General features: G+C 47.7%; 43 protein-coding genes. 34 read left to right on the forward strand and 9 right to left on the reverse strand.

What is annotated here, in order from left to right; genetic code table 11:
- Positions 1–523 (reverse strand): transposase (locus RW114_RS11835; protein WP_340122962.1); only part of this gene is annotated, 523 nt, incomplete at its 3' end.
- Positions 511–1,110 carry a DUF938 domain-containing protein gene (locus tag RW114_RS11840; protein ID WP_340122963.1) on the reverse strand — a complete coding sequence of 200 codons (600 nt, stop codon included), beginning with the start codon at positions 1,108–1,110 and terminating at the stop codon, positions 511–513. The genes RW114_RS11835 and RW114_RS11840, both read right to left, overlap by 13 nt.
- Before the next feature lie 51 nt (positions 1,111–1,161).
- Here RW114_RS11840 and RW114_RS11845 point away from each other — a divergent pair, with 51 nt between their 5' ends.
- The 13 genes from RW114_RS11845 to tpx all read left to right on the forward strand — a co-directional run bounded on the left by RW114_RS11845 (position 1,162) and on the right by tpx (position 14,961).
- Positions 1,162–2,295: a GNAT family N-acetyltransferase gene (locus tag RW114_RS11845; RefSeq protein WP_340122964.1), complete on the forward strand. Its 1,134-nt coding sequence runs from the start codon at positions 1,162–1,164 to the stop codon at positions 2,293–2,295.
- A 440-nt stretch (positions 2,296–2,735) separates the two neighbouring features.
- Positions 2,736–3,851 (forward strand): tRNA guanosine(34) transglycosylase Tgt, encoded by a 1,116-nt coding sequence (gene tgt / locus RW114_RS11850; RefSeq protein ID WP_340122965.1) that lies wholly within the window; start codon positions 2,736–2,738, stop codon positions 3,849–3,851.
- A 52-nt stretch (positions 3,852–3,903) separates the two neighbouring features.
- Positions 3,904–4,254: a preprotein translocase subunit YajC gene (yajC, locus tag RW114_RS11855; protein ID WP_340122966.1), complete on the forward strand. Its 351-nt coding sequence runs from the start codon at positions 3,904–3,906 to the stop codon at positions 4,252–4,254.
- A 99-nt stretch (positions 4,255–4,353) separates the two neighbouring features.
- A complete protein-coding gene (gene secD, locus RW114_RS11860; RefSeq protein WP_340122967.1) occupies positions 4,354–6,201 on the forward strand; it encodes a protein translocase subunit SecD in 1,848 nt (615 codons plus the stop codon).
- A 34-nt stretch (positions 6,202–6,235) separates the two neighbouring features.
- On the forward strand, positions 6,236–7,165 hold the full coding sequence (gene secF / locus RW114_RS11865) for a protein translocase subunit SecF (RefSeq protein ID WP_340122968.1): 930 nt from the start codon (positions 6,236–6,238) through the stop codon (positions 7,163–7,165).
- A gap of 88 nt (positions 7,166–7,253) precedes the next feature.
- Positions 7,254–7,685, forward strand: a complete 432-nt coding sequence (gene ndk / locus RW114_RS11870) for a nucleoside-diphosphate kinase (RefSeq protein ID WP_340122969.1) — start codon at positions 7,254–7,256, stop codon at positions 7,683–7,685.
- Positions 7,660–8,772 (forward strand): dual-specificity RNA methyltransferase RlmN, encoded by a 1,113-nt coding sequence (gene rlmN, locus RW114_RS11875; RefSeq protein WP_340122970.1) that lies wholly within the window; start codon positions 7,660–7,662, stop codon positions 8,770–8,772. Before ndk ends, rlmN begins: the two co-directional genes overlap by 26 nt.
- Positions 8,762–9,523: a type IV pilus biogenesis/stability protein PilW gene (pilW, locus tag RW114_RS11880; RefSeq protein WP_340122971.1), complete on the forward strand. Its 762-nt coding sequence runs from the start codon at positions 8,762–8,764 to the stop codon at positions 9,521–9,523. The genes rlmN and pilW overlap by 11 nt, the downstream gene beginning before the upstream one ends.
- A 153-nt stretch (positions 9,524–9,676) precedes the next feature.
- On the forward strand, positions 9,677–10,951 hold the full coding sequence (hisS, locus tag RW114_RS11885) for a histidine--tRNA ligase (RefSeq protein WP_340122972.1): 1,275 nt from the start codon (positions 9,677–9,679) through the stop codon (positions 10,949–10,951).
- A 107-nt stretch (positions 10,952–11,058) separates the two neighbouring features.
- A complete protein-coding gene (locus RW114_RS11890) occupies positions 11,059–11,688 on the forward strand; it encodes a YfgM family protein (RefSeq protein ID WP_340123003.1) in 630 nt (209 codons plus the stop codon).
- Positions 11,689–11,699: 11 nt separating this feature from the next.
- The gene (gene bamB / locus RW114_RS11895) at positions 11,700–12,959 is read left to right on the forward strand and encodes an outer membrane protein assembly factor BamB (protein ID WP_340122973.1); all 1,260 of its coding nucleotides are present in this window, start codon (positions 11,700–11,702) and stop codon (positions 12,957–12,959) included.
- A 5-nt stretch (positions 12,960–12,964) separates the two neighbouring features.
- The gene (gene der / locus RW114_RS11900; RefSeq protein ID WP_340122974.1) at positions 12,965–14,362 is read left to right on the forward strand and encodes a ribosome biogenesis GTPase Der; all 1,398 of its coding nucleotides are present in this window, start codon (positions 12,965–12,967) and stop codon (positions 14,360–14,362) included.
- A gap of 104 nt (positions 14,363–14,466) precedes the next feature.
- The gene (gene tpx, locus RW114_RS11905) at positions 14,467–14,961 is read left to right on the forward strand and encodes a thiol peroxidase (RefSeq protein WP_340122975.1); all 495 of its coding nucleotides are present in this window, start codon (positions 14,467–14,469) and stop codon (positions 14,959–14,961) included.
- Positions 14,962–15,176: 215 nt separating this feature from the next.
- Here the strand turns inward: tpx and RW114_RS11910 are convergent, their stop codons facing one another.
- Positions 15,177–16,004, reverse strand: a complete 828-nt coding sequence (locus tag RW114_RS11910; protein WP_340122976.1) for an undecaprenyl-diphosphate phosphatase — start codon at positions 16,002–16,004, stop codon at positions 15,177–15,179.
- 329 nt (positions 16,005–16,333) lie between these two features.
- Here RW114_RS11910 and aceE point away from each other — a divergent pair, with 329 nt between their 5' ends.
- The 4 genes from aceE to RW114_RS11930 all read left to right on the forward strand — a co-directional run bounded on the left by aceE (position 16,334) and on the right by RW114_RS11930 (position 24,848).
- Positions 16,334–19,012 (forward strand): pyruvate dehydrogenase (acetyl-transferring), homodimeric type, encoded by a 2,679-nt coding sequence (gene aceE / locus RW114_RS11915; protein ID WP_340122977.1) that lies wholly within the window; start codon positions 16,334–16,336, stop codon positions 19,010–19,012.
- 17 nt (positions 19,013–19,029) lie between these two features.
- Positions 19,030–20,301 carry a 2-oxo acid dehydrogenase subunit E2 gene (locus tag RW114_RS11920; RefSeq protein ID WP_340122978.1) on the forward strand — a complete coding sequence of 424 codons (1,272 nt, stop codon included), beginning with the start codon at positions 19,030–19,032 and terminating at the stop codon, positions 20,299–20,301.
- A 235-nt stretch (positions 20,302–20,536) separates the two neighbouring features.
- Positions 20,537–22,021, forward strand: a complete 1,485-nt coding sequence (gene lpdA, locus RW114_RS11925) for a dihydrolipoyl dehydrogenase (protein ID WP_340122979.1) — start codon at positions 20,537–20,539, stop codon at positions 22,019–22,021.
- Between the two features lie 196 nt (positions 22,022–22,217).
- Complete coding sequence (locus RW114_RS11930; RefSeq protein WP_340122980.1) at positions 22,218–24,848, forward strand: glycosyltransferase family 2 protein; 2,631 nt, start codon at positions 22,218–22,220, stop codon at positions 24,846–24,848.
- 138 nt (positions 24,849–24,986) lie between these two features.
- Here RW114_RS11930 and RW114_RS11935 read toward each other — a convergent pair whose 3' ends face one another.
- Complete coding sequence (locus RW114_RS11935) at positions 24,987–25,640, reverse strand: SOS response-associated peptidase (RefSeq protein WP_340122981.1); 654 nt, start codon at positions 25,638–25,640, stop codon at positions 24,987–24,989.
- A gap of 2 nt (positions 25,641–25,642) precedes the next feature.
- Here RW114_RS11935 and RW114_RS11940 point away from each other — a divergent pair, with 2 nt between their 5' ends.
- The 4 genes from RW114_RS11940 to infA all read left to right on the forward strand — a co-directional run bounded on the left by RW114_RS11940 (position 25,643) and on the right by infA (position 29,514).
- Positions 25,643–26,545, forward strand: a complete 903-nt coding sequence (locus RW114_RS11940; RefSeq protein ID WP_340122982.1) for a 1-aminocyclopropane-1-carboxylate deaminase/D-cysteine desulfhydrase — start codon at positions 25,643–25,645, stop codon at positions 26,543–26,545.
- Positions 26,546–26,592: 47 nt separating this feature from the next.
- Entirely contained in the window at positions 26,593–28,680 is a 2,088-nt protein-coding gene (gene ppk1, locus RW114_RS11945; protein WP_340123004.1) for a polyphosphate kinase 1, read from the forward strand.
- Positions 28,677–29,210, forward strand: a complete 534-nt coding sequence (def, locus tag RW114_RS11950; protein ID WP_340122983.1) for a peptide deformylase — start codon at positions 28,677–28,679, stop codon at positions 29,208–29,210. The genes ppk1 and def overlap by 4 nt, the downstream gene beginning before the upstream one ends.
- A gap of 85 nt (positions 29,211–29,295) precedes the next feature.
- Positions 29,296–29,514 (forward strand): translation initiation factor IF-1, encoded by a 219-nt coding sequence (infA, locus tag RW114_RS11955; protein ID WP_340122984.1) that lies wholly within the window; start codon positions 29,296–29,298, stop codon positions 29,512–29,514.
- 91 nt (positions 29,515–29,605) lie between these two features.
- Here the strand turns inward: infA and clpA are convergent, their stop codons facing one another.
- Positions 29,606–31,879: an ATP-dependent Clp protease ATP-binding subunit ClpA gene (gene clpA, locus RW114_RS11960; RefSeq protein ID WP_340122985.1), complete on the reverse strand. Its 2,274-nt coding sequence runs from the start codon at positions 31,877–31,879 to the stop codon at positions 29,606–29,608.
- 12 nt (positions 31,880–31,891) lie between these two features.
- Complete coding sequence (gene clpS / locus RW114_RS11965) at positions 31,892–32,215, reverse strand: ATP-dependent Clp protease adapter ClpS (RefSeq protein ID WP_340122986.1); 324 nt, start codon at positions 32,213–32,215, stop codon at positions 31,892–31,894.
- Between the two features lie 189 nt (positions 32,216–32,404).
- On the opposite strand from clpS, the gene RW114_RS11970 reads away from it, so the two are divergent.
- The 7 genes from RW114_RS11970 to RW114_RS12000 all read left to right on the forward strand — a co-directional run bounded on the left by RW114_RS11970 (position 32,405) and on the right by RW114_RS12000 (position 38,751).
- Positions 32,405–32,866 carry an NUDIX hydrolase gene (locus RW114_RS11970; protein WP_340122987.1) on the forward strand — a complete coding sequence of 154 codons (462 nt, stop codon included), beginning with the start codon at positions 32,405–32,407 and terminating at the stop codon, positions 32,864–32,866.
- A complete protein-coding gene (mnmA, locus tag RW114_RS11975; protein WP_340122988.1) occupies positions 32,859–33,950 on the forward strand; it encodes a tRNA 2-thiouridine(34) synthase MnmA in 1,092 nt (363 codons plus the stop codon). The genes RW114_RS11970 and mnmA overlap by 8 nt, the downstream gene beginning before the upstream one ends.
- Positions 33,951–33,980: 30 nt before the next feature.
- Entirely contained in the window at positions 33,981–35,345 is a 1,365-nt protein-coding gene (gene purB / locus RW114_RS11980; protein WP_340122989.1) for an adenylosuccinate lyase, read from the forward strand.
- Positions 35,346–35,595: 250 nt separating this feature from the next.
- Positions 35,596–36,441 carry a RibD family protein gene (locus RW114_RS11985; protein ID WP_340122990.1) on the forward strand — a complete coding sequence of 282 codons (846 nt, stop codon included), beginning with the start codon at positions 35,596–35,598 and terminating at the stop codon, positions 36,439–36,441.
- A 24-nt stretch (positions 36,442–36,465) separates the two neighbouring features.
- Entirely contained in the window at positions 36,466–37,167 is a 702-nt protein-coding gene (locus RW114_RS11990) for a rubredoxin-like domain-containing protein (protein ID WP_340122991.1), read from the forward strand.
- A gap of 30 nt (positions 37,168–37,197) precedes the next feature.
- A complete protein-coding gene (locus tag RW114_RS11995) occupies positions 37,198–38,208 on the forward strand; it encodes an ornithine cyclodeaminase (RefSeq protein ID WP_340122992.1) in 1,011 nt (336 codons plus the stop codon).
- A gap of 207 nt (positions 38,209–38,415) precedes the next feature.
- The gene (locus RW114_RS12000) at positions 38,416–38,751 is read left to right on the forward strand and encodes a 4a-hydroxytetrahydrobiopterin dehydratase (protein ID WP_340122993.1); all 336 of its coding nucleotides are present in this window, start codon (positions 38,416–38,418) and stop codon (positions 38,749–38,751) included.
- Here the strand turns inward: RW114_RS12000 and RW114_RS12005 are convergent.
- Positions 38,743–39,612: an arginase gene (locus RW114_RS12005; protein ID WP_340122994.1), complete on the reverse strand. Its 870-nt coding sequence runs from the start codon at positions 39,610–39,612 to the stop codon at positions 38,743–38,745. The two genes, RW114_RS12000 and RW114_RS12005, sit on opposite strands and share 9 nt — an antisense overlap.
- Positions 39,613–39,912: 300 nt before the next feature.
- Here RW114_RS12005 and RW114_RS12010 point away from each other — a divergent pair, with 300 nt between their 5' ends.
- The 6 genes from RW114_RS12010 to RW114_RS12035 all read left to right on the forward strand — a co-directional run bounded on the left by RW114_RS12010 (position 39,913) and on the right by RW114_RS12035 (position 47,081).
- A complete protein-coding gene (locus RW114_RS12010; protein WP_340122995.1) occupies positions 39,913–40,623 on the forward strand; it encodes an ABC transporter ATP-binding protein in 711 nt (236 codons plus the stop codon).
- 132 nt (positions 40,624–40,755) lie between these two features.
- On the forward strand, positions 40,756–43,443 hold the full coding sequence (locus RW114_RS12015) for an ABC transporter permease (RefSeq protein ID WP_340122996.1): 2,688 nt from the start codon (positions 40,756–40,758) through the stop codon (positions 43,441–43,443).
- A 29-nt stretch (positions 43,444–43,472) separates the two neighbouring features.
- Entirely contained in the window at positions 43,473–44,621 is a 1,149-nt protein-coding gene (locus RW114_RS12020; RefSeq protein ID WP_340122997.1) for a lipocalin-like domain-containing protein, read from the forward strand.
- An 81-nt stretch (positions 44,622–44,702) separates the two neighbouring features.
- The gene (locus RW114_RS12025) at positions 44,703–44,930 is read left to right on the forward strand and encodes a hypothetical protein (protein WP_340122998.1); all 228 of its coding nucleotides are present in this window, start codon (positions 44,703–44,705) and stop codon (positions 44,928–44,930) included.
- A gap of 618 nt (positions 44,931–45,548) precedes the next feature.
- Positions 45,549–46,244: a type 1 glutamine amidotransferase domain-containing protein gene (locus RW114_RS12030; RefSeq protein ID WP_340122999.1), complete on the forward strand. Its 696-nt coding sequence runs from the start codon at positions 45,549–45,551 to the stop codon at positions 46,242–46,244.
- 177 nt (positions 46,245–46,421) lie between these two features.
- Positions 46,422–47,081, forward strand: coding sequence for a peroxiredoxin (locus RW114_RS12035; RefSeq protein WP_340123000.1), 660 nt, complete (start codon positions 46,422–46,424; stop codon positions 47,079–47,081).
- Positions 47,082–47,330: 249 nt separating this feature from the next.
- Here RW114_RS12035 and RW114_RS12040 read toward each other — a convergent pair whose 3' ends face one another.
- Together RW114_RS12040 and RW114_RS12045 are read right to left on the reverse strand one after the other, a co-directional pair.
- Complete coding sequence (locus RW114_RS12040) at positions 47,331–47,573, reverse strand: helix-turn-helix domain-containing protein (protein ID WP_340123001.1); 243 nt, start codon at positions 47,571–47,573, stop codon at positions 47,331–47,333.
- Between the two features lie 399 nt (positions 47,574–47,972).
- On the reverse strand, positions 47,973–48,158 hold the full coding sequence (locus tag RW114_RS12045; RefSeq protein WP_340123002.1) for a hypothetical protein: 186 nt from the start codon (positions 48,156–48,158) through the stop codon (positions 47,973–47,975).
- Between the last annotated feature and the right edge of the window lie 186 nt (positions 48,159–48,344).

The raw sequence follows: 48,344 nt of genomic DNA on the forward strand, positions 1-48,344 counted from the left end.
TGGCAAACCAACTGTCCGTCAACACATAGCGGAACTTGATGGCATTCGCCACACTGGTCGCTATCATCTCCCGCATCAGCTCATTTTTGGTGAACTCACTGGCCCGCTTGACCTTGCGGGTCTTCACGTCACTGAACTGGTAAGGCTTGCACACCACTTCAAAGGCGACGGGAATTGAAACTTCCCCACTATAGTATAGGGCGTTCAGCAAGTTGATACCTTTGACCGAACGCCCTTTGCAGTGATCAAAGTGCCAGCACATGATTTCGTTCTCATCCGTCCAGGCCTTCTCCTGAATGGTATCGTCAAATATCAGACAACCATCTTCCTGTTCTATCTGGCGTACCGTTGCTTTAACCTGCCTCCAAAGGTCTTTGGAGGTAAATGCTTTCGATGCCAGAAAACGCGTTATCTGATCATGGCTTATATCCCCTTCCATCATTGCCGACAATCCGGTTGCCGTCGCAAACCCGTTATTGCAGATCAGGTAGTCTGTGTATAATTCTAGTTTTATTTTTTCCATCCCGAAATAATACGCTTTTTGAGGGGTGGGTGCGTAACATCAGTTATTAGGTTAAAGTCTCTGAATGTCGCTAAAAACAAGATATCTTCAAAGTTTTTAATGCCACTTAAGGTATTTTGGTTTTTAAGCCATTGATCAAATCGGGCATTACTGGCACTGGTATAAGCACCGTTATAGTTAAACGGACCATAAATACACACTAACGCTTTGGGATTGAGGTACACCGCCAGGCGATCAAAGAATATCTGTACTTCATCCCCGCTCATGATGTGGAGCGTATTGGCGGTAAATAAGGCGTCAATAGCGTTGCAGGGCCACGCGGCATCGGTCACATCCAGCGGTAATGCCGGTTTCAAATTGGCTGATTGCACTTCTTGTTGCCACAAACAGATGCCGGGAATATTTTCAAGTCTATCGGTAGGCTGCCATTCAAGATGCGGGAGGTGTTTGGCAAAATAACAGGCATGTTGCCCCGTGCCGCTGCCGATTTCCCAAATAGTGGTTGGCAGACAAAAAACGGTGCTAATGGCCTGTAAAATGGGGTCTTTATTATTTTCACAGGCTTGAGAAAAAGGTTTGTGGGTCATTGGTTTGATAGATTGATGATATTCTGTCGTTTTCACTGTACTGTTTTAAAAATGGAAGTAAAACAAATCCATAGTATGGCTCAAGTTGATGGTGCGGACTGGAACCGCCTTGCCGGTGATGTTTATCCTTTTCTGCGTCATGAATTTTTATTGGCTCTGGAGCAAAGCGGTTCTGTCTGCGAACAAACAGGTTGGTTGCCGGCGCATTTATTGGTAATGGATCAAGATAAATTGATTGCTTTTATGCCGTTGTATCTTAAGCAGCATTCCTACGGTGAATATGTGTTTGATCATCAATGGGCCCAGGCTTATCAGCAGCAGGGGCTCGATTATTATCCCAAATGGTTGACCGCCATCCCGCTGACGCCTTGCCAGGGAAGTCGTATTGTTATTCAAACGGAAGTGATGGATCAGCTGGAAGTTACGCACGCTTTATTGGCTTTTATCAAGCAGCGTTCAGAACAGCTGGGCATTTCTTCATGGCATTGCTTGTTTCCTGACCTGCAACAGGCAGAACAGTTACGTTCACTGGGCTTAAGTATTCGCGAAGGCGTGCAATTTCACTGGTTTAACCAGGGTTACGGTGATTTCAATGATTTTCTGCGCACCTTGAATGCCAGTAAACGCAAAATGCTCAAGCGCGAACGCCGTCGGGTCAGCGAACAGGGCGTCCATTTATTGCGTATTGCCGGGCCAGATGTTAGTGAGCTACAGTGGCAGGCATTTTTTCAATTTTACACGATGACCTATTTAAAAAGAGGCTCGCAGCCTTATCTGAATCTGGCGTTTTTTCAACAAATAGCCGCAACCATGGGTGAGCAATTACTGCTGGTTTTGGCGATTAAAGACGACATTTCTATTGCGGCGGCATTAAGTTTTATAGGCAGCGATACCTTGTACGGCCGCTATTGGGGCTGTTACGAAGCATATAACAGTCTGCATTTTGAAACCTGTTATTACCAGGGACTGGACTATTGTATTGAGCAGGGCTTAAAACGGTTTGATTCGGGCGCTCAAGGAGAACATAAAATTTCGCGTGGTTTTGAGCCTATCACCACGTATTCTGCGCACTGGATCAAAGATGCCCGGTTTGCAAAAGCGATCGAACATTTTTTAGCCAGGGAACAAAAAGCCGTACAGCATTATAAGCAGGATGCAGCCACTTATCTGCCATTTAAGCAGTAAACCATTGATGGGTTATAGTTTTAAGCTAAGCCGCTGTGGTTGTGCGAGCGTCAATAACTTATTCTATAAAAATAGAGCGTTTAGGAATTATTTATGAAAATAATCATGTATGTCTGTGTTTTGGTGTTAATTATTTCAGGATGTGAGGATATGAAAATGGATCGAAAAGTAGTGCAACAAAGCGCTTCTTTACAGTAAAGCTGTAAGAGGAAAAGCATGATCGTCAGTTTGATGCTTCAGTTGGGCTGTACTGTTTTGTATTCGGAAGATAGACTGCATGGTTAAGAAATCGAGGCTAAATTGATGGTTATAAGTCCTTTTTTGGGTCATTAAGAGAGTCAGCGCCCTGAACCGGGTCAGAAAAAAAGTCTTTTATTCACATATACATTGATTTAAAAAGCCGGGATAATTCCCAGCCTTCAATGCACTCATAAATTTCTATGGACTTCAAATTAATCAATACGGACGGTCATGCGCGGCGTGGTCAACTTACCTTTGCCCGTGGCATCGTGGAAACGCCCATTTTTATGCCGGTCGGCACTTATGGAACGGTTAAAGCGCTGACACCCGATGAGTTGACCGGTATCGGCGCGCAAATTATTCTGGGCAATACCTTTCACTTGATGCTCAGGCCGGGTACCGATGTCGTCAAGGCGCATGGCGATTTGCATGATTTTATGCATTGGGATAAGCCCATCCTGACCGATTCCGGCGGCTTTCAGGTATTCAGTCTGGGCGCGTTACGAAAAATCACCGAACAAGGCGTGACCTTCAAATCGCCTATCAACGGCAGTTCCATTTTTATGGGGCCGGAAGAATCGATGCAGGTGCAACGCGATTTGGGTTCGGACATCGTGATGATTTTCGATGAATGCACCCCGTATCCTGCGACGGTTCATGAGGCGGCCGATTCGATGCGCTTATCGTTGCGTTGGGCGGCGCGCAGCAAGGCGGCTCATCAGGGGAATGCGTCAGCTTTATTCGGTATCGTGCAAGGCGGCATGTATGAGCATTTGCGTCAGGAGTCGATAGCCGGTTTGGTGGATATCGGTTTTGACGGTTACGCGATCGGCGGCTTGTCGGTCGGCGAACCCAAAGAAGAAATGATGGCGACGCTGGGTGTGGTGCATGCCAAGATGCCGGTCGATAAGCCGCGCTATTTGATGGGAGTGGGTACGCCGGAGGATTTGGTGGAGGGAGTCAGACGCGGTATCGATATGTTCGATTGTGTGATGCCGACCCGTAATGCCCGCAACGGCCATCTTTTTACCAGCTTCGGCGTGGTAAAAATCAGGAACAGTCAGTATGAGTTCGATACCGGGCCATTGGATGAGTCCTGTGGCTGTTACACCTGTCAGAATTATTCCAGAGCCTACCTGCGTCATCTGGATAAATGTAAGGAAATGTTAGGCTCCAGACTCAATACTATACACAATCTGTATTATTATCTGAGCCTGATGCAAAGCTTGCGCGACGCGATTGAAAGGCGAGAGCTGGATATTTTTGTCAAGCAATTTTACCAACAACGAGGAAAAGCCGTGCCGACTGTGGCATAATGACGGACTTTTTTTACAACGCTTTAATTATAATAAATCACCGAGGATAACCATGAGTTTTTTAATTTCCGATGCTGTAGCCGCCGCAGCTCCCGCCGCCCAATCACCCGGCATTGAAGGCATGCTGTTTCCACTGGGTATATTGGTGTTTTTTTACTTTTTGTTTTTGCGGCCGCAATCCAAGCGAGCCAAAGAAAAGAAGGAAATGGTTGCTGCCATAAATAAAGGCTCTGAAGTGGTCACTTCGGGGGGTATTTTAGGCAAAGTTGTTGATTTGGACGATAATTTTGTCAAAATTGAAATCTGCGACAATACTTTTATTCAAGTGCAGCGTCATAGTATTGAAAGCATGATGCCGAAAGGAACTTACAAGGCGATCACTAAAAAAGTCGCTAAAGTTTAATGCTGTGGGCGCGAATTTATTCGCGCCTTTTAACCTACTGCGCGAATAAGTTCGTGCCCGCAACGTCTCTACGACATAGTTGAATTGTTGGAATAGCATATGCAAAACAGTTTCCCACTTTGGAAAAATCTACTGGTTCTGATCGTTTTTTTGGTCGGGATTATTTATACGTTGCCGAATTTGTACGGTGACGATCCTTCTGTTCAGGTGTCATCGACACGGCCGGCTAAGCTGGTGCAGGAACAGGCTAATCAAATCGAGTCTGCGATTAAGGCGGCAGGATTTACTGCAAAGGCCTTCGAGTTTACAGACGGCCAGGTTTTAGCCCGGCTCAACAGTGCTGATGACCAGCTTAAAGTGGCGGATTTGCTCAGAGATAAAATGGGCGACGATTATAACGTTGCGTTGAATCTGGCGCCTACCACACCTGTCTGGCTAAGATCTTTGGGCGCAGAGGCTATGTATCTGGGTCTGGACTTGCGCGGCGGGGTGCATTTTCTGCTGGAAGTGGACATGGATGCTGCCGTTAAGCAGGCTGAAGAACGCTACAACGATGATGTGCGTCTGGCCTTAAGAAACGGGAAAATACGTTATCAATCGGTGTCTAAAGACAGCGGATTCATTAAGGTTAAGCTGAATTCGGCGGATGACAAACCCGCAGTATTGACGCTGCTGGGTAAAGATTTTCGCACTCTGGATGTTACCGAGCCGAACGAGCAGGATCAGATTTGGCTGAAGCTTTCCGAAAAAGAAGTGCAGGACATCAAAAAGTTTGCCGTCGCGCAGAACATGACCACCTTGCGTAATCGCGTCAACGAACTGGGTGTTGCGGAGCCGGTGATTCAGCAACAAGGTGAAAACCGTATCGTGATTCAGTTGCCTGGTGTACAGGACACTACCCGCGCCAAGGAAATTCTGGGCACCACGGCGACTTTGGAATACCGCCTGGTTGATGTGGAACACGATGTGCAAAAAGCGGTTGAGGGGCATGTTCCGGTCGGCAGTCGCTTATATTATGAAAGAAACGGCAATCCTATCCTGCTGGATCGTCGGGTTATTGTCACCGGCGATCAAATCGTTGATGCTTCTTCCGGCGTTGATCAGGACGGCAGACCTTCGGTGAATATTTCCCTGAACGGCGTCGGTGCAAGTAAAATGGGTAAACTGACTCAGGCCAATGTCGGCAAGCCGATGGCGGTGGTGTTCATCGAATATAAAGTCGAAACCAAACTGGTTAATGGCCAAAAAATCCGCCATAAACAGAAAGTTGAAAAAGTCATTAACGTGGCAACCATTCAGGGCGTTTTTAGCAATCGATTCCAGACCACCGGCTTGGATAGTCCTCAAGAAGCGCGCAATCTGTCGTTGTTGCTAAGAGCCGGAGCACTTGCGGCACCGGTTGATATTGTTGAAGAACGCACCGTAGGGCCAAGTCTTGGTCAAGACAATATCAATAAAGGCATGTTGTCTTTTGTAGTGGGTTTTGCGCTGGTTGTGCTGTTTATGATGGCGTATTACCGGCTTTGCGGCGTCTTTGCCAATATTGCGCTGGTGTTTAACGTATTCATTATTCTGGCGGTTTTGTCGATGCTGCAGGCGACATTGACCTTGCCGGGTATTGCCGGGATCATCCTGACCGTGGGTATGTCGGTTGATGCTAACGTGTTAATTTTCGAGCGGATTAAAGAAGAACTCAGGAATGGCAATACGCCGCAGTCGGCTATTTACATCGGTTTTGAAAAAGCCTTTGCGACGATTCTCGATTCCAACATCACCACGCTGCTAGTGGCGGTCATGTTATTCGGTTTTGGTACCGGTTCGGTAAAAGGTTTTGCGGTCACGCTGATAATCGGCATTTTATCATCGATGTTTACCGCGATTACCGGCACACGGATGATTATGAACTGGGTATATGGTAACCGCAGGGTTGAAAAATTATCTATTTAACCAATGCAATCCCCCACTTTTAGAAGATTAAATTATGTTTAAAACAAATATAAACTTTATCGGTAACCGGAACATAGCGCTGATATTTTCCGCCGTGCTGTCGATTATTGCGATAGGATCGCTGGCTATACGTGGCTTGGAGATGGGCATCGATTTTACCGGCGGCACCTTAATTGAAGTCGGCTATCAACAAGCTGCCGATTTGACGGAGTTGCGTAGCACATTGACGGCTGAAGGCTTTAGCGATGCTACGGTGCAAAATTTCGGTACCACCAAAGACGTGTTGATCCGCTTGAAGCCTCATGAAGGCGTCAGCAGCGCCGATTTAAGCGCCAAGGTGCTTGATGCTATTAACAAGACGACTAAAGAGCCGGCAATTATTCATCGTGTTGAATTTGTCGGACCCCAAGTGGGAGACGATCTGGCTGAGGATGGCTTTTTGGCGTTGCTGTATTCAACGATAGGCATACTGATTTATGTGGCCTGGCGTTTTGAGTGGAAGTTTTCTGTCGGCGCGATCATAGCGACATTTCATGACGTGATTATCACGCTCGGATTATTTTCCGTGCTAGGACTGGAGTTCGATTTGACGGTATTGGCGGCGATTCTTGCACTGATCGGTTATTCCCTGAACGATACCATTGTAATTTATGACCGTATCCGCGAAGATTTTCGGCTATTGCGGAATAAATCGACTGAAGAAATTATGAATAGCGCGATTAATGTGACCTTAAGCCGGACTATTATTACCTCGCTGACAGTATTTCTGGCGCTGGTTTCGCTGTTTTTCCTGGGCGGGCAGATCATCCATAATTTTTCCATTGCCCTGTTATTCGGCGTGGTTTTTGGTACTTATTCCTCTATCTTTATCGCCAGTCCTGCGGTTTTGCTGCTGGGTATTAGCGCAGAAGATTTGATGGCTCCGGTAAAAGAAGGCTCAGAACTGATGGATGATAGACCTTAAGCGCATCAGGTATTTTCAAAATACAGCGGTTGATTCAGGTATAATCCGCCGCTTAACAATATTTATTTTTAATTTGGAGCTTTAAAAAATGGCGATAGAACGCACTTTCTCAATCATTAAACCTGACGCGGTAGCAAAAAACGTCATCGGCGAAATTTACAGTCGTTTTGAAAAGAACGATTTAAAGATCGTTGCCGCGAAAATGCTGCATTTGACCAAAGAACAAGCCGAAGGTTTTTACGCAGAACACAGCGAGCGCGGTTTCTTTAATGATTTGGTCGCCTTTATGATTTCAGGTCCTGTGATCATGCAAGTGCTGGAAGGCGAAAACGCGGTTCTTAAGCATCGCGACATCATGGGCGCTACCAACCCTAAAGAAGCGGCTGCCGGTACTATCCGTGCTGATTTCGCCAGCAGTATTGATGAAAACGCTGTACACGGATCAGATGCAGTCGAAACGGCTCAAAGGGAAATTGCTTACTTTTTCTCAAACAATGAAATCTGTGCAAGAACCCGTTAATACCAAAACCATCAATTTGCTCGATTTCGACAGAAAAGGCCTTGCGGCCTTTTTTGTCGGCTTAGGCGAAAAACCGTTCCGGGCGACCCAGTTGCTCAAATGGATCTATCAGGAAGAGGTCGAAGACTTCGAGCTGATGACCAATTTTAGCAAGTCTTTGCGTACTTATTTATCCGAAAACTGCTACATAGCAACGCCGGAAATTGTGCTTGAAAAAATCGCCTCAGACGGTACCCGTAAATGGGTGATTCAAACCCATTGCGGCAACCGGATAGAAACGGTTTTTATTCCGGAAGAAGGGCGCGGCACCTTATGCGTCTCCTCGCAAATCGGTTGTGCATTGGCTTGTACCTTTTGCTCTACGGCTCAGCAAGGTTTTAATCGCAACCTGAGCACATCAGAAATTATCGGCCAGTTAATCGTTGCGCAAAAACGTTTGGGCGCAGAAAAGCGTATCACCAATGTCGTGATGATGGGCATGGGCGAACCGCTGCTTAATTTTAACAATTCAGTCGCGGCGATGAATCTGATGATGGATGATTTTACCTTCGGCTTGTCCAAGCGTCGGGTGACTGTCAGTACCTCGGGCGTAGTGCCTGCCATGTACCGGTTAACTCAGGAATGCGATGTCAGTCTTGCGGTGTCGTTACATGCAGTGACCGATGAATTAAGGGATGAGCTGGTTCCGATCAATAAAAAATATCCATTGAAGGAGTTAATGGAGGCGTGCCGGGATAACGCCAAGATAGCGCCGCGCCGCACCGTCACCTTTGAATACGTGATGCTGGACGGTATTAATGACTCGCTGCAGGATGCACGGGGATTGGTCAAACTGTTAAAAACGGTGCCGTCAAAAGTCAATTTAATACCGTTTAACCCGTTTCCCTCATCGTCTTACCGCTGTTCAAACAGTGAAACGATCAACCGTTTTAAAACGCTGTTAACTGACGCCGGCATAATCACCACGGTCAGAAAGACGCGCGGCGAAGATATTGATGCGGCCTGCGGTCAACTGGTAGGGCAAGTTCAGGATAAAAGTCGCAGGCACTTAAAACTCGATGCGGCAGGTTCCGAACGTGCAGCTTGATTCATCAAAAAAGGCGAATCGATTTGCACTGATCCTGCTTGCGGTGATGTTGGTTGGCTGTGGTTCAGCGAGCAACATTAAACATGATAATGCCGGCGATATACATTTGCAGTTGGGGGTGCGCTATCTCAGCATGAATAAGCTGGAGCTGGCTAAGGAAAATTTGCTGCTTGCATTAAAAAATAACTCGGATAATGCACAGGCGCATAATGCCCTGGCTTTTTTATATGAAAAATTAAATCAGCCCGATAAAGCCAAAGATCATTATGAGACGGCCCTGAATTTGACGCCTGATGACTTGGCGGTGAAAAATAATTTGGGTCGCTTCCTCTGTGAGCATGGTGAGCTTGAAGACGGCATGGCGTTATTGGCTGAGGCAAGTTCAAATCCGCTAAACGATAGACAATGGCTGGCATTAACCAATGCCGGACGTTGCCAACTGGGCATGGGGCAAAAACAGCAAGCCGAAAATTATTTCAGACAAGCATTGCAATTTAATAAGGCCTACGCGCCGGCATTAGCGGAAATGCAGAAAATAGCTTATGAAAAAAGCGATTTTTGGGCGGCAAAAGGTTTTTTGCAGCGCTATCTTGGCGTTGCCGGCCACACATCGGAAACCTTATGGCTTGCCGCGCAAGCCGAGCGGGCACTGGGCAATAAAGAGCTTGCCAAGCAATATAAAAACTTGTTGCTGGAAAAATTTCCGCTTTCAACCGAAGCAAAGAAAATTTTAGAACTTAACGGTTTTTAATTAAAAGACGAAGGGCGAAAGACGAAAGGCAAGGGGCGAAGGCTGTGTTTTTTTGCCTTTCGTCCTTTGCCTTTTGCCTCGTTTTGTTTTTTGTAGGTTTACCCCTTATTAATGAGAGGTTATTTAAATCCGTGACATCAACCCTATTTAAATATGGCCAATAATATTCAAGCAATTCGCGGGATGCACGATGTGCTTCCCGAACAGACGCCTCTCTGGCAATATGCAGAACAATGCATCAGAGACGTACTCGGCGCTTATGGTTACAGTGAAATACGGCTGCCGATCGTCGAAAAAACTGAACTTTTTAAGCGTTCGATTGGCGAAGTAACCGACATCGTCGAAAAAGAAATGTACACGTTTGATGATCGGAACGGCGACTCCTTAACCCTGCGTCCCGAAGGTACGGCCGGTTGTCTTAGAGCCTGCCTTGAACATGGCTTGTTACACAATCAGGTGCACCGGTTATGGTATTACGGGCCGATGTATCGACATGAGCGTCCGCAAAAAGGCCGTTATCGCCAGTTTTTTCAACTGGGCGTCGAAACCTACGGCATGGCAGGTCCTGATATTGATGCGGAATTGATTTTGCTGATGGATCGGCTGTGGAAAAAGCTGGGCATCCGCGATAAGGTGCGTCTACAGCTTAATTCCTTGGGCACTATGCCTGAGCGCATGGTATATCGCGAAAGTCTGGTCAACTATTTTCAAGGCCATTTGGAACGGTTGGATGAAGACAGTTTGCGTCGGCTAAAGACTAATCCGTTGCGAATTTTGGATACCAAAAACCCGGCGATGCAGCAGGTTGTCGCCAACGCACCGGAATTGACGGAGTATCTGGGCGATGACAGTCGGCAGCATTTTAACGCGATCACCACGATATTGGATGATTTGGGTATAGGCTACGAGCTTAACTCTCGATTGGTACGCGGCCTGGATTATTACAGCAAGACTGTTTTTGAATGGGTCACCGATGAGTTGGGATCTCAAGGTACTGTCTGCGCCGGCGGGCGTTATGACGGGCTGATCGAACAGCTGGGCGGCAAGCCGAATCATGCGGTCGGTTTTGCGATGGGTATTGAGCGCTTATTGGCTTTGATGGAAACGTTGGCTAACGTGCAGCTGGCAAGCCCCGTCGATGTGTATATGATCCGGGTCGGCGAAGCCGCTGAACAAGAAGGCATGCGTTTTGCTGAAACGATCAGGAATGAAATACCCGGCTTGAAATTACAGGTGAATTGCGGCGGAGGCAGTTTCAAGAGTCAGTTTAAAAAAGCCGACAAAAGCGGTGCCGAATTTGCGATCATTCTTGGCGACGATGAAGTGAGTCGCGGTGAGGTCAGCGTCAAACCGCTACGTAATAATGAGCAAGAACAGCAGAATATGACTCAGCAGCAGGCGGTTGAATTTTTGATAGAACACCGATAACATGGGTTTAAAAGGCGAAAAGCAAAGGGCAAAAAATTGTACCTTTCGCCCTTTGCTTTTCGCCTTTCGCCTTTTTTAAACATCAAACAAGAGAAAAACAAGTGGAAATGTACGATACAGAAGAAGAACAGGTTGAAGCCTTAAAAAGATGGTGGAAAGAAAACTCAATCTCTATCATCGTCGGTTTGGTTATGGGTATTGTCATTATTCTGGGTTGGAATTATTGGCAGGATCATAAAAAAGAGCAGGCGGCGCAAGCTTCTGCAGCTTATAGTCAATTACTTAAAGCGCTGGACGATGGTAAAAAAGACACAGTGGACAAGCTGGCTGAACGTATGCGGGAGCAATTTAAAGGTTCCGAATATGCGGCATTCAGTAGTTTATTGCAGGCCAAATTAAAGTCCGAGCAAGGTGATTTCGCCGCAGCAAAGCAGATTTTGAAAACGGTTGCGGCAGAGTCGAGTAAACATCTGAGTAATATCGCCAAGATAAGACTGGTACGTCTAATGCTTGCTACCGGTGAATATGAACAGGGTTTACAGATAATTAACGACGTCGATGCCAAAACGGCGGCCAGCTATTCAGCTAATTACGATGAATTAGTCGGTGATTTGTACGTAGCCCTGGATCGTTTGGATGAGGCGCGCACTTCGTATCAGAATGCCTTGAGAGCTGGCCAGCAGTCACCGTTGTTACAGTTCAAAATCGATGATCTGACCGCTCAAGAAAAGCTATAAACTTAAAAATAATGAGTAACTATTCAAGCTATATGAGTCAGGCGAAAGGCGAAAGGCGTAAGGCTAAAGGTTTTTTCGCCTTTTGCCTTACGCCCTGCGCCTTCTTTGCTATCACCTTATTAACCGGCTGTACGGCTGTTGATACGCTTAGCGAATCAGTTTCAGGCATTACCGATTACTTTAGCGGCGGTGAAGATAATACGGCGCCTCCGAGTCTCCTGGTGGAGTACACTCCTGAAATTCAGATCGATGTCATCTGGAAGGAATCGGTGGGGGTAGGTGCTGACGAGCAATCGTTAAAATTGATACCGGTCATCGGCAGTGGAAAAATACTGGCGGCGGATCGTGAAGGCGTGGTGCAAGCCAGAAGCCTGACGACCGGTGATTTGCTTTGGGAGACTGAAACCGAGGTGCACTTTTCCGGTGGGCCGGGACTGGGCGAAGGCACCGTGATTTTGGGTTCCAGCGATGCCGAAGTCATGGCCTTAAATATTGAAACCGGAGCGGTATTGTGGAAAGTTGCAGTATCCAGCGAAGTGCTTTCGGTGCCGGTCGTCGCCAATCATATTGTTGTAGTCCGTACCACGGATGGCGCGGTGGTCGCTCTTGATGAAAAGGCGGGCGGCAAGCTTTGGGGGTATGAGCGCACCGTACCGGCCTTAAGTGTGCGCGGAACCGGATCGCCGTTGATTGTTGAGGATAAGGTGATCGGCGGTTACGACAACGGAAAACTAATGGCCTTGCGCCTGGTTGACGGCAAATATGCGTGGGAAACCAGCATTGCCATTCCCAAAGGGCGCTCTGAGATTGAACGGCTGGTTGATCTGGATGTCGATCCTATCGTCATTAACGGGGTGATTTATGTTGCCAGTTATCAGGGCGGCATAGCGGCTATTTCGGAAGTGGATGGCGATGTGATGTGGCGCAATGAAAGTATTTCGTCGCATTCCGGTTTGAGTAGCGACTATCGGTACTTGTACCTGGCAGATTCCCAAAGCCATGTCATGCAACTGGATCAGCGCAGCGGCGCATCCTTGTGGAAGCAACAGGATTTGCATCAAAGAAGATTAACTGCTCCCGCCGTCTATGAAAATTATGTGGTAGTGGGCGATCTTGAAGGCTACGTGCATTGGTTGTCCAGTACCGATGGCAGGCAGCTGGGTCGTGTACAAGTGACAGACGGCCCAATTGATGCCCAGCCAATCGTGGTAGATAATACCGTTTATATTTATGCAAAAGACGGCACACTTGCCGCGTTAAAAGTCCAATAAAAAATATGTTACCTGTAATAGCCCTAGTAGGGCGACCCAATGTGGGCAAGTCCACATTGTTTAATTATTTAACGCGCAGCCGCGATGCTCTGGTTGCGGATTTTTCAGGATTAACCCGAGACAGGCAATACGGTCGGGTAAAGCTAGGTGATCGTCCCTGCCTGGTTGTCGATACCGGCGGTATAGCCGATGACGCCGAAGGCATAGAAAGCTTTGCCAGAAAACAGGTGCAGGTCGCGCTGGAAGAGGCGGACATCGTATTCTTTATGGTTGACGCACGAGAAGGCCTGAGCGCTTCCGACAAGGTAATCGCCGATACCCTGAGAAAGCTGCAAAAGCCGATTATATTGGTCACCAACAAGGTTGACGGCCTTGATGCCAGTCTCGCTAGCACCGATTTTTATTCGCTGGCGTTGGGCGAGCCGGTGCAGATCGCCGCTTCCCATGGCAGAGGCATACCTGAATTACTGCAAAAAGTTAACGAACTGTTGCCGCCGGACGCTAGTGACGAGGAAGAGCAACATGGCGGAATCGGCATCGCTGTGGTCGGAAGACCCAATGTCGGCAAATCAACCCTGGTCAACCGCTTGTTGGGCGAAGAACGGGTTATCGTCTATGATGAGCCGGGCACGACGCGTGACAGTATCTACATCCCTTTTGAGCGCAATGGCAAGTTGTTCACCTTGGTCGATACCGCCGGAATGCGCAGAAGATCCAAAATATCCGAGACTATTGAAAAATTCAGCGTCATTAAATCGTTGCAGGCGATTGAAAAATCCAATGTCGTTATCTACCTGATTGATGCCCAAGAAGGCATCACCGACCAGGACGCGCATTTATTAGGTCTGGTATTGGAAGCCGGAAGAGCCTTGATTATCGGTCTGAACAAATGGGACGGCATCACTGCCGACCAAAAAGTCACCATTAACCGGCAACTCGATATCAAGCTGTCTTTTCTTGAGTTTGCGGAAAAACACCCGATTTCTGCGCTGCATGGCAGTGGTGTCGGCAAAATGTTTGATGTTGTGCAGCAATTGTACGCAACGGCAATGCTCGACATGTCCACGCCGGTGTTGACACGAATCTTAAAAGAAGCCACCACTGCGCATCAACCGCCGATAGTGAATACGCGGCGTATTAAGCTGAAATACGCCCATCAGGGCGGCAGAAACCCGCCTGTCGTGGTTATCCACGGCGTACAAACCGATGCGCTGCCGGAGTCTTACAAGCGTTATTTAATGAACTACTACCGTGACAAAATGAGTCTGGTCGGAACGCCGATACGCTTAGTGTTTAAATCGCCGGCCAATCCATTTCACGGGCAAAAGAGAAAAATGACCGAATGGCAGGTAAAGAAGCGTGAACGTTTGATGAAGCGGGTAAAAAGCAAGAAGAAGGATTAAAATGCAAGGCGAAAGGCAAAGGGTGAGGTCTGTGTTTTTTTGCCTTTCGTCCTTTGCCTTTTGCCTGTTATTAAGGTATTAAACCAAGACTACAGGAAACCACCATGGCTACCATCACATTTCAAGGCAAACCCCTAAATACATCCGGCGAATTACCCGCAGTAGGCAGTGATGCGCCGGCATTTTCCCTGACCAGTCGCGAGTTAGTGGATGTCACCCTGGCAAGCTATGCCGGGAAAAGAAAAGTACTGAATATTGTCCCCAGTCTGGACACGCCAACCTGCGCCGCATCAACGCGCAAATTCAACCAGAAAGCCTCGCATCTGGACAACACTGTTGTGTTAGTTGTTTCTGCCGACCTGCCTTTTTCCCAGAGTCGTTTTTGCGAATCGGAAGGCTTAACAGATGTTATCCCCCTGTCTACTTTCCGCTCCAGTTTCGCCGATGATTACGGCGTAACTATTGTTGATACCTTCCTTCGCGGTTTGACCGCCCGTGCCATCGTCATTATCGATGAGCATGACAAGGTGATATACACGCAATTGGTTGGTGAAATCGCTAACGAGCCTGATTATGAAAGCGCATTGGCGGTGTTGTAAAACGGATTTTTGCTTGGCCGCGCGGAATCTGTTCAGTTGTCCTGCTCAAGTTGTATTAACCTAGAAAAATCATTTGATCCACGAAAAACACAAAAAGCACGAAAATATTCAAAGAGATACCCAGTTGTAGATCGTCACCCAAAAGGTGAATGACTGCGTAATACAACATACTGATTTCTTTCGTGTCTTTCGTGGACTAACTGCAGTTTTTAGGATTAATCAACCGTCCATTGCACTAGGCCGCTGTATGACGTAGCAATAACAATCAAGCCAAAGGCTATGCGGTACCAGGCGAAAACAATAAAATCATGATGGCTGATATAGTGCAATAACCCCTTGATGGCCAGTAGTGCACTGAGGAATGCGGTGATCAGGCCAACGATAAAATAGGGTGCGTCGACTGCCAACTCTAATAAATCGCGATGTTTATACAAATCATAAATACTGGCTGCAACCAGCGTGGGAATTGCTAAAAAAAACGAAAATTCGGTTGAGGCTTTGCGCGACAGGCCGAATAACAAGCCGCCGATGATGGTTGAGCCGGATCGTGACGCTCCCGGAATCAACGCGAAAGCCTGTGCGATGCCAAGTTTTAATGCATCCAGTGAGCTCAAATCTTCGACTTCGTGAATGCGGATTTTATGATCCCGTTTCTCTGCCCAGATAATCACGAAAGCGCCGACGATAAACGCCAGAGCCACCGGAATGGGCTTGAACAATACGGCTTTGATGTATTTGCCGAACAGTAAGCCCAGGCTCGCTAACGGCACGAACGCAATCATCAGGTTAACGACGAATTTTCGCGCCTGCGTCGAGTTGGGCAAGCCTCTGATAACGGTGGCGATTTTGGCGCGATATTCCCAGCATACAGCCAGGATGGCACCGACTTGAATAACAATTGAAAACAACTTGCCCTTGTCATCATTAAAATCCATCAGGTCGCCAACCAGGATTAAATGCCCGGTACTGGAAATCGGTAAAAATTCGGTCAGGCCTTCAACAAGGCCCAGAATGATACTTTTAAGCGTTAATATTAAATCCATGTTTTATCAGTAAGATGAGTGTTGGTGGGTGAAAAATTGGTCTGCCCTGATTTTGGGGGTAACTTGGTCTATGATAAACCGTCATGTTGTAAAAAAACAAACATCCGACCAGCAAAACCTGAATCAGTTACCCCATTTGAACATTAAAATGACGAATCGGGTGCATTGTCCCCCCCGCATTGTTTATACTGTGCGCAATAAAGGGAGCGTTTCTGGCTTATTTTTACTATTTCAGTAAAATGCCGGGTTACTTTACGTTCTTGCGCCCTTTGGGTAAAACTAACTCGCAATTTTTAATCCATGCATACCCGTCGTAACAGGATCAATCAATGACCAACAGTTTAATCTCAAAAATCACCGGACAGAATGACATCGATCCAGCAGAAACCAGGGAGTGGATTGAAGCGCTGCAAGCCGTGTTGGATCACGACGGCAGCGAGCGTGTACACTTCCTGATTGAGCGCTTGGTTGAGGTGACCCGGCATGCGGGATTCGATATCCCTTTCAGCGCCAATACCGCCTATATTAATACCATTCCTGTGGCACAACAGGCGCAGTTTCCCGGTAACATTGATATAGAACACAATATTCGCGCTTATGTGCGCTGGAATGCGATGATGATGGTGTTAAGGGCGAATAAGCACACCAACGTCGGTGGGCATATTGCCAGTTTTGCATCGGCAGCTACTTTATATGATGTAGGTTATAACCATTTCTGGCATGCGCCTTCAGATCAACATGACGGCGATCTGATTTATACCCAAGGCCACTTAACGCCGGGTGATTATGCCCGCGCTTTTTTGCTGGGACGATTGACGCTGGAACAGATGGATAACTTTCGTCAGGAAGTGAACGGCAATGGTTTGCCGTCTTATCCTCATCCTTGGCTGATGCCGGATTTTTGGCAGTTTCCGACGGTTTCCATGGGGCTTGGGCCGATTATGGCTATTTATCAGGCTCGTTTTATGCGCTATCTACAGGATCGCGGTTTTGCCGATACTTCAAATCGCAAGGTCTGGAGCTTCCTGGGCGATGGTGAAACTGATGAGCCTGAATCTTTGGGCGCCATCGGTATGGCCGGACGGGAAAAACTGGATAATCTTATTTTTGTGATCAACTGCAATCTGCAACGTCTCGATGGACCGGTGCGCGGCAATGGCAAAATCATTCAGGAACTGGAAAGTGAATTTCGCGGTGCCGGTTGGAATGTGATCAAGCTGGTTTGGGGACAGCGTTGGGATGCGTTGCTGGCTCGTGATAAAGACGGACTGCTGGCGGCTCGTATGATGTCCTGTGTCGATGGCGATTATCAAACTTTTAAAGCTAAAAACGGCGCCTATGTGCGCGAACATTTCTTTAATACCCCGGAATTAAAAGCCATGGTTTCCGACTGGTCGGATCGTGACATCTATGAACTTAATCGCGGCGGACATGATCCGGTTAAAGTTTTTGCCGCTTTCCATGCAGCGGTAAACCATAAAGGCCAGCCCACAGTCATCCTGGCTAAAACCATTAAAGGTTATGGCATGGGCGATTCAGGAGAAGCCCAGAATATCTCTCATCAACAGAAAAAAATGAGCCCCAGTTCGTTAAGTAACTTCCGTAGCCGTTATGCGTTGCCGGTGACTGATGAAGAGCTGAACGACCTGCCTTATCTGAGCTTTGCCGAAGGCTCAAAAGAACTGGCTTACATGCACAAACGCCGTAACGAACTGGGCGGCCATTTGCCTGCCAGAAGGGCCAAATCTTACGCACTGGATGTGCCGGTATTGAGCGATTTCAAGCCGTTGCTGGAAGCCAGCGGTGAAGGTCGGGAAACCTCCACGACCATGGCTTTTGTGCGTCTGCTTAACATTCTGACTAAAGACAATAATATCGGTAAACGCATCGTGCCGATCGTTCCCGACGAATCGAGAACATTCGGTATGGAAGGCATGTTCCGGCAGCTGGGCATCTGGTCGCAGGTCGGTCAGTTGTATACTCCGCAAGATGCCGATCAGCTGATGTTCTATAAGGAAGATAAACACGGGCAGGTTTTGCAGGAAGGCATCAATGAAGCGGGCGGTTTGTGCGACTGGATTGCTGCGGGTACTTCGTATTCGACCCATAACGTGCCGATGATTCCGTTCTTTATTTATTATTCGATGTTCGGCTTTCAGCGAGTCGGCGATTTAATCTGGGCGGCCGCCGACCAACGCACCCGCGGTTTTTTAATGGGTGGCACGGCGGGCAGAACCACGCTGAACGGCGAAGGTCTGCAACATGAAGATGGGCACAGTCATTTGATGGCGGCAACCGTACCCAACTGCGTGTCCTACGATCCGACTTATGCCTACGAACTGGCGGTGATTATTCAGGACGGTTTACGGCGCATGTACGTCGAGCAGGAAGATGTTTTCTATTACATCACCGTGATGAACGAAAATTATGCCCATCCCGCGATGCCTAAAGGCGTGGAATTGGACATACTCAAAGGCATGTACAGCTTCAAGAAAGGCGCTAAAAAGAAAGTGCCGCGCGTACAGTTATTGGGTTCGGGAACTATTTTCCGCGAAGTCGAAGCGGCTGCCGAATTGCTGCGTAACGACTGGGGCGTTGAAGCCGATTTATGGAGTTGCACCAGCTTTAACGAACTGGCCAGAAACGGTCAATTCTGTGAGCGCTGGAATCGCCTGCATCCCACCGAAACGCCCAAGCAGCCGCATGTCACGCACTGCCTTGCCGATGCGCAAGGCCCGGTGATTGCCGCCAGCGATTACACCCGCGCCTTTGCCGAACAGATTCGCAGCCTAATTTCCGCCCCTTATACGGTATTGGGTACCGACGGTTTTGGCCGTTCCGATACCCGCGAAAATCTGCGCCGGTTTTTTGAGGTAGACCGCTACCATGTCACCATTGCGGCACTAAAAAGCTTGGCAGACCTGGGGCAGTTCGATGCCGCCAAAGTGGATGTGGCGATTGCCAAATACGGCATAAACCCTGATGTAACATCTCCCTGGCTAATTTAACGGAAGGAATTGAACATATGGCTGCTCTAATTGAAATTAAGGTTCCTGATGTCGGCAATGTCGCGGATATTGATGTCGTCGATGTCTTGGTTAAGCCGGGCGACACGGTAAAACTGGAACAAACCCTGGCGGTGCTCGAAACCGACAAGGCCAGCATGGATTTACCGGCCAGCGCTGCGGGTATTGTGCAGGAACTGTTTATCAAGCCCGGCGATAAGGTCTCCGAAGGGACGCTGGTGGTGACGCTATTGCCAAGTACCGAAACGGTGACTCCGAGCGTTGTCGAAGAAGAGGTTGGTATTGCGCAACCGGTACAGCAAGCAGTTGCAGTTGCACCGGTTGAAGCTGTCGTTGTTAAGCCTGAATCCTTGGCTGGTATAGATGTTGCCAGAGCGGCTCACGCCACACCGGCGGTTCGGCTTTTTGCCCGCGAACTGGGCGTCGATATACAAAAAATAACCTCCGGCAGCGGCCGCAAAGGACGCCTCTTAAAAGAGGATGTGAGAAATTTCGTCAAGAAGGTCATGACCGAAGGCGCAGCACAAGGCGGCAGTGGAATTCCTGCAATGCCGAGTATTGATTTCTCCCAATTCGGCGAGACGGAAGAGCAACAACTTAGCAAAATCAAACGGCTGACAGGGAAAAATCTGAATCGCGTGTGGCTGAATCTGCCGATGGTCACCTACCACGATGAAGCCGATATTACCGAAATGGAAGCGTTCCGCGTTGCACTGAATGCCGAAAAATCCAAGGAAGGCATCAAAATCACCGGTCTGCTATTTATCATCAAGGCGCTGGTAGTTGCTATGGAACAGTTTCCGCAATTTAACGCATCATTGTCTGCCGATGGCGAAAAACTGATATTCAAGAAATATTTAAATATCGGCATCGCGGTCGATACGCCCAACGGTTTAGTGGTTCCGGTGTTACGCGATGTCAACCGTAAAGGCATCAATGAATTGTCCGTCGAATTGGCTGAGAAAAGCAACAAAGCCCGATTGGGTAAGCTGATGCCTGCCGATATGCAAGGCGGTTGTATCACTATTTCCAGTCTTGGCGGTATCGGCGGCACCGCTTTTACGCCTATCGTCAATGCTCCGGAAGTGGCGATACTCGGCGTTACCCGCGCCAAAATGCAGCCGGTCTGGAATGGCAAGGAATTTTTGCCGCGTCTGATGTTGCCGCTCGACCTGACTTACGATCATCGCGTGATTGATGGAGCAGAAGGCGCGCGTTTCATGGCTGCCGTCAAACAGTATTTGGGCGATATTCGCAGGTTGTTGCTGTAAAAAATAGAACGCTGAGGACGCAGATAATTATGATTTAATAATTGATGTTACGCGGGCAAACCAAAAATCAATAACTTACGAAGCAAAAAATGACCGTAAGTTATTGATAGTTCGTAGTCGGTGCGTAACATTAGTTAATGAGATTTTTTTGGATTATCCGCGATTATCATAACCATCAGCGTCATCTGCGTTCCATCGTAATTGATTACACTTAACTTTAAGCAGGAAGAATAATATGGATGCTAATCCAGCGGTTGATGAGTCGGTAATACAGGCTGAAGTTCTGGTATTGGGCGGCGGCCCTGGCGGTTACACGGCAGCATTTCGCGCTGCCGATTTAGGCAAGCAAGTGGTATTGATTGAGCGCTATTCGGCTCTTGGCGGCGTGTGTCTTAATGTCGGCTGTATTCCGTCTAAATCTCTGCTGCATGTCGCGCAGATTGTTCATGAAGTTAATGAATTTGAACAACATGGTCTTAGTTACGGCAAACCGAATTTCGATATAGACAAAATTCGCTCATGGAAAGAAAGCGTGACCAAATCGCTGGTTGATGGACTGGCCCGTTTGGTGAAACAACGCAAAGTGATCCTGATCCAGGGTACGGGGCATTTTACCTCAGCGAATACGGTCGAGGTACAAACCGAAACGGGGGTAACTACCGTCAGTTTTGAGCAGGCGATTATTGCTGCCGGATCGCATCCTACTAAAATCCCGGTTTTCCCGAATGATGATCCGCGTTTATGGGATTCGACCGACGCGCTGGAATTAAAAGAAATCCCCAAAAAACTGTTGATCGTCGGCGGCGGCATTATAGGTCTGGAAATGGCCACGGTTTACCATGCATTGGGATCGGAAATCAGCGTGGTCGAACTGATGGATCAGATTATTCCCGGTTGCGATAATGATCTGGTTACCCCGTTGTACCGACGCATTAAAAAGCAATATAAAAACATCTGGTTGGAAACTCGGATTACTTCGATTGCGGCTGACAAAAAAGGCCTGAAAGTTAGCTTTGACCGTGCCGGCTCCCAGCCGGCTGACGGCATACACACCATCCCTGGCGATAAAGGGAAGGGGGCTCCTGAATCAGAATTGTTCGATGCGGTTTTAGTCGCGGTAGGACGTAGACCAAACGGCAAGCTGATCGGTGCGGAGTTGGCAGGGGTTAATGTCGATGAGCTCGGTTTCATCGCAGTCGACAAGCAGCAACGCACCAATGTCCCGCATATCTTTGCGATAGGCGATATAGTCGGTAATCCGATGCTGGCTCACAAAGCGACTCACGAAGGCAAAGTTGCCGCTGAGGTGGCAGCCGGACATAAGGCCGGTTTTGATGCGTTAACTATTCCTTCTGTTGCCTATACCGATCCCGAAGTCACCTGGATGGGTCTGACTGAAAATCAGGCGAAACAGCAGGGCGTAGACTATGACAAAGCGGTTTTCCCTTGGGCGGCCAGCGGACGCTCATTAAGTCTGGGGCGCAAGGAAGGCTTGACCAAAATACTGTGTGAAAAGGAAACCGGCAGGATACTCGGCGCAGGCATGGTTGGACCCAATGCAGGCGAACTAATTGCCGAAGCGGTACTGGCCCTGGAAATGGGCGCTGATGCCGAAGATATTGGTTTGACTGTCCATGCGCATCCGATGTTGTCCGAGACCTTCGCCTTCGCCGCCGAAATGATCACCGGCTCAATTACTGATCTTTATATAAAAAAATGATACTCAAACGTTATTAATTCAATGTATATACCGACATGGATTTAGGTAAGAATCTGTTGCTTTAATAGTCGCTCTCCAGAAACGGTTCCGGCGGTGCCCCCCGGAATCGAAAACTTACGATAAGCCGAATAATGTTTTTAATATGCACAATCAAACAAATATTTTTCTCAGTCCAGCAGAATACTCGAGCAACTAAATGAAAACCAAGATAGTTACTGTCATTGCACTCGCACTACTCGTCTTTATTAATTTCAGCATTTGGAGTTATGTTAATAACCCCCTGCAATTGCAACCTTGGACTAAAACTACGATGGGCGTCACTTTCGACCCCATGAGAAAGCAGGACACACAAACAAGCAATACCTTTCCAAGCGAAGCCGATATTGATCGCGACTTGAGTTTGCTAGCCAATAAAGTCCACGCCGTTCGTACCTACAGCGTACTTAAAGGTCTGGACAAGATTCCTGAACTGGCCGCCAAGCATAATCTGAATACCACAGTGGGTGCCTGGATTGATGGCAATCTTGAAAAGAATCGACAAGAAATCGAAACCTTAATCAATGTCAGCCATCAGAATAATCCTAACATCGTTCGTGTTATGGTGGGTAACGAGGTTTTACTCCGTGGCGATATGACTGCAGAACAACTGATCGAATATATCAGGGAAGTCAAAAAAAATACCTGGCGGCCGGTCAGTACCTCTGAAACATGGGATATATGGCTTAAACATCCTGAGCTGGTTCCAGAAGTCGATTTTATCGCCGTCCATATTCTGCCTTATTGGGAAGGCATTGCGGCCGAAGATGCTGTCGATTATGTTTTCGACCGTTATCATGACCTGCAAAAAGCTTATCCCAATAAGCCTATTGTCATTACCGAGGTCGGTTGGCCTTCAGACGGGCAACCGTTTAAACATGCGACGGCATCGGTGTCCAATCAGGCAAAATTCCTGCGCAACTTCCTCAATCGGGCCGATGCTGAAAAAGTTAATTATTATATTGTAGAGGCGTTTGATCAGCCTTGGAAAATGTCACTGGAAGGCTCGGCTGGTGCTTATTGGGGTATTTTTAATGCGGATAGACAACCCAAATATCCTATGGATAGCGATGTTATTGCGATGCCTAACTGGGAGCATTGGGCAACCGGCGCGGCTGTTTTCAGCGTCGTTTTAATGGTTTTGTTTTTATTTACCCGCAGCAGCTTAAAACTGCCCGGTTTGTTGTTTTTTGGGCTGATTGCCAATCTTGCCGCATCGACAATTTTCTGGTCTGTATCGATAGGCGCTCAGCAATATCAAACCAATATTACCATGGTGTTTTGGGGCATCCTTATCTTGATGCAGGTCATGGCCGCAGTCATCCTGTTAATAGAAAGTCTGGAAATAGCCGAAGTCGTCTGGCACCGAAACACGGCCAGGACTTTTCAGCCGCTTAAGCCGTCTCCTGAGTTTAAATATCCCAAGGTATCGTTGCATTTGCCGATCCATAACGAGCCGCCCGATATGGTGCGTATGACCTTGGAGGCTCTGGACAAGGTGGATTATCCCAATATGGAAGTATTGGTGATGGACAATAACACCAAAGATCCAGCGATCTGGGAGCCGGTGCGTGATGAGTGCGAACGCCTGGGGCCAAAGTTCAGATTTTTCCATCTGGAAAACTGGCCGGGCTTTAAAGCGGGCGCGATCAATCATGCGCTTGAACAAACGGCTCCTGATGCCGAGATTATCGCGGTTATCGACAGCGATTACATCCTGTCTCCGGATTGGCTTAATGCGATGGTGCCTTATTTCGACAATGAGAATGTCGGTTTCATCCAATCGCCCCAGGATTACCGCGACCGCGACCAAAGCGCCTTTAAATCTTTTTGTTACTGGGAATACGCCGGATTTTTCAATATCGGCATGGTACAAAGAAACGAATACAACGCGATCATCCAGCACGGCACGATGACGATGATCAGAAAGTCTGCGTTGCTGGAGGTAGGCAAATGGTCGGAATGGTGTATCTGTGAAGACAGCGAGTTGGGTTTGCGTCTGTATGAAGCGGGCTATGATTCGGTTTACGTCAAGGATTCATTCGGTAAAGGCGTTATGCCTGACACCATGTCCGGCTACATGACCCAACGCTATCGCTGGGTTTATGGCGCGATGCAAATTATCAAGGCGCATTGGCGCAGCTTTTTGCCCGCTAAAGAACCTAAGCTGACACCCGCCCAGAAGTATTATTTTATTGCCGGTTGGCTGCCGTGGTTTTCGGATGCGCTGGCGTTGGTCTTTACCATCACCAGCTTGATCCTAACTGCAGTGATTCTTTACGATCCGATACACAGCGAGCTTCCGGCCAATGCCTTTTTATTGCCGACGGTGGGAATATTCAGCTTTAAAATTATCCGTGGCTTATGGCTGTATCAGGCTCGTGTTCCGTGTTCCATCTGGCAATCATTGGGCGCATCACTGTCAGGATTGGCCTTAACCCATACCGTCGCCAAGGGTACCATGCAGGGTCTGTTTACCTCGGGAAAACCGTTTATGCGCACCCCCAAGTTTGAAAAACATAGTCCTTTATTGGCCGGCTTGGTCACCATACGGCAGGAGCTGTTTTTGTTGATATTGTTGAGCGTGGCTATCGGGATGATGGCTTCTCTGGAGCATTTTGATAATTTCAGCGGCAAACTATGGATAGCCATCCTTTCGGTGCAAGCGGTTCCCTATGTTGCGGCCTTGTTGACATTATTGATCAGCATAGCGCCGGATTATAAGTCTTATAAACCCGATTTGATTGTAGAAACACCGGCTGCCAAATCTAAGTCCAAGAAGACAAAGTAGGCAGGAAAGATCGTCCACGAAAAAACACGAAAATCACGAAAAAAGCAGTTAGAATAATCGTGTTGCAGGCTTTCGTGTTTTTCGTGCCTTTCGTGGACAATTGTTTGGATAAACCCCTTATTGGAAATTACTGAAAGTCTATCTTAAACAACTCTCATCATTATGCAGCGGATTGTTGATCCGTGTGCTGATCGGAGTAACCAGCATGCTGCGGTAGGCGTCGGCGGCTAAAAAATCGGCGATCTCGACAGCTACGGTTTTTTTAGCCAGCCAGCGATGGTAATCACCGGGCGCGATAATAACCGGCATTCGCTGATGAATAGACGCTATTTTGTCGTTGGCAACGGTGGTAATAATCGTGCATGAATAAACCGTTTCCTGGTCGTGTTCCCAATGCTCCCATAATCCAGCCATGGCGAACAAGGCATGATCCGGTTGATGTATATGGTAGGGTCGTTTACCGGCATCGGTGGTCTGCCACTCAAAAAAACCGGTAGCGGGAATCAAACAGCGTCGATGCCGATAAGCATTTTTAAATGACGGTTTTTCAGTCAGGGTTTCCGCTCTGGCATTGATCAAGTGACTGGAAATTGCTCGGTCCTTTGACCATGATGGAATCAATCCCCAGTGCAAATTAACGGCTCTGTTGTTGCCGTCTTCCAGTTCCACGATGGCGAGAATTTTTTTCCCCGGCGGAATGTTGTAGTCAGGACGGTGCGCGGGTAAACTCAGCAGACTGAAACAATCCATAATCTGCTGCCCGGTTGCGATCAAGTTATAACGTCCACACATACATGCACCCCGAACTGATAAAGCTGGAAAAAACTTTCAAGCCATCGATTCTAACAAAGATCGATGATCCGATGCTTGCGCAATATCAAATCGAGTTGTGGATGAAACGTGACGATTTGCTGCATCCGGTGATTTCCGGTAACAAATGGCGCAAACTTAAATACAGTCTTGATCATGTCTTGTCGTTAGATGCGGATACTATCATCAGCATGGGCGGCGCTTATTCTAATCATTTGCATGCTTTGGCTTATGTGGGTAAGGTGTTAGGATTGAAAACTATCGGGCTTGTTCGTGGTAAGCAACCGGTAACACTGACGCCGACGTTGTCGGACATCAAAGACTGGGGTATGGAACTGAGGTTTGTATCTCGTGCCGATTACCGATTGCTCAGGCAATACAAAAACCATCAGGCATTGCCTGGCTTAGAGCCGGGTCAATACTGGTTGACAGAGGGCGGGGCACAAACATTGGCATTGAAAGGTGTGGCCGAGCTGGTTAACGAGATAGAAATTCCATACGACACACTTTGTGTGCCTTGTGGAACCGGGACGACTTTGGCGGGTATTATTGATGCAGCTCAGGAACAGGTGTCGGTGCTAGGGTTTGCGGCATTAAAAAACGCAGGTTTTTTACTGGGGGAGGTTGAGGCTATGTTGTCACAATCACGCAATAACTGGCAGATAAACTTGGATTATCATTTTGGCGGTTTTGCCAAAGTCAATGCGGAATTAAACGCATTTACCAATGACTTTGAGTTGAAAACCAACATTCCTTTTGAGCCCGTCTATACCGGAAAAATGATGTACGCGGTCTACGATTTAATCAAAAAACACTACTTCAAGCCTGGCGAGCGTATTATTGCGTTACACACCGGAGGCTTGCAGGGAAAAAGAGGGTTTAGCTGATGAATCACGAAAAAATAGTAGCAACTGATTTTGAACCTGAGTACAGCATGGACATAAACGACATAGAAGAAATAATCGATCTTCAAAAACCGGAACTTTATATTAATCGGGAATTGAGCTTACTGGAGTTCAATAAGCGGGTTTTGGCGCAGGCGAAAGATGAAAAAGTGCCGCTGCTTGAACGGCTTAATTATTTATGCATTTCTTGTTCCAATCTTGACGAGTTTTTCGAGGTTCGCGTCGCCAGTGTTATTCAGATGGCGGCTATCGATCCCAAAGCCGTCGGCCCGGATGGCTTGACGCCTGCCGAGCAGCTGGAGCTGATTTCCGTTCATGCCCATCAGCTGGTTGACGAGCAATATCAAGTTCTTAACGAGATTCTGATTCCCAAACTGGCCGAGGAAAACATTCGCTTTATTCGCCGTAAGGAATGGAGCGAAGCGCAGCATAAATGGCTGGAAGCCTATTTCAATGATGAGTTGCTGCCGATTTTAACGCCGGTCGGACTGGATTCGGCGCACCCTTTTCCGCGCATACTCAACAAGAGTCTGACTTTTATTATTTCCCTGACCGGAAAAGATGCTTTCGGCAGAAACAGCGGTCGGGCTATTTTACAAGCGCCAAGAGCCTTGCCGCGCATCATTCAATTGCCGGTCGAGGATACTGCTAGCGGAGCGGCGGATTTCGTGTTTTTATCATCGATTATTCATGCGTTTATCGATCAGTTATTTAACGGTATGAATGTCAAAGGCTGCTATCAATTCAGAGTCACCCGGAATAGTGATTTTTTTGTCGATGACGATGCCATTGACGATTTGTTGCTTGCCGTGGAAGGTGAGTTGGCCATGCGTAATTACGGTGATGAAGTTCGTTTGGAGGTTGACGCCAAATGCCCGGATGAAACCGTAACATTTTTGCTGGATCGTTTTGAGATGAACCGTGGTCGTTTGTTTTTGGTTGACGGGCCGGTCAATCTCAACAGGATTCAGGAAATTAATGATCTGGTCGGTCGACCCGATCTTAAATTCCCACCCTTTAAACCCGCTTTACCGCAACAACTGGAACGCAGCAAAGACATCTTTGCGGCGATTAAGCGCCACGATATTTTGCTGCATCACCCGTTTGAGTCTTTTTCGCCGGTTGTTGAGTTTATTCGTCAGGCGGCGGTTTCCCCTGACGTGCTGGCCATCAAGCAAACGCTGTATCGTACCGGAGCCGATTCGCCTATCGTCAGCGCCTTAATCACGGCGGCGAAAGCCGGTAAGGTGGTGACGGTGGTTATCGAGTTGAGGGCGCGGTTTGATGAAAAGGCCAATATCGATTTGGCCGCCAAACTGCAAGAGGCTGCCGTGCACGTGGTTTATGGCGTGGTAGGCTATAAAACCCACGCCAAAATGTGTCTGGTGTTAAGAAGGGAAGGCAAGCAATTGCGTAATTATGTGCATTTGGGTACCGGGAATTATCATCCGAAAACGGCGCAGATTTACACCGATTATGGCTTGTTTTCCTGCGATAAGGAATTGGGTGAGGATGTCCGGCGGGTATTTGCCCAGCTGACCAGTTTGGGTAAAGTAACTCGATTGAATAAGCTGTTGCAGTCGCCGTTCACCTTGCATAGTGGCTTGATGGATAAAATTGAACGGGAAATACGCCATGCCAAAAACGGAAAACCGGCAAAAATAATTATTCAAGTGAATGCTGTTGTTGAAGAGCAGTCTATTCGGGCGCTTTACCGCGCAGCACAGGCCGGGGTTGAGGTTAAATTGATTGTCAGGGGCGTGTGCTGTTTGCGGCCAGGCGTTCCGGGTGTTTCTGAGAATATAGAAGTGCGTTCCATTATCGGGCGATTTTTGGAACATGCCCGGGTTTATGCGTTTGAAAATGGCGGCGACTGGGAAGTTTACGCATCCAGTGCTGATTTAATGAATCGCAATATGTTCCGGCGTGTTGAAATTTGTTTTCCGATTGAAAATAAAAAATTGCAAGGCCGAATTTTGCAGGATCTGAATTTGTATTTAAACGATAACACTCAAGCGTGGATATTACAGTCTGACGGCAGTTATCAACGGTTACAAAAAGCCGACGCTGAAGAACCGATTCAGGCACAGGCCGTGCTTATGCATGAGTTGCAATGACAAGGGTGTGTGAAATTGCCCAATTAGGCGATCCGGTGCTCAGACAAAAAGCTGAAACTGTCGCTGATGTACATGATGGTGAGATTCGGCAGATAATTGAAGCTATGTTCAGTACCCTGGCATCGACTCAAGGTGTTGGCATTGCTGCGCCCCAAATCAGCGAATCGAAGCGGATCATTATTATTGCCTCACGACCTACGCCTCGTTATCCGTCGGCGCCATTGATGGCGCCGACGGTAATGATTAATCCTCGCTTTGATGTCTTGTCGGAAATACAAGAAAAGGACTGGGAGGGTTGTTTGAGTATTCCGGGAATACGCGCCTTAGTGCCGAGGTATCGGGACATAATGATCCGCTATACAGACCAACAGGGCAGCTTGGTGGAGGCTAGGCTAAGCGGGTTTGTGGCGAGAATATTTCAACATGAAGTTGACCACTTGGAGGGTAAAACCTATTTGGATAGGGTGGAGAATAATGCAGATATTTTCGCGGAAAGTGAATTTGTTAAGTTGATTGATAGCGCAGGTTAATAGGCCGTTAAGAAAACAAATGTACTGTTGTTAAAAATGCGTTTATGTTACTATTGGCCGCTTTAAATACCAAGGATTATTATAAATGGCCAAAGAAGATCAAATTGAAATGGAAGGGAAGGTGATTGACACGCTTCCTAATACCATGTTTCGCGTCGAACTGGAAAACGGTCATATCGTGACTGCGCATATCTCAGGAAAAATGCGTAAGCATTATATCCGTATTCTTACCGGGGACAGCGTTAAAGTTGAAATGACTCCTTACGATTTAAGCAAAGGTCGTATTACATTTCGTATGCGTTAATCCTGTTATCAACAGGATTAACGCAAGTTTGTTGAATAATTATATGGCTCGACCGCCGTATTAAAGACCAGTTGCGGACGCGGCCGCCGTATTAAAAATTGGCTTCAGGAACAATCAACTCAGTGCTTTCTATAGCGAAGTTCAGTTCATTATCTTTCACGTAAATTCGCACATGTCCGCCGTGCGCCAACTCGCCAAACAGCAAATCATTAGCCAGAGGTTTCTTGATTTTCTCTTGAATTAGTCGCGCCATCGGTCTGGCTCCCATTTTTGGGTCGCAACCGTGTTCAGCCAACCATAAGCGGGCATCGCTATCCAATGCCAGTGTTACGTGCTTGTCTGTCAGCAAGGCTTCCAATTCAAAGATGAATTTATCCACCACATGTCCGATAATCGAAATATCCAAGGGTTTAAATTGAATGATGGCATCCAGACGGTTACGAAATTCTGGCGAGAAGCCTTTTTCGATAACCTTCAAGCTGTCGGTAGCATGATCCTGATGGGTAAAGCCGATAGAGGCACGGCTGCATTCTTCCGCTCCTGCGTTGGTGGTCATCACTAGAATGATGTTGCGGAAATCGGCCTTGCGTCCGTTATTGTCGGTCAATGAGCCGTGATCCATTACCTGCAATAACAGATTAAAAACATCAGGATGGGCTTTTTCCAATTCGTCCAGCAGTAATACCGCATGAGGATGCTTGTTAACCTGTTCGGTTAATAAGCCGCCCTGGTCAAAGCCTACATAGCCTGGAGGCGCACCTATCAGCCTGGAAACGGCATGCCGCTCCATGTATTCGGACATATCAAAGCGAATCAATTCTACGCCCAGCACCTTAGCCAGCTGCCGCGTCACTTCGGTTTTACCTACGCCTGTCGGTCCGGCAAACAGAAATGAACCGATAGTTTTTTGCGTATCCCTGAGGCCAGCGCGCGATAATTTTATCGCCGATGCCAGTGCCGATATCGCTTCATCCTGCCCAAAGACCAGCATTTTCAGGTTTTTTTCCAGATTACTCAGCTTGTCGATGTCATTGGATGATACCGATTTTGCGGGCACTCTGGCTATTTTGGAGACGATATCTTCTATTTCGGCAACATCAATAAGCTGTTTGCGGTCAGCCTCAGCCGTCATACGCTGTTTTGCACCGGCTTCATCGATAACATCGATGGCTTTATCGGGCAAATGCCGGTCGGTAATATAGCGGTCCGATAATTCCGCCGCGACACGTAATGCTTCAGCGGAATATTTAACATCATGGTGTTCTTCAAAGCGTGATTTAAGCCCTTTTAAAATCAGGATAGTGTCTTCAACGGAAGGCTCAAGTACATCGACTTTTTGGAATCTTCTCGCTAGGGCATGATCTTTTTCAAAAATGCTGCGATACTCTTGATAGGTGGTAGAGCCTATGCAACGCAACTGGCCGGAAGCCAGAGCCGGTTTAATCAAATTGGACGCATCCATCACTCCGCCGGAAGCCGAACCTGCGCCGATAATGGTGTGAATTTCATCAATAAACAGAATCGAATCAGGCTCCTTGTTAAGTTGATTTAACAGCGCTTTAAGTCGTTTTTCAAAGTCTCCCCGGTATTTGGTGCCGGCAACCAGGGCGCCCAAATCCAGCGAATAAATCACACTGTTGATCAGAACGTCCGGCACTTGCTCCTCAACAATACGTTTCGCCAAGCCTTCTGCGATAGCCGTTTTTCCTACACCGGCTTCGCCGACCAGCAAAGGATTGTTTTTGCGACGGCGGCAAAGCGTCTGAATAGTGCGTTCAACCTCCGCTTCTCTGCCGATTAAAGGATCAATTCGGCCTTTTAGCGCTTCTTCGTTGAGATTGGTGGCGTACTTGTCCAGCGGGCTGCCCGAAGCTTCGGCATCGGGATTGCCGGATTCCTGTGAAGGGCTATTTGGCGAATCATGTTCAGGGTCAATTTTTGAAATGCCGTGAGCCAGGTAATTGACCACATCCAGCCGTGAAATATCCTGTTTATTTAACAGATAAACCGCGTGGGAATCCTGTTCGCTGAATAAGGCCACAAATAAATTGGCACCGGAAACTTCCTTCTTGTCAGATGCCTGCACATGAAAAACAGCGCGTTGCAACACTCGTTGAAATCCCAAGGTAGGCTGGGTTTCCCGCTGGATACCGACCGGAATTAGCGATGTGGTTTCATCAATAAACTGCGTCAACTGGCCGCGTAGGGTCTTAATATCGCAGCCGCAGGCGATTAAAATCGGCTGCGCAGAAGCATTTTCGAGCAATGCCAACAGCAAATGTTCAACCGTGATAAATTCATGTCGTTTATCATGCGCATTTTTAAAGGCATTATTCAACGTAATTTCAAGTTCTTTACTTAACATAAGCTCTCCAACCTACACTTCTTCCATCGAACACATCAACGGATGGTGATGCTCTCGGGAATAGTCGTTAACTACATAGACTTTGGTTTCTGCAACATCTTTAGAATACGTACCGCACACACCAACCCCTTGCGTATGTACTTGCAGCATCACCTGAGTTGCTTTTTCTTCAGGCATAGCAAAAAAATCCATCAAAATTTCAATGACAAAATCCATCGGCGTAAAGTCATCATTTAACAGGATAACCTTGTATAAAGGCGGTCTTTTTAACTTGGGCTTGGCTTCCTGAATAGCCAAGTCGCCATCTTTATCTTTGTACGGATCAAAATCAGACATAATTGAAATAGTAAAATATTACAAGTTACTAACATAGTGCCAATCCTGGCGAATTTCAACTCTTAATATTTGCAACAAAATTAACAAGGCCTTTATGAAGAGCTGGTAGCATTATCCCAGAATCTTTTTTACCAGCATAATATCTCCAGATCTAGTAAAATGTTAGCTTTTATAGCCCGGAATTTTGCAATGGTTTGGAAGCCGCACGTTACAGTTGCCGCAGTTATTGAGCAAGACCAACGCTTTTTGCTCGTAGAAGAAGAAACCACTAGCGGGCTCCAATTCAATCAACCTGCCGGGCATCTTGAAGCAGGCGAGGATCTGATTGCCGCAGTAAAGCGCGAAGTGCTGGAAGAAACCGCCTGGCAGTTTGAACCTGAGCATGTCGTATCTATCCAGCTTTGGCGAAAAAACCCCGATTTTCCGAGCTTTGTCAGAGTGTGTTTTTCAGGCCGCTGCCATTCACATAACCCGGCGCAAGCACTGGATGACGGCATAATCGCCGCTCACTGGTTAACGCGCGATGAAGTCGAAGCCGAGCGGCATCGTTTGCGTAGTCCGTTAGTGCTTATCAGTATAGACGAATATCTCAGCGGGCAACGTTACCCCTTATCCTTGCTTAAATCATTTATCGATCTTGACCATGAGTAAAAAAATAATCGTCGGCATGTCCGGCGGTGTCGATTCTTCAGTAACCGCTTTGCTGCTGTTAGAACAAGGCCATCAAGTCACCGGTTTGTTTATGAAAAACTGGGAAGAGGATGATGGCACCGAACAATGTACTGCGATGGAAGATCTCGCTGACGCCCAACAGGTTTGCGATAAATTGGGCATCGAATTAAAAACCGTCAATTTTGCCGCCGAATATTGGGATGAGGTATTTGAAGTATTCCTGGCCGAATTTAAAGCAGGTCGTACGCCAAACCCGGATATTCTGTGCAACAAACATGTTAAATTCAAAGCCTTTTTAAATTATGCGATAGAAGATTTGGGGGCGGAATATATTGCCACCGGACATTATGCGCAAGTAGCCGAGAACGACGGTGAGTTCTTTTTATTAAAAGGCCTGGACCCCAATAAAGAGCAAAGTTATTTTCTGTACACGCTGGGCCAAAAACAATTATCGCGCACCCTGTTTCCGATAGGTCATCTGCATAAACCGGAAATCCGGGCTATGGCCGATAAAGCCGGTTTTGCCAACAGCCGCAAGAAAGACAGCACCGGCATTTGTTTTATCGGCGAGCGCAAATTCACCGAATTTTTGCAACGCTATCTGCCGACCCAGTCCGGCGAAATGCGCACCCCGGAAGGGCAGTATATCGGCAAGCATCATGGCCTGATGTATTACACCTTCGGCCAACGCCAGGGCTTAGGTATAGGCGGTGTTAAAAATGCACCGGATGAACCCTGGTATGTACTGGAAAAAGACTTGGAACACAATATCCTGATCGTCGGCCAGGGTCACGATCATCCGTTGATGTTGCATAACACGTTGGAGGCCAGTCAACTGGATTGGTGCAGCAACCGGCCGTTGACAGAAGCCCTGCGGTGCACCGCTAAAACCCGCTATCGTCAGGCAGATCAGCCCTGTTATTTGGAACCGATCGGCGACGACCGATGCAAGGCTACATTCGACCAGCCGCAAAGAGCCATTACACCCGGGCAATCCGTCGTTTTTTACGATGGCGACATATGCCTCGGCGGCGGGATTATTGAATCCAAATATAACGAATAACAACATACACTTAAATACTCGGATAATCCTATGACTAATTTCGCCCTCACCGCTATTTCTCCTATCGACGGCCGCTACGCCGACAAGGTTGCAGAACTGCGGCCTATTTTCAGTGAATACGGTCTGATTCGTTTTCGAGTCCTCGTGGAAGTTCGCTGGCTGCAAGCCTTGGCCGAACATCCGCTGATTACCGAAGTCAGTCCGTTCAGCGACGCGGCAGCGCAGCTGTTAAACAACATCGTCGATAATTTTTCAGCGGCCGACGCGCAACGCGTTAAAGACATCGAAAAAACTACCAACCACGATGTCAAAGCTGTTGAATACCTGCTGAAAGAAAAAATAGCGGGTTGCGCAGAACTGGAAAAAGTCAGCGAATTCATTCATTTTTCCTGCACCTCGGAAGACATCAATAACCTGTCTTACGCGTTAATGCTCAAAGAAGGCCGCGAAGTGATCCTGGCGCAAATTGGCGACTGCGTCGCGGCGCTAAAAACCATCGCCGTGGAAACCGCCGATCAGCCGATGTTGTCGCGCACCCACGGACAATCGGCGACGCCGACCACCACGGGCAAAGAGTTTGCCAACGTTGTCGCACGTATGCAACGTCAGCAAGACCAACTGCAAGCCGTAGAATTATTAGGCAAAATAAACGGCGCCGTAGGTAATTATAATGCGCACTGTGTGGCTTATCCCGATGTGGATTGGGCGGAATTTGCCCAAAACTTTGTCGAATCTTTAGGCCTGCAATTCAACCCCTACACCATCCAGATTGAACCGCACGATTATATTGCCGAATATTTTCATGCACTGTCCCGTTTCAACACCATTTTGCTGGATTTCGACCGCGACATCTGGGGCTATATTTCGCTGGGTTATTTCAAACAAAGAACTATTGCCGGAGAAATCGGCTCCTCGACGATGCCGCACAAAGTCAACCCGATCGATTTTGAAAACTCGGAAGGCAATTTAGGCTTAGCCAACGCGATATTCGGTTTTCTGGCCGAAAAACTGCCGGTATCACGCTGGCAGCGGGATTTGACCGATTCAACCGTGTTGAGAAATATCGGCGTCGGCATCGCCCATACGTCTATTGCCATTCAGGCCAGCTTAAAGGGCATATCCAAATTACAGATCAATGTCGATGCGATTGAGGCTGATCTCAATGCCAACTGGGAAGTGTTGGCGGAACCGATACAAACCGTGATGCGTCGCTACGGCATTGAAAAACCTTATGAAAAATTAAAGGAACTCACCCGGGGCCAGCGCATTACTCCCGAACAAATGCAGGCGTTTATTGAGAAACTGGACATTCCGGCTGAAGCAAAAACCATTTTGCTGGAATTGACGCCGCGCAATTACACCGGTTATGCTGAAAAACTCGCTAAAGGAATTTAGGGCATCTTGGGAGTGACTGCTCAGACATTATGATAGACGCAGATAAGCGCCAATAATTATGATAAAAATAGGATTTTTTTTGAGTTGTCTGCGTTCCATTTTTCGGGTGTTGATTTCAGGGGATGTCATTTATTTTTACCATGAAGAGCATGAAGAATTTACTGTAGTTACGCTCTACGTTTTTCTTCATTATCTTCATGTCCTTCATGGTAATAAAAGCAAGTTATAAACTGGATAAAGGATCAATAATATGTGTATGCATACAAAACTATTGCAGTTTTATCCGCATCCTTGCGAAAAAGCCTCCGTTAAAGGTCTATATCTTGCCCATCAATTACATGAACTGGGAACAGCCGCATGTCCGTTTGTTTATGCCAATTTTCTGTCGAGCCTGGACGGACGCATTGCGTTGGAAGATACCGCTCATCAAGGCACCTATATCCCCAAACATATAACAACAGCTTCCGACTTTGGCCTGTTTATGGAACTGCATGCTCAGGCGGATTGCCTTATTACCCATGGCGGTTATATGCGGGCCTTGGGCGAAGGACGGTTAGGCAATATCTTGCAGGTCAGGAACAAGGATCTTGTTGAATGGCGCCGGAACCATGGTTTACAGCCTCAGCCTGCCGTGATCATCGCCAGCGCCAGCCTGAATTTTCCGTTGCACGACAGTCTCAAAGAACATGGGCAAGACGTTTATATAGCCACCGGAAGAAATGCCGCACCTGATCGCATCCGTTACTGGCAGGACTTGGGGTATCCCCTACTTTTTACCGGTGGAGACAACATGGTTCACGGCGCGCCTTTGATCGATGCGTTAAGCGGACTGGGTTACCAATCTATTTACCTTATTGCCGGACCGCAAATGCTGGACACTGTCATCCGGGACAAGCAGTTATCAAGGTTATACCTGACCATGACCCACCAGCTAATAGGCGGCAAAGACTTCCGTACCTTATTGACCGGGTCTATGTTGGGACCGGAAGGCAACCTGATACTCGAAGCACTGTACTACGAACAGGACTCGCCGCCCGGATCCGGCCAGTTTTTTATGCAATTCGGCGTGGAGCGATCCACAAGCACAGACACTTAAATTTGATTTTTTAAGGGGAAGCACATGAAACAATGGGTCTGCACAACCTGTGGCTACAACATGATCGGCGATCCCCCGGATGTCTGTCTCTTTTGCGGAGCCCATCGTGATAAATTCCTCGGTTGGGAAGAAGCCGAAAAAATCTATCGCGTCACAGCCACTCAAATCAATGACAGCGTTACCCAGCTGGTTTCGGTGCCCAAACTGGGACTGGAACATGCGGCCTACCGGATTGAAACGGAACATGAGGCTGTCTGGATCGACTGCACTTCCGTATTCAATCGCACACTGGAACCGGTGAGAAAAATATTCTTTACTCACCCGCACTTTATGGGTGCATCCAATCAATACCGCGAGCTCTGGAACGCAAAAGTCTATCTGCATGCCTTGGATGCCGATCATCCCCTCATCAAATCATTTCCTGTCGATGAGCGCTTCAGCAATGACTTTGCGATTGACGGGTTGGCAGCGTATCACATAGGCGGTCATACGCCGGGCTATACGCTTTATATTTATCAGGACGTGTTGTTTATCTGCGATTACGCATTTCCGCCTGGCCCGAAAATGCGTGTAAACCCATTCGGCCCGAAAACCGAAACCTTACAAAGAGCCGGGCGGATATTGAGCATCATTAACCGCAACTCTTTAAAAACCGTCTGCGGCTATAGCTATGTCTGCGATTTCAAAGACTGGTTGCCCGATTTTGAACGTGCCATTAAACATTAAAACCTCCAGCCACTTAACCGATTGCGGATAATGAAAATTCTTACCGTTACTGACATCCTGAAACTGATACAGATCACTGGTTTGGAAAATTTCTTCAAGCGCGTTATTGCCGATTTAGAGGAAGATTTCGGGCGTTGGAATGAATTTATTTTATCGCCGCGTCACGGAACCTATTATCCTGATGGCGTCATTGAATTGATGCCCTGTGCAGACCGGCAGTACTATGCATTCAAATATGTCAACGGTTATCCCGGCAATCCGCTTAAAGGCAAGCTCAATGTTGTGGCCATAGGACTTTTAAGTGATGCCGATGACGGTTACCCGTTAATGCTCAGTGAAATGACTTTGTTGACCGCGTTCAGAACAGCGGCAACGGGCGTTCTGGCGGCAAAATACCTCGCCCGTGAAGAGGCAAAATCATTAGCCATTATCGGCACCGGAGCGCAGGCGGAATTTCAGGTACTGGCATTCGCCGGTTTTTTTCAACTGGAAGAAGTCCGCTTTTTTGATACCGATCCGCAGGCGATGGTCAAATTCTCACGAAATCTGATCGAGCAAGAGTTCAGGTTAATTCCTTGCGACAGTATCGTCGAAGCCGTGCGTGATGCCGATATTGTGATAACGGCGACCGCCGCCAAAAAACGGCAGTCCTTGTTTGAATTCGAGGATATTTCACCGGGCGCATTTATCTATGCAATGGGCGGCGACTGTCCGGGTAAAACCGAGCTATCTGCCGAATTCCTGCATCAGGTCAAGCTGGTGGTTGAATACAAACCGCAAAGTCTGGTGGAAGGGGAGGTGCAGCAATGCGCAGCCGATCTTATCTATGCCGAATTATGGGAACTGGTCTGCAAGCATAAGCCCGGAAGGCAGAATAATGACGAGATTACGCTCTTTGATTCAGTCGGTTTTGCTTTGGAGGATTACTCCATACTTCGGGTTGTTTATGAACTGGAAAAAGAACATCAATTGGGTACAGAGTCGGCTTTAATACCCGAACTCAATGATCCTAAAAACTTGTTTGGCTTTTTGAATCCTTGAAATATTGTGTTTTGAATGTCCCACTGCTCAAGCTCATGAGCTGTTGGCATTCAGTGCATAAAAATCTGGCAATTCGCAGTAAACTCCCTAGATTGGTGATACTACCTATTGATTCAAGACATCGATTTCTTTAATCTGTGATTATTCAAAAAGCAGTATTCTCGGTACGAGCCTATTGTTTTACACAGACCCAAATGGAGAATATCTATGACTGACCTGACTGGTAAAACGTGTGAAGTATGCAGAATTGGCGCACCATTGGCTACTCAGGCGGAAATTGACGAATTTATGCCGCAATTACAAGCCTGGGAGCTTGTTGAAATAGACGGCATCAAGCGCTTACAAAAAACCTTCAAGTTCAATAACTTTGCAAACGCTCTGTCATTTACCAATAAAATCGGCGCACTTTGCGAGCAAGAAGGCCATCATCCGGCTATTTTAACGGAATGGGGCAGGGTGACGGTGACCTGGTGGTCCCACAAGATAAAAGGACTGCACGTTAATGATTTTGTCATGGCGGCCAAGACTGACGCTTTACTGTAAGGTCTCGCCGTAGAACGCCTCAATAATGTCTTTCATCAGGTGTAAAGTTTTATTTTCAGAGTCTTTTTCCGGATTAAATTCGCTGATTTCCAGGCCGCATATTTTTGGATGCCGATTAATCAACGAAAGCGCTTCGAGCAGTTCTACGGCTTTGATACCGCCCTGAGCAGGCGTTTCAACGCCGGGAGCATCGTCAGGATCGATAAAATCCAAATCAATGCTGATGCCGATAACCTCACAAGACAGGCTGAGCTTATCGATGGCTTTAATTAACACTTGGGCCAGCCCATCAATCTGTCTGGAAAAAACGATTTCTACCGATGCGTGCTTTAACAGATCGTATTCCTCATGTTCATAATTTCGGACGCCTATCAGAATGAGGTTTTCCGGATTGATGAAATCGGAACCGGGATACATCGCCGCCAGTTTTTTGTCCGCTCTTCCAAGCAATGCAGCCAGCGGCATGCCATGAATATTGCCGGATGGTGATGTAGCAAAGGTGTGCGCATCCATGTGTGCATCCAGCCAGATCAGGCCGAATTTACCGGGCTGCTGCAACCCATTTAGCACGCCGCCCCAGGTTCCCAACGCACAGGAATGGTCGCCGCCGATAACCAGAAAAGCCTGGTTTTGTTCTGTCCAGTATTGAGTAAACCGGCTTATCGATTGATTAAGCGCGGATAATTTTTCCTCCTTTGATCCGTGATTTTGGGGATGAATCATATGCCACTGGAGCTTCAGGCGTTGTTGTTCAGGTTGTTGCCTAGCAAACTCATCGTGCAGCATTTCCGCCGCATAGCCGCATGTACGCATTGGCCCGCCCAGACACGATGCTACGCCTAAAGTTTGTAATATAGCCATAATAGGAGGATATAGGTTTTGAAGTTTCTGATAATAACAGAACCCCCTGTAATTCTTATCATCACCTTCGCGGATAGGAGGCAATAAATATGAATCAGGATAAAGCCATTGTAACGTTTATTACGATGGAGCCTGTCCCAAATGCGTCAATGACAGGTCGATCCATGAAAAACTTGCCGGTAAGGCGGGCGAAAACGTCTGCTGGATCGATATCACCGACAGAAAGAGCAACTGAAGGAAAAGGGGACGTTTCCCTTTTTACACGGTTATACTTTGAATATTCATCCGGCCGGAGCCACTATGTCAACAGAAGCGGCTATAACCATTCAGCAACTGAGTAAAAGCTATCAGGAGTCGGGGCAGCGGCATCAGATTTTCAAGGACTTGAATCTGCAGGTGAGCAGCGGCGAGTTTATTGTTTTGCTAGGCCGCAGCGGTTCCGGTAAATCGACTTTTTTAAATCTGGTCAGCGGCATCGATCAGCCGGACAGTGGCGAAATCATTATTAACGGCATTCAATTAACCGGTCTTTCCGAACATGATCGCACCTTGTTTCGCCGGCATCATATCGGTTTTGTGTTCCAGGCTTATAATCTGATTTCTACATTGACGGTTGGTGAAAACCTGCTGTTGCCTCTGGAGCTGATCAAGCGCACGAGCCGTCAGGAGCGGAATAATGTTGCCTCACTACTGGAGCAACTCGACCTCGCTGATCGTTATGACACCTACCCCGACCGCCTATCCGGCGGGGAACAGCAACGGGTCGCGATTGCCCGCGCGCTGATTCACGATCCGGATGTCATTCTTGCCGATGAGCCGACCGGTAATCTGGATCTGGATACCGGGCAACAGGTGCTGGCGTTGTTCGATACGCTGGTAAAAAAAGCAGGTAAGACCCTGATCATGGTGACCCATAGCCCTGAGGTACTCGGTAAAGCCGACCGGATTTTTTCGATCCGCAACAAGTCGCTGGTTATCGCCAGGGATGGTGTGTATGCCGCAAGCTTGTAGGGAACAAGCGCGGCGATCGCCAGGGATGGTGTGTATGCCGCAAGCTTGTAGGGAACAGGCGCGGCGATCGCCAGGGATGGTGTGTATGCCGCAGGCCTGCCAGGAACCGGCGCGGCGGTTGAGGGTTAGCCGGTGAGCTCTGTTCTAAATCGCGCCAGCCGTAATTTTTTATGGCGGCATCCCTGGCAGCTGGCGCTGGCGATTGTGGGCATAGCGCTGGGCGTAGCAGTGGTAATTTCCATCGATCTGGCGATGGCAAGTTCGCTCAATGCTTTTGATCAGGCAGGCAAAGCATTTTCCGGGGTGGCAACCCACAGGATTGTTGCCGGCGATGGCGGTCTTGATGAAAAACTGTATCGGCGGCTCAGAGTCGATGAGGGTATACAAAAACTATCGCCGGTAGTGAACGCTTATGTTTTTGCGTCAAAACAAGCTGATGCCGGTTTCAACCTGATTGGGATCGACCCGTTCGTTGAAAAATCATTTCAATCGATCTGGCAAACCCGGCAAAATGAAGACACAACCGCAGGTTTGTCAGCCCGTTTGATCATCGAGCCGAATACCGCGCTGATCAGTGAGCAAACCGCATCGCGGTTGGGCCTGAAGATCGAAGATGATTTAACTATCGATACTGATCATGGCGAGCGCCGGTTAAAAATTATCGGATTATTATCGCCAAACAATGCTGTATCCGAGCAGGTTTTGTCCCGGCTGATCGTTACCGATATCGCCACTGCTCAGGAGGTATTGGAAATGTTTGGGCGGCTCAGTTCCATCGAAGTGCTGATCGATAAACATCAGCCTGATGCCGCACCTGCTCCCGGCAGGTCTGCGGCATACACTCCATCCCTGGAGATAATACGTAAGACGCTACCGGGTAATGCCTTGCTAGTCGCGGCAGAAAGCCAGTCGCAAGCCATGCGGGAAATGACCCGGGCATTTTCGATCAATTTAAAAGCATTGGGATTGCTTTCGCTGCTGGTGGGCATGTTCCTGATCTATAACACGATGACTTTTCTGGTTATGCAGCGTCGGCGTTTGATCGGCAGTTTGCGTTCAATCGGCGTAACCCGGAGGCAGATTTTTATTGTGATTATCGGCGAAGCTTTGTTATTGGCGGCCATCGGCACCCTGATCGGCATCGTGCTGGGCATTGCTCTCGGACAGGGACTGTTGTATCTGATTTCGGGAACCATCAACGCCATTTATTTTCGTATCGATGCGGCCTCATTAATGATCACGCCTTTACAATTAGGCAAGGGCGCCTTGTTGGGAATTACCGCTACACTGCTGGCGGTTTTGCCGCCTGCGTTTGAAGCGACGCGCATATCGCCAGTAACGGTATTGGTTCGATCGCAGCTGGAATCGGGCATACGCCGCTTAATCAAAACCGCGAATCTGATTAGCGGGGTATTTATACTCGGCGGCATGGCGCTGGCGTTAATGTCCGGCAAAAGCATCGTCTTGGGTTTGGCCAGCATTTTCCTGCTGCTGTTTGGATTTGCCATGATGACTCCCGCCTTGACGCTGATGTTTATGAAGCTGATCGAACGTGTATTCGGGCGATTTTCAGGCATTTTAGTCCGCTTGCCGGCACGCATGGTTTCCGCTGAAATCAGCAGAACAGGCATCGCCATCGCCGCGTTAATGATTGCCGTTTCCGCGATGATAGGCATGGATTTGATGATAGGCAGCTTTCGCCAGACGGTTGCGGACTGGCTGCAAACCAGTCTCCGCGCCGATCTTTATGTCTCCTTGCCGGGTGAGAAGATGCCGGATGCCAAGGCGCAAGAGGATCATCGCTTAAAGGCGAAGCTGGCCGAACTTCAGGGCGTAAAAATACTCAGCAGTGTATTACACACCAACATTGTTATCGCCAGGGATGGTGTGTATGCCGCAGGCCAGTCGGGAACTGGCGCGGCGATAGCCAGGGATGGTGTGTCCACAAGCCTTCCGGGGACAGGCGCGGCGGCGGAAAATGACTTTACTAAAGTATCGGTGTTTGAGCTGAATGAAAAATCCAGACCGGGCTTTATCTTTAAACATCAGACGGATAACAAACTTTGGGACCGGTTTGAGCAGCAACAGACGGTCATAGTCACCGAACCCTATGCCTATCACCATGGCGTCAAAATTGGCGATAAAATTCGGTTGCAGACCGATCAAGGCAATGAGCCTTTTGAAGTGCTAGGTATTTATGTGGATTACAGTGGCGATCAGGGACATCTGGCCATGAGCCGCCGGAATTATCAGCATTACTGGCCGGATTTGGGGTATTCCGGCATCGGCGTTTATGCCAAGGACGGCGTCGACTTGCAACAACTGGAAAATCAGATCAATAAACTCCTGACAGGGCAACAGTCGGTTCAATCCGATCAGGCGATTTATCAAGCTTCAATGGCGGTATTTGAACAGACCTTTACCATTACTGAAACATTGCGCTGGCTGTCAGCCGCTATCGCTTTTGTCGGCGTGTTCAGCGCGTTGATGGCATTACAGTTTGAGCGAACCCGGCAACTGGGCATTTTGCGGGCCATAGGCATCACTTCCGGGCAACTGGCTGTGCTGATTACCGGTGAAACCGGTTTGATGGGACTGGTCGCCGGCCTCATTGCCGTTCCGGTCGGTTATATCGTCGCTTATATGTTGATTTTTGTGATTTACCAGCGCTCATTCGGCTGGACGATGGCGTTTCATTTTAATCCTGGGGTGATCTACCAGGGCCTGGCTTTGGCGGTGATTGCAGCAACGCTGGCCGGCATTTTGCCCGCGCTAAAAATGGCGCAAACCAAGCCCGCAGAGGCGTTGCGGTCAGAATGAAGGGGCGGCGGATTTTTTTGGGTTTGATCATGCTGCTGGTTATCCTGGCGGTGATTGTTTTATGGCGGCCTTCGCTGTTTCCATCCGACATCGAACTTGTTGCCGATCAATCTTTCAGTAAAACAGCCGCCCAAAAAGACAAATCGTTCAGCGAGCTGTTATCCGAAGACGATGCAGATTTTGCCCGTGCCTTAAAGCCTCAAAAGTTCTCATTCCCACTCGATCACGGCGCGCACAACCCCTACCGGACTGAATGGTGGTATTTTACCGGCAATCTGGAAAATCCCGATGGCAGGAAATTCGGCTATGAACTGACTTTTTTCCGCTTTGCGCTTTCGGCGAAGACCCTTTCATCCCGGTCTGTCTGGCGAAATAATCAACTGTACATGGCCCATTTGACGCTGACCGATGTCAAAGAAGGCCGCTTTTACACGGATGAACGTTTCAGCAGGGCGGGCAATGAACTTGCCGGTGCAGCCGATAACAAGTATCAGGTTTGGCTGTATGACTGGTCGGCAACGGCAGAGGGCAAGGTGGATTTTCCGTTGCGCTTGCGGGCTAAAAGCGATGAATTTGCCATTGATCTGCTATTAAACACGCAAAAAAGCCTGGTTTTACAGGGAGAGCAGGGCTTAAGCCGGAAAAGCGCTGAACCCGGCAATGCCTCCTATTATTACTCCTATACCCGATTGCCGACTCAGGGCACTCTGAGCATAGCCGGCATTAATCATTCAGTAACAGGTAATAGCTGGATGGACCGGGAATGGAGCACCAGTTCCTTGTCAAAAGAACAAAGCGGCTGGGACTGGTTCGCTTTGCAGTTCTCCGATAACAGCGAACTAATGTTTTATCGATTAAGGCGCAAAGACGGTCAACAGGATAGCAACAGCGCCGGCTCTGTCGTTCTGGCGGACAGTACGAAAGTGCCGCTGAAAGTGCAGGACGTCACGATAAAAACTCTCGATACCTGGCGCAGTCCTCATTCAAAGGTTAATTATCCGTCGCAGTGGCGGTTATCCGTGCCCAGCCAGAAACTTGAAGTCGATATCGTCCCGTTAATAAATGACCAGGAACTCAATGTCAGTTACCGGTATTGGGAAGGCGCGGTCCGCATTGACGGAACCAAAAACGGTAAAGCGGTTTCAGGGCAGGGCTATGTTGAATTGACCGGGTATTAATGAGCGCTGAGTCTAATGCGGTTTCCAGGATGAAGAAGATTTTATTAAGGCGATGCTCCTTATCTCGACTGCGCCTATAAATTGCAGGAATATGCCGGAATTGCCCGGCGCAAGTGCTCGGAAGGAAAAGCTACCTGGCCCGGACGCAAACAGGCTTATCGCAGCTATGATAGCGGCGCTATGTCCGGCGATACCGTTAACGTTGACAATGCGCCTTATGCAGGCCAACCCTTATTGCAATTGGTTATGCAGGGCGGAAAGACTGTAGCCGGGCAGCCTATGCTTGTCGAGGCCAGGGAATATGCTTGATGCCAATTGAATAGTTTGCCCATGTTATTGCGTCAATTGAGCAATGCCCCGGAATATCCGGTGATAATTTCTGCCGAACTGCAAGCGCTGGCGAAAACAGTAGATGAACGAAACACAGGTTGAAAACCCTCATGGTGTTTTGATATCAGGTTCAAAATTAGTTGTAAAACTCTGAACTTGATCTGACAGTTTCAAAATATTTGCTTGAATTGAACTGACACTGACGGTCTCAGTTCGGTCAGGAGCAGTCATTGACAGATCGATATTGTTTACAATTTAAATACGTAACAAGGCATTAGAATGCCAAAGCAACTGATTTTTTAGTACGTTTAGGTATTTATACGAATTGTGTATTTAATTTGAAGTGTTATGGTTTCTTAACGGTTGAAATGGAATGGCGCTTTTAAACTATAGATGACCCTCAGCAGCCAATTGCGGACATTCGGTTTACATCTATGTTATCCGAAAACTATTTTTATGCACATTGAAGTGTTAACGCCGCTCGTCGCGCGGACTGATAAGGAGGCACGACCCTATCTTCGTCCAATAGACTGTCTCCACGCTTCTGGCTTAATCGCAGCCGTAGTTTCCTAATCGATTGAACAAAGGAGGAACACCATGAACATTCTGATGGTACTGACGTCTCATGACACACTTGGGAATACAGGGGGGAAGACGGGGTTCTGGCTGGAAGAATTCTGCGCCCCTTACTATACGTTCCTTGATGCGGGTGCTAGCGTTACGGTCGCTTCCCCAAAAGGCGGTGAACCGCCGCTCGACCCCAAGAGCGACACACCCGAGGGGCAGACCGACCTTACACGCCGATTTAAGAACGATCCTAAAACGCAGGCCGTACTAGCCGGCACGACGAAATTGTCCGACGTGAAGGCGCAGGATTACGACGCGATCTTTTATCCGGGCGGTCACGGTCCGATGTGGGACTTGGCTGAAGATCCAATTTCGAATACCTTGATCGAAACCTTTTACAACGCAGGCAAACCCGTCGCGGCGGTCTGTCATGGTCCTGCTGTATTGCACCACGCAATGTTTAACGGCGAACCGATAGTGAAGGGGAAACGCGTCACAGGCTTTACAAACTCTGAAGAAGAGGCCGTTCACCTCACTGAGATAGTGCCGTTTCTGGTCGAGGACAAACTCAAGCGCCTAGGCGGCCACTTCGAAAAGGTCGCCGACTGGCAGAGTTTCGCGATCGCCGATGGCCACCTGATCACCGGGCAGAATCCGGCGTCTTCAACAGCGGCGGCCCAGCAACTCATCAAGCTGCTGGCGTCGACTCCGGTAGGCATAAGTTGATCCGCCGGCCTTCCGCAAAGGCAAATTCGACTTTTGGCTTATTCGCTAACCTATGAATAATTATATAATTTTTGGGCTGGCGTGTAATATCCGATAGTATGCAGCTCCGTATTAATGACGCGGCATACGTTTCTTAGTATTTTTTTCAGTTCCCGTACAGCACAAAGGAGAATAAAAATGGCATTAAGAATAAATGATGAAGCACCTAATTTCACAGCCGCCACAACGCATGGAATCATTAATTTTCATGAATGGATTGGTAATGGATGGGCTATCTTATTTTCTCATCCCAAGGACTTTACGCCGGTGTGTACCACTGAGCTGGGCTATATGGCAAAGCTAGAGCCTGAATTCACGAAACGAAATTGCAAGATTATTGGTTTAAGCGTTGATCCAGTGGATAACCACTCCAGATGGGTAAAAGATATCGAAGAAACACAAGGCTGTGCTGTTAATTATCCGATGATTGGCGATACTGATTTGGCAGTGGCGAAGCTTTATAATATGTTGCCTGCTGATGAGGCAGGTTCGTCAGAAGGCCGAACAGCAGCTACAAATGCAACGGTTCGTTCCGTTTTTATCATTGGACCAGACAAAAAAATTAAGCTGATGCTTACCTACCCTATGACAACTGGGCGTAACTTTGACGAAATTCTGCGGGTTTTAGATTCAATGCAGCTAACGGCTAAGCACAAAGTCGCTACACCAGTTAATTGGAAAAACGGTGAAGATGTCATTATTGTCCCATCAGTATCCGATGAGGAAGCAAAAGGAATGTTTAAAGAAGGTTGGAAAACACTAAAGCCATATCTGCGTTTGGTTAAGCAACCGCACTAGCAGGTTATTCCAGCGGTCAGCCTCTGGTGTCTCCTGGAGACGCTACGTTAACTTATAAATCCTGCCATTTATATGGTTAAAAACTTATAACATTAGACATTTCGATACGGACTGTCTAATGTTTTCAGCGACCGCTTAAGATCGAACTGCGACAGCCCCGTAGGTCGGGCAACAGCTTTTCGTTGCCCGACATTTTGATGTGTGTGAATGTCGGGCATAAACAGCTTACCCGACCTAAGTGACTTATTTTTAACCAAAACAGAAATAAAGGTTTTTCAATCCCTCTACGCCGCTTTGTTGATACAACTGAAAGTAATCGCGCAAAGTACGTTCATAAATGCCCACCAATAAGGCGATCTTATTATTAGGCAGTCCACGGCTTTTTAGCCACAATGCTTCCAGGCGCCTACGTACTAACGGTATGGGGTGGGTCTGCCTTTCCTTTTTTAAAATATCTAATGTTTCCGGAGTAAATTCAATATCTGCTGTCATCATAATTCTTTTGCCAAAGAGCTTTAGTACGCTGGTGAATCGATTGAGTAATAAATAAAAAAGTGGGGGCGAAAATGCTTTGCTACCACTGAGGCCTTACTCATAGGGCATATAGCTTAAGCAATAATTTGGCGTTTTAGAATATGTACGAACACCTAGAAGGCGTATAGGAAAGCGTAACAGTAGTGGAGCCGCAAACAAAACACCTCAAATTACCCTCAATAAATCAATACGATTTCATAGGGGTTGCCAATAATTCGTTATTTTTCGGCGTCTCAAATAGCGTCAAATCGTCCATGTTCTTGGCAGAAACTTAATTTTTCCAACAACGCTGTTCAAAAGGATACTATTACTCGATGTTCAAGTTTTTAAATTTTTTGCAGCCTGATTTTTGGAAAATTATCCAGCAGCACGGTACTGTAGCGAAACCGTCGACCCTAAACGCCCCAAATCCCTCCCAACCATATGTTTTCCAGAAGGCATTAACTGAAAAACCTCATCAATAAGTCCAGCCAATTCTTTGAGCTTAGCCGCAGGATTCTTATCCTCTAACAAGGCTTTGATAAATTCAATCAGCACCTCCATTTGAGATTTTCTTTGCAGACTGCCTACGGTATACGCGGGCAGTTTGTTTTCTATAGACTTCCAGAAAATTAATTTCCAAAACAGTAAAAAACTCCTTTGAAGATATACTTATTTCTACTGAAAAAACTTAAAGGAGCACTTAAAATCATAACGCTAAGCTTTTCGAATTCAATTGTACAAAAACTG

It is taken from the genome of Methylobacter svalbardensis, from assembly GCF_037671525.1.
GTDB lineage: Bacteria > Pseudomonadota > Gammaproteobacteria > Methylococcales > Methylomonadaceae > Methylobacter_A > Methylobacter_A svalbardensis.

Coding starts and splice junctions, on each gene's coding strand:
- RW114_RS11840 (WP_340122963.1), bottom strand. CDS start 1,110: ATGACCCACAAACCTTTTTCTCAAGCCTGTGAAAATAATAAAGACCCC.
- RW114_RS11845 (WP_340122964.1), top strand. CDS start 1,162: ATGGAAGTAAAACAAATCCATAGTATGGCTCAAGTTGATGGTGCGGAC.
- tgt (WP_340122965.1), top strand. CDS start 2,736: ATGGACTTCAAATTAATCAATACGGACGGTCATGCGCGGCGTGGTCAA.
- yajC (WP_340122966.1), top strand. CDS start 3,904: ATGAGTTTTTTAATTTCCGATGCTGTAGCCGCCGCAGCTCCCGCCGCC.
- secD (WP_340122967.1), top strand. CDS start 4,354: ATGCAAAACAGTTTCCCACTTTGGAAAAATCTACTGGTTCTGATCGTT.
- secF (WP_340122968.1), top strand. CDS start 6,236: ATGTTTAAAACAAATATAAACTTTATCGGTAACCGGAACATAGCGCTG.
- ndk (WP_340122969.1), top strand. CDS start 7,254: ATGGCGATAGAACGCACTTTCTCAATCATTAAACCTGACGCGGTAGCA.
- rlmN (WP_340122970.1), top strand. CDS start 7,660: ATGAAATCTGTGCAAGAACCCGTTAATACCAAAACCATCAATTTGCTC.
- hisS (WP_340122972.1), top strand. CDS start 9,677: ATGGCCAATAATATTCAAGCAATTCGCGGGATGCACGATGTGCTTCCC.
- RW114_RS11890 (WP_340123003.1), top strand. CDS start 11,059: ATGTACGATACAGAAGAAGAACAGGTTGAAGCCTTAAAAAGATGGTGG.
- bamB (WP_340122973.1), top strand. CDS start 11,700: ATGAGTAACTATTCAAGCTATATGAGTCAGGCGAAAGGCGAAAGGCGT.
- der (WP_340122974.1), top strand. CDS start 12,965: ATGTTACCTGTAATAGCCCTAGTAGGGCGACCCAATGTGGGCAAGTCC.
- tpx (WP_340122975.1), top strand. CDS start 14,467: ATGGCTACCATCACATTTCAAGGCAAACCCCTAAATACATCCGGCGAA.
- RW114_RS11910 (WP_340122976.1), bottom strand. CDS start 16,004: ATGGATTTAATATTAACGCTTAAAAGTATCATTCTGGGCCTTGTTGAA.
- aceE (WP_340122977.1), top strand. CDS start 16,334: ATGACCAACAGTTTAATCTCAAAAATCACCGGACAGAATGACATCGAT.
- RW114_RS11920 (WP_340122978.1), top strand. CDS start 19,030: ATGGCTGCTCTAATTGAAATTAAGGTTCCTGATGTCGGCAATGTCGCG.
- lpdA (WP_340122979.1), top strand. CDS start 20,537: ATGGATGCTAATCCAGCGGTTGATGAGTCGGTAATACAGGCTGAAGTT.
- RW114_RS11930 (WP_340122980.1), top strand. CDS start 22,218: ATGAAAACCAAGATAGTTACTGTCATTGCACTCGCACTACTCGTCTTT.
- RW114_RS11935 (WP_340122981.1), bottom strand. CDS start 25,640: ATGTGTGGACGTTATAACTTGATCGCAACCGGGCAGCAGATTATGGAT.
- RW114_RS11940 (WP_340122982.1), top strand. CDS start 25,643: ATGCACCCCGAACTGATAAAGCTGGAAAAAACTTTCAAGCCATCGATT.
- ppk1 (WP_340123004.1), top strand. CDS start 26,593: ATGGACATAAACGACATAGAAGAAATAATCGATCTTCAAAAACCGGAA.
- def (WP_340122983.1), top strand. CDS start 28,677: ATGACAAGGGTGTGTGAAATTGCCCAATTAGGCGATCCGGTGCTCAGA.
- infA (WP_340122984.1), top strand. CDS start 29,296: ATGGCCAAAGAAGATCAAATTGAAATGGAAGGGAAGGTGATTGACACG.
- clpA (WP_340122985.1), bottom strand. CDS start 31,879: ATGTTAAGTAAAGAACTTGAAATTACGTTGAATAATGCCTTTAAAAAT.
- clpS (WP_340122986.1), bottom strand. CDS start 32,215: ATGTCTGATTTTGATCCGTACAAAGATAAAGATGGCGACTTGGCTATT.
- RW114_RS11970 (WP_340122987.1), top strand. CDS start 32,405: ATGGTTTGGAAGCCGCACGTTACAGTTGCCGCAGTTATTGAGCAAGAC.
- mnmA (WP_340122988.1), top strand. CDS start 32,859: ATGAGTAAAAAAATAATCGTCGGCATGTCCGGCGGTGTCGATTCTTCA.
- purB (WP_340122989.1), top strand. CDS start 33,981: ATGACTAATTTCGCCCTCACCGCTATTTCTCCTATCGACGGCCGCTAC.
- RW114_RS11985 (WP_340122990.1), top strand. CDS start 35,596: ATGTGTATGCATACAAAACTATTGCAGTTTTATCCGCATCCTTGCGAA.
- RW114_RS11990 (WP_340122991.1), top strand. CDS start 36,466: ATGAAACAATGGGTCTGCACAACCTGTGGCTACAACATGATCGGCGAT.
- RW114_RS11995 (WP_340122992.1), top strand. CDS start 37,198: ATGAAAATTCTTACCGTTACTGACATCCTGAAACTGATACAGATCACT.
- RW114_RS12000 (WP_340122993.1), top strand. CDS start 38,416: ATGACTGACCTGACTGGTAAAACGTGTGAAGTATGCAGAATTGGCGCA.
- RW114_RS12005 (WP_340122994.1), bottom strand. CDS start 39,612: ATGGCTATATTACAAACTTTAGGCGTAGCATCGTGTCTGGGCGGGCCA.
- RW114_RS12010 (WP_340122995.1), top strand. CDS start 39,913: ATGTCAACAGAAGCGGCTATAACCATTCAGCAACTGAGTAAAAGCTAT.
- RW114_RS12020 (WP_340122997.1), top strand. CDS start 43,473: ATGCTGCTGGTTATCCTGGCGGTGATTGTTTTATGGCGGCCTTCGCTG.
- RW114_RS12030 (WP_340122999.1), top strand. CDS start 45,549: ATGAACATTCTGATGGTACTGACGTCTCATGACACACTTGGGAATACA.
- RW114_RS12035 (WP_340123000.1), top strand. CDS start 46,422: ATGGCATTAAGAATAAATGATGAAGCACCTAATTTCACAGCCGCCACA.
- RW114_RS12040 (WP_340123001.1), bottom strand. CDS start 47,573: ATGACAGCAGATATTGAATTTACTCCGGAAACATTAGATATTTTAAAA.
- RW114_RS12045 (WP_340123002.1), bottom strand. CDS start 48,158: ATGGAGGTGCTGATTGAATTTATCAAAGCCTTGTTAGAGGATAAGAAT.